Source organism: Paraburkholderia sp. BR10937 (assembly GCF_040965695.1).
Classification (GTDB): domain Bacteria; phylum Pseudomonadota; class Gammaproteobacteria; order Burkholderiales; family Burkholderiaceae; genus Paraburkholderia.
Window position 1 is genome coordinate 1 of sequence record NZ_JBFRCL010000001.1, and the last position, 55,940, is coordinate 55,940.

A 55,940-nucleotide genomic window follows, 5' to 3' on the forward strand; every position below is an offset into this window, starting at 1 on the left:
CCGCCCAGCGTCACCGAGTCGTGCGTCGACGTGTCGTACATCACCGCATCGGCGAGCTGGCCGGTGATGTTCGTGACATTGCCCTGCAGGTCGCTGATGTCGGTCGAGTTCTGCGTGACCTGCTGGTTGGTCGCGAACAGTTCCGAGCCATTCACCGCGTCGGTCGACGAAGCCGTCAGTTGGCCTGCCGCAACGTTCGTGATCGTGCGCTCCTTGCCTGGCGAACCCACCGAGATCGTGCTCTTCGCGTTCGTGCCGGCGAAGGTGTAGCCAGTGCCGCCGATCGTCGCGCCCGACGTGTTCACCACGGCTGCTGTGGTCGTACCCGTGCCCAGCGCCACGTCGTTTGCATTGGTCGCGACGGCCAACGTGCCTATTGCCACGGAGCCATCGCCGACTGACGTCGAGCCGCTGCCGACGGCGACCGAGGTGGCGCCGGTCGAAGTCGTCAATACGCCCATCGCCACCGACCCGTAGCCCAACGCGGCGTTGTAACTGCCCATTGCGGCAGAGAAATCGCCACTTGCCACTGTCTTGTAACCCAGAGCGCTGCTGGCATCGCCGGCTGCCGTTGCGAGCGAACCCACCACGGTTCCAAACGCGCCCGTAGCGGTGGCACCGAAGCCAACCACGCCCGCATTCTGGCCACTGGCGAGCGTGTATTGGCCGATTGCCATTGTTCCTGCGCCTGTTGCACTGGCATTGGCGCCGATCGCAAGGTTGTACTGCCGGAGAGAGCGACCATCCTGTGCAATCAGATTCGTATTTGAAGTATCAGCCGCATAAGCGTTCGAGCCAATCGCAAGGTTTGAGTCAATGCCACTGTCATTCGGCGCGGTAGCGCCACTCCCGCCAGCGATATACGCGTGCGCCTGGCTGGCAGCCCCCAACGCCGCGATGGCAATCGCCACCGCCCTCACGTTGCCCTTACCCCTGCGCTTGCCTTTGGCGTTTTCCGCCGCTGCAACCCATGTTCTTGTGGTCTCGTTCCAGACTGATTTGTATGTCCTGTTCATTCCTAGCCCTGGTGAATTCCGGGAGTGCCGACCGCGTGATACCCATGGGCGTCACAACCCGATGCGTGCTGCAATCTGCCGGCCATTTCCTTCAATAAAGAAAATCAACTGGCCCATTAAAGCCAACGATCTGCGTCGAACACGCCATGACTCGATTATTTCGATAGCTCAGAAAATGCTTACAGGCCGATCGGAGCCATATGCGATGACAGCAGCAACTTTATGGACTCGAAATCACAGGGAGAATAAGAGAACTCTTAAAGCAAAAGGCGCCATGCGATAAGGCTGAGGCGCACAATCAACAAGGAAGATAGCCGCAGCCAGAAGGCGTACACGACGCTCTCGAAGGTCGAGACAAGGACATAAGAATCAAAAGTAAATTTCCGCGTTTTCCCTCAATCACACAGAAACTTATTACAAAAAATAAACCTTAATTCAACACCAATAATATCCCCCCACGCCTTTTCTAAAAAAATCCTACGTATCCGGCCCAATTGCATTAAGAATTGTCAGAATTTTTTCGGCAAATATTAAAAGACCGCAGCAACGGGGCGGCCCGCTGTTCTCGACGACTTTCTCGACGATAAGTTATTCGAAGTATTTCCGGAGGAGATCGACTATCGCTTCACTGACGTGTTCGTGAAACAGGAGGACGGCTGGCGTGTTGCGGCGGCCCGCATGCGCCGCGAGACAACGGGCACCATCTGACGGCGCCCGCGCAGGGGAAAAGCTGGAATACGCGCCGCAGTAGCGGCGTCAATGGGTCAGTGGGTCAGAACGGCTTGATGACAGCCAGCGCCACCGCAGCCAGCATGCCGAGCACGGGAAGCTCGTTGAACATGCGGTACCACTTGTCGGTGCGGCGGTTTTCGCCGCGCTCGAAGGTCTTGAGCAAATGTCCGCAGTACGCGTGATAGACGATGAGCAGCACCACCACGCCCACTTTCGCGTGGATCCAGCCCTGGCCGCGCCCAATGCCCACCACGAGCCACAGCCACAGTCCGCATAGCAGCGCGGGCACGGCGATCATCGTCATGAAGCGGTAGAGCTTGCGCGCCATGATGAGCAGACGCTTGACGGCCGCAGGCTCGGTTTCCATCGCGAGATTCACGAAGATGCGCGGCAGGTAGAACAGTCCCGCGAACCACGAGGCGATGAGCACGATGTGAAACGTCTTGACCCAGAGCATCGACATTATTTTTTTCTTCTTCGTGAGCGATTGTGCAACGAGGCGGCGCGCGACGCCGTGCGCCGCCTCGCGCGGTTCGTGACTATTGACGGCCTTCGCCGTGGCCGAGCACCACGTACTTCAGCGAGGTCAGCCCTTCCAGGCCGACCGGGCCGCGCGCATGCAGCTTGTCGTTCGAAATGCCGATCTCCGCACCGAGGCCGAACTCGAAACCGTCGGCAAAGCGCGTCGAGGCGTTCACCATCACGCTTGCCGAGTCGACTTCGCGCAGGAAGCGCATCGCACGGTCGTGGTCTTCGGTGACGATCGCATCGGTGTGGTGCGAGCCGTAGGCGTTGATGTGCTCGATCGCGTCGTCGAGCGTGTCGACCACCTTCACTGCCAGCACGGGCGCGAGGTACTCGGTGCGCCAGTCCTCTTCGGTCGCATCCACCAGCGGAGCTACGCCCGCGTCGGCGAGAATCGAGCGCGCCGCAGCATCGACGCGCAGTTCCACTTCCTTCTCGCGATACAGGCGGCCAAGCGGCGGCAGCACATCGTGCGCAATGCCGCGCGCCACGAGCAGCGTCTCCATCGTGTTGCAGGTGCCGTAGCGGTGCGTCTTGGCGTTGTCGCACACGGTGAGCGCCTTCGCGAGATCGGCGCGGTCGTCCACGTACACATGGCAGATGCCGTCGAGGTGCTTGATCATCGGCACGCGCGCCTCGGCCATCAGGCGCTCGATCAGGCTCTTGCCGCCGCGCGGCACGATCACGTCCACGAATTCCGTCATCGTGATGAGCTTGCCCACGGCCGCGCGGTCGGCGGTCTCGACCACCTGCACCGCGTCCTGCGGCAATCCTGCCGCGGCCAGCCCTTCGCCAATCAGCTTCGCGAGCGCCGTATTGCATTCGAGCGCCTCGGAGCCGCCGCGCAGAATCGTCGCGTTGCCCGACTTCAGGCACAGCGCCGCCGCGTCGATCGTCACGTTCGGCCGCGACTCGTAGATGATGCCGATCACGCCGAGCGGCACGCGCATCTGCCCCACCTGAATGCCGCTCGGGCGGAACTTGAGGTTGCTGATCTCGCCGATCGGGTCGGGCAGCGCCATGACCTGGCGCAGGCCTTCCACCATCGTCTTGAGCGCCTTGTCCGACAGCGTCAGGCGGTCGATGAACGCCGCGTCGTGGCCCTTCTCCTTCGCGCGCGCGAGGTCGCGTGCGTTCGCATCCTTCAATTGCTGCGCGTCGCGCTCGATGGCTTGCGCCACCGCTTCGAGCGCCGCGTTCTTCGCAGCCGTCGAGGCCCGTGCCATCGCGCGCGAAGCGTTGCGGGCGCGGCGGCCGAGGTCGGTCATGTACTGGTCGATATTCATGGTGTCTTTCGTCATGCGGCGCGTGAGGCGCAGCCAGATTTGCTGCCCAAGCGCGGTTCGATTCAAAGCGGTTCAGGCCGATTTTAAGGCCAGCCGCCAAGGTTTGCTGGACGTGGCCGGGCGGCCCGGCGGGTGCGCCGGCCGCGCGGTGGGCACATGGCAGGCGCGCCGACGTGCCGGTTCAGGCAAGTGCGAAACGCTTTAGCCTTGCCGGCGCAACGGCCCCGCGGTGCGCGGTCGGGCCGCGGCTGGGCCAGTTGGCTGAGCACCCGGCTGCGCGCAGCCCGGCGCCGCCGCGCCGCGCGCACCGGCGGCGCCACGCGCCTGCGGTGCGCCGTCGCGAGGCGCGGCCACGGTCATGGCGAGTTCGAACAGGCCATCCCAGGCATCGGGCGGCAGCGCATTGCGCCAGTCGGCGCGCGATTGACCCGAAAGCCCCTTGACCTGGCGGTCGAGCCGCGCCGCGAGCGCAAGACCGCGCTCCAGCGCCGCTTCGCTCAGGCGCGACAGCGCCGGCCCGATGAGCCGCTCGCGCGGCCCCCAGACGCGGTTCTCGCGCAGGAGCATGGCGAGCGGCTTGCCCGCGGCCACACCGCGCTTGATGCGCAACAGCGTGCGAATTTCCTCGACCACGGCCCACAGCACCAGCACCGAAGCCTCGCCTTCGCCCTGCAGCCCGTCGAGCATGCGCGCGAGACGGCCGACGTCGCCCGTGAGCATGGCTTCGTTGAGCTTGAATACGTCGTAGCGCGCGACGTTGAGCACGGCGTCGTGAATCTGCTCGAAGCTCAGCACGCCTTGCGGATACAGTAGCCCGAGCTTCTGGATTTCCTGATGCGCCGCCAGCAGGTTGCCTTCCACGCGCTCCGCCACGAATTGCAGCGCGCGCCGGCCGTCCTCGCCGGGCGCCACGCGCTGGCCTTGCAGCGCCAGACGCTGGCCGATCCAGTTCGGCAGCGCCGCGCGCTCGACCGGGTCGATCTTCAGCGCGACACCGCTCTCGGCCAGCGCCGTGAACCACGCAGACTTCTGCGTGGCGGCGTCGAGCCGAGGCAGCGTAACGAGCATCAGCACGTCCGGATTCGAGGCAGCGGCGAGCGTCTTGAGCGCGTCCGCGCCTTCCTTGCCGGGCTTGCCCGATGGAATGCGCAACTCGACCAGCTGGCGATCCCCAAACAGCGACATCGACTGGCTCGCGCCGAGCAGCGAGCTCCAGTCGAAGCCGCGCTCGACGGTGAACACCGAGCGGTCGGTAAAGCCCGCCGCGCGCGCCGCCGCGCGGATGCGGTCGCACGCCTCCTGGGCAAGCAGGTGTTCGTCGCCGTAGACGACGTACAGGCCGGCCAGCCCTCTCGCGAGGTGCGGTTCGAGTGCGTCAGGTCGCAGTTGCATGGCGCTCGGTCAAAGATCGCTCAGTAGATGGAAACCACGCGCATTACAGCGGCGGCGGCGGCAGCGGTGCGCGCGGCGCGACACCCGGCACGACCTGATCGGGCGTCGGGTTGATCGTTTTGAGCACGGCAAGGCGCCGCATGAGCTGGTCGACAGCGTCGTTCTGCATGTCGGTGAACAGCAGATCGGCTTCCTGCGTCTTGGCGGTCGCGAACTGATCGCTGTACGTCATCGCGCGGTTCAGCGAAATCACGCTCGGCTGGATCAGCATGGTGCCGTCCGGTTTCATCAGCGCGTAGTTCAGCGAATAGTTGACCTGATATTCCACGACCGCGCCGAGCGAATTGAGCGTGAGCGTGCTGAAGCTACGACCTTCGGAAACGCGCAGCACGGCGTCGGCATTGGCCACCGAGTCGACCACCACCGAATCGCTGCCGCCTTCGACCATACGCGAGAGGCGCCCGACGAGCGGCGGCGGCGCGCCGACCACGGCGAGGCGCTTGAAGGCGAAGTTCTGCTCGCCGCGCAGCTGGAAGCCGCACGCCGAGAGGGCCAGCGCGCTGCCCGCGACGAGCGGGAACAACCTGAGAAACGATCTGCGAATCACATGGACTCCCTGGGTTCGCGACAGAGTCGCCGGTGTCGGCTGAGCGGCGCCGCGCGGTGCTTCGCGCGCTACGCCGCTCACATGGCCTTGGTTTGCCTCGTCAGACGACGACGTTCACGAGGCGGCCCGGCACGACGATGATCTTCTTCGGTGCGCGGCCTTCCGCGAACTTGACGAACATCTCGTGCGCGAGGGCGGCCGCTTCGATCGCGTCCTTCGGTGCGTCCTTGGCCACCGTCACGGCGCCGCGCACCTTGCCGTTCACCTGCAGCACGAGTTCGATCTCGGCCTGCTCGAGCGCCTTTTCGTCGACCTTCGGCCACGGTGCATCGAGCAGCGTGCCGTATTCGTCGCCGTAGCCGAGCGCCTTCCAGAGTTCGAACGCGATATGCGGCACGACCGGATACAGCACGCGCAGCAGCACGCCGAACGTTTCGCGCTGCACGCCCGCACCGGCACCCTTGGCGCCGTCGATGGCGTTGAGCATCTTCATCGCCGCCGAGACGACGGTGTTGTACTGCAGGCGCTGATAGTCGAAGTCGGCCTGCTTGAGCACGCTATAAACTTCGCGGCGCAGCGCCTTTTCGACGTCCGTGAGCGCGGCCGCGTCGAACGAGGCACGCGACTGGATCGCTTCGGCATTCGCGTGGCCGAAGGCCCACACGCGGCGCAGGAAGCGGCTCGCGCCTTCCACACCCGCGCCCGACCATTCGAGCTGCTGCTCGGGGGGCGCCGCGAACATCGTGAACAGACGCGCCGTGTCTGCGCCGTACTGGTCGATCAGCACCTGCGGGTCGACGCCGTTGTTCTTCGACTTCGACATCTTCTCCACGCCGCCCAGCACCACCGCCTGGCCGTCGCTATTGAGCGTCGCGCCAATCGGGCGGCCCTTGTCGTCGTGCGTGACGGTCACGTCGGCCGGGTTGTACCAGGTCTTCTTGCCCGCAGCGTCTTCGCGGTAGAACGTTTCGTTGAGCACCATGCCCTGCGTGAGCAGGTTCTTCGCCGGCTCGCCGAACTTCACGAGGCCGAGGTCGCGCGAGACCTTCGCCCAGAAGCGCGAGTACAAGAGGTGAAGAATGGCGTGCTCGATGCCGCCGATGTACTGGTCCATCGGCATCCAGTAGTCGGTGCGCTCGTCGACCATGTTCACGGCATCCGGCGCGGCGTAGCGGTAGAAGTACCACGACGAGTCGACAAAGGTGTCCATCGTGTCGGTTTCGCGCTTCGCGTCGGCGCCGCAGCTCGGGCACTTGCAGTTCAGGAAGGCTTCCGACTTCGCGAGCGGGTTGCCCGTGCCGTCCGGCACGAGGTCTTCCGGCAGCACGACCGGCAGGTCCTTTTCGGGCACCGGCACGTCGCCGCAGCTCGGGCAGTGGATGATCGGGATCGGCGTGCCCCAGTAGCGCTGGCGCGAAATGCCCCAGTCGCGCAGGCGCCACGTGACCTGCTTGTCGCCGAGGTCGAGCGCCTTCAGGTCGGCCGCGACGGCGTCCACGGCCGCCGTGTAGGCGAGGCCGTCGTACCTGCCACTGTTCACACAGACGGCGCGTTCCTTGTCGCCGTACCATTCCTGCCAGCCGTCGAGCGAGTACGTCTCGCCTTCTGCGGCGATGACCTGCTTGATCGGCAGGTTGTACTTCTGCGCGAACGCGAAATCGCGCTCGTCGTGGCCCGGCACGCCCATCACGGCGCCTTCGCCATAGCTCATGAGCACGTAATTGCCGATCCACACCGGCACCTGCTCGTGCGTGAGCGGGTGCGTGACGGTAAAGCCCGTGGGCACGCCCTTCTTTTCCATCGTCGCGACGTCGGCTTCCGCCACGCCGCCGCGCTTGCATTCGTCGATGAACGCCTGCAGCTCCGGCTTGCCTTGCGCGAGACGCGTGGCGAGCGGATGCTCGGCCGCGATCGCCGCAAAGGTCACGCCCATGATCGTGTCGGCGCGCGTGGTGAACACGCGCAGCAGCTTCTTCTCGCCGTCCAGCTCGTACGGGAAGCCGAAGTTCACGCCGAAGCTCTTGCCGATCCAGTTCTGCTGCATGATCTTGACGCGCTCGGGCCAACCGAGGCCGTCGAGGTCGTTCAGCAGTTCGTCGGCGTACTGCGTGATGCGCAGGTAGTACATCGGGATTTCGCGCTTTTCCACGAGTGCGCCCGAGCGCCAGCCGCGCCCGTCGATCACCTGTTCGTTGGCGAGCACGGTCTGATCGACCGGATCCCAGTTCACCGTGCCGGTCTTCTTGTAGGCGATGCCCTTCTCGAGCATCTTCAGGAAGAACCACTGGTTCCACCTGTAGTAGTCGGGCTTGCAGGTGGCGATCTCACGCGACCAGTCGATGGCGAGACCCATCGACTGCATCTGGCCCTTCATGTACTCGATATTGTCGTACGTCCACCTGGCCGGCGGCACGCTGTTGGCCATCGCGGCGTTTTCGGCGGGCATGCCGAACGCGTCCCAGCCCATCGGCATCAGCGTGTTGTAGCCGTTCATGCGCAGGTAACGGTACATCACGTCGTTGATCGTGTAGTTCCGCACGTGGCCCATGTGCAGCTTGCCCGACGGATACGGCAGCATCGAGACGCAGTAGAACTTGGGCTTGTCGGCCTTCTCGGCCGTCCGGTAAGCGTCGGTGGCGCGCCATTCGCCTTGCGCGGCGGATTCGACGTCGGAGGGAACGTATTTTTCGAGCATGGTGTGGATGGTGAACGCTGGAAACGGGCGGCTGCTTCGGTACCTTCGGTGCCGGATGCACCGGGCCGGCCGTTCACGATACCGGCAGATTGCGGCGGTTTCGCGGGGCCCGTTTTTAAAGGAAACGTTGATTATACCGTTGACTGGCGCGCGCTCAGCGGCGTGCGCAGTGGCGTCTTCAGTGAGCGCCGGCGGGCGGCTCGGTCACGAAGCCGAGGCGCGTGAGACCGGCCTGCTGCGCGGCGCCCATCACCTGGGCGATCACGTCGTAGCGCGTTTCGCGCGCGGCGCGCAGCTGCAGCTCGGGCTGCTGCGACTCGGGCTGTTTGCCCGCCGCCGTGAAGCGCGCGCGCAGCTCGTCCAGCGTGATGGGCTGGGCGTTCCAGTAGAGCTTGCCGGCGGCGTCGATGGAGAGCGTGACGGTCTGCGCCGTTTGCTGCGCGGGCTCGGCGGCGACCTTCGGCAAATCGAGCCGGATCGCGTGCGAGAAGAGCGGCGCCGTGATGATGAAGATGACGAGCAGCACGAGCATGACGTCGATGAGCGGCGTCATGTTGATTTCCGACATCGGTGCCGTATCGCGCTTCTTTTCGAGTCCGCCGAATGCCATAGGCGTTGCCTCCTACGACTCGGCGCGCGCGCCTTCGCGCATCGCGCCCTGCGCACCACCTTCGCGGCGCAGCGGCGCGCCTTCGGGCGCGCAGGCATAGGCGTGCAGGTCGTGGGCGAAGCCGTCGAGATCGTCGCAGAGCTGGCGCACGAGGCGGCCCAGCACGTTGTAGGCGAGCACCGCCGGAATCGCGACGACGAGACCGAAGGCCGTCATGATGAGCGCCTCGCCCACCGGGCCGGCCACGTTCTCGATCATCGCCTGGCCGCTTGCGGCAATGCTGCCGAGCGCGTGATAGATGCCCCAGACGGTGCCGAGCAGACCGACGAACGGCGCCGTGCTGCCCACCGAGGCGAGCAGGACCTGGCCGAACTCGAGGCGCCGCTGCGACGCCTGCAGCGCGCCGCGCAGCGCCCGCAGCACACGCTCGCCGCGGTCCACGCGCGCGAGCATCATACCGGGCGCGTCGGCCTCCTCGGCGGCGAGCGCCGCCTGAGCCAGCGGCAGAAATACGCGCTCGCGGTCGACCGGACGCATGGCGGCAACGCCGTCTGCGAGGGTGCGCGCCTGCCAGAAGCGCGCAATGGCGCGCGGCCCCTGGCGCTTCGCGCGCAGCAGGATCCAGCTCTTGATGATGAGGAAACACCAGCTCGCGACCGACATGGCGAGCAATACCCACGCAACCGCGTGGGTGACCGCGTCGCCCGTCTGCAGATAGTGAATGACTCCGGAACTCGCTGCCATCGGACCTCGCTCACTGTCGGTCCGGCACAGACGCCGGACCGTAGGGGGAACGCTCAGCGCAGGCCGAGCACGTCCTGCATATCGTACAGGCCAGTGGCCTTGTCCTGCAGAAAGCGCGCGGCGCGCACGCTGCCCTGCGCATAGGAAAGGCGGCTCGAGGACTTGTGCGTGATCTCGATGCGCTCGCCGATACCCGCGAACAGCACCGTATGATCGCCGACGATATCGCCGCCGCGAATCGCCGAAAACCCGATCGTCGAGGGGTCGCGCTCGCCCGTCACGCCTTCGCGGCCGTACACGGCGCAGTCGTCGAGATTGCGGCCGAGCGCGTGCGCCACGGCCTCTCCCATCGCAAGCGCGGTGCCCGAGGGCGCGTCGACCTTGTGGCGATGGTGCGCCTCGATGATCTCGATGTCGTATCCGGTCTCGAAAAAGCGCGCCGCATATTCGAGCAGCTTGAGCGTGACGTTTACGCCCACACTCATGTTGGCCGCGAACACGACGCCGACCTTCTGCGCGGCCGCGCCGAGCTGGGCCTTTTGCTGCGCGTCGAAACCGGTCGTGCCGATCACCATCTTCACGCCGTGGCGCTGCGCCGCCTCGAGGTGCACGAGCGTGCCTTCTGGGCGCGTGAAGTCGATCAGGCAGTCGCTTTGCGCGAAGACCTGCTCGATGTCGTCGGTGATGCGCACGCCGGTGTCCTTGCCGAGGAACGCGCCGGCGTCCTGGCCGATGGCGGCCGAGCCCTTGCGAACGAGCGCGCCGGAGAGCGTGACGTCGGGCGAATTCAGGACGGTTTCGATGAGCATGCGGCCCATGCGGCCCGATGCCCCGGCGATTGCGATTTTCATGAATCTTCCTGCCAATGTGTCGCTGGCCGCGGTGCCGGATGCCGCCAGGCGCCACGCAGCGCCGCCGCCAAAAAACGCGGCGGCCGGTGGTAGTGACACCCCGGCCGCCGGATCGAAGCGTGGCGCGCCTCGCGCACCACGCCCTGCTTGTGTTACCGGCTGGGTGAGCCGGATCAGTTGCTCGGAGCTGCAGCCGCTCCCGAGGCCGGCACCGTGGGCGGCGCGGCGAGCGACGAATCCCGTGCGGGGCCCGACGGCGCCGCATTGGTGTCGCCGGTGCCTTGCGCGCCGGCGGTCGGGCCAACCGGATTGGTCTGCGGCACGCCCTGGATTTGCGGCTGCGGCTGACGATGCAGCTGAACCTGCGAGGGCATCGTGCCGACGTTCTGCGGCAGCGCCGACGACTGCGGATTGCCCGCGCGCACCGACGGCGTCAGACCCGTTGGCGTTTGCACGGCTTCCGTGGCGCGGTTCGCGGCGGCGGCCGCCTGTGCGTTGGCGTCCTGCGGCAGCGCGTTGGTGGCGGTGCCGAGTTCGGACGACGGCGTGCGCGCCGTGTCGCCAACCGTCGGGCCGGTCGCGCCCGATGCTTGCGCAGGCGCGCTCGCTGCAGCCGCCACCGCCGCCGAAGCGCCCGATGCCGGCGCAGCCGCGACGGCCTTCTTGCCGCTGCGGTCGCCGTCGATTTCGGCGAGCAGCTCGAGGTTCGAGGGCAGGTCTTCGCCACCCGACCAGCTCGCTACGCGGTCGCCTTCGAACAGCACGACGAAGTCACGCTGCTGGACCACGGCGGTCGAGCCGCGCTTGAAATAGAAGATGTAGTCCCAGCGGTTGGCGTGGAACATGTCGGTGAGGAGCGGCGTGCCGAGCAGCTGCTTGACCTCGGCGCGCGACATGCCCACCTTCATCTGCGCCGCGGCTTCCGCCGAGACGAAATTGCCTTGCACGATGGTAATGCGGTAAGGCGTAATGCTCTGGGCGACGCGCTGCGTCACGCTGTCGTATGTTTTACAGCCGGCGAGCGCGGCGAACGCGGCCGCAGCCAGCAGGGTGCACGCCAGGCGGCCGCCGTGCATGCGCCGGCCGATCGTTGTGAATTCTGGAATCATTTCCCTCACCGTGCGGGCTTTTCGCGAAGCCGCGCGTATTCTGTAGAAGATCGTTCGAAGTTCTGGCGAAAATGCCCGGAACGGCAAAAACGCATTAACATAACAACCTAGCATTGTACTCCAGGGACTTATCGTCATGACCAATCCAACCGATCTCAAGAACATCGGCCTCAAGGCGACGCTGCCTCGCCTCAAGATCCTGGAGATTTTTCAGCACAGCCCCGTGCGCCATCTGACTGCCGAAGACGTCTACCGCAACCTGCTGAACGAGGAGCTCGACATCGGCCTCGCCACGGTCTACCGGGTCCTCACGCAGTTCGAGCAGGCCGGATTGCTCACGCGCAGCAACTTCGAATCGGGCAAGGCGGTGTTCGAGCTGAACGAGGGGAGTCACCACGACCACCTCGTGTGCCTCGACTGCGGCATCGTTGAAGAATTTTTCGACCCCGAAATCGAAAAGCGCCAGCAGATGATCGCCACGGAGCGCGGCTTCAAGCTCCAGGAGCACGCCCTCGCCCTGTACGGCGCCTGCACCAAGGAAAACTGCCCGCACCGCAAGCACTGACCACCGCTTGCGGTTTGCAGGCTGCAGAAATGGAAACGCCACGGCAGATCTGCCGTGGCGTTTTCGTTTGGTGAGCCCGTGTTTGGGAAAAACGGGCCGGACCTCAGGCGGGCACGAGCGGCGTGTCGGCTTGCGCGAGCCGCCAGGGCCGCGCGAGCGCGATCTCGTCGCAGTTCGGCTGCGTGCCGCCGCGGTCGATCACCACGAAGTCGCTCACGCGCCCGAACGCGAGCAGCGGGTGATGCCAGACGCCTTTGGCGTAATTGACGCCCTGCCCGTGCCCCGCCCAGAACGCCCGCAGCCCGGCCGGATCGAACTCGCCCGCGGGCGCGACCACCACCGCGTAGCCCGCGTCGCCGAGCGGCACGAACGCCTGGCTGCCTAGCGGATGCCGCTCCATCATCGCGATCTCGACGGGCCACGCACGCGGCTGGGCGCGAAACACGCTGACGATGGGCCGGCCGCCCGCCTCGTTCACGTCGATGGCGGCGAGATCGTGAAAGCGCTCGGTCGTGCCGCCGTTGATCGGAAAGTGGCGCGCGCCTTCGAGTTCGATGACGTCGCCGAACGGCGCGAACGCCTCGCGCGTCAAGGGTTCCATGTGCAGGATCTGCATCGCGGCTCCTTGCTTAAGCCAGTTCGCCCCACAGGCGCAGGCGCGAGACGCCGCCGTCCGGGAAGATGTTGAAACGCACGTGCGTGACCGGGCCGAGCGCCGCGATGCCGCTCTCGAACACGTGCTGCTTGTCCATCTCGAGCTTCTGCTCGCCGAGCAGTTCCGGCCAGAACATGGCCTGGGTGACGAGCGAGTCGTCGGTGCCGCCCGTCACGCTCGCCGCCTGCAGCGAGCAGCGGTCCGGGTAGTTGCCCTTGAAGTGCGCCGTGTCGACTTCGATCTTGCGGATGATGCCGGGCCGCGCAAGCGCCACGATCGCCCAGTCATTGCCGGGTTCGCGGCGGCGGCGCGTTTCCCAGCCGTCGCCCATGTTCACGCCGCGGCCAGGCATCAGGATCGTGGAAGCGAGCCCGAAGTGCTGGTTGTTGGCCGCGACCAGATAAGCGCCGTTTTCGATCGCCGCGAGATCGATGAGGCTGCCGCGCTCCACCGTGCTCCAGTCGCGCCGGGGCTGACCGTACACGCGCAGACGCGCGAGGCCGCCGTCGGGATAGAGATTCACGCGCAGATGCGTGAACGCGCGCGTCTCGCTCACTTCGACGTAGTGGTGCTGGTTGCCCTGCAAGGTCGTCGCCGGGACGATGGTCTGCCAGTCGGCGTTGTCACCGGGCGTTTCGTCGTCGCCCGACTGCGCGTAGCACGCCTCGATCGAAGCCGCCGGCGGAAAGTTGCCTGTGAAGTGGCTCGTATCGAGATCCAGGCCGTAAATCACGCCCGGTCGCGCGAGGCGCACGATGCAGAAGTCGTGGCCCGTCGTGCGCTTGCGGCGCGTTTCCCAGCCATCCATCCACTTGCCGTGGTCGTCGTACTTGCCGGGGATGAAGACCGCGGGCTGCGGATCGAGCATGCGCTCCTTCGGCGCGAAGAACTCGTCGCTCGCGTGGAGCGCGCGGGCGCCCAGACGCGGATCGGCGAGGTTCATGTAACGGCGCGTGAAGGCGGGGGCGTTGGGGTCGAGAGTCGGAATGGCCATGATGGTGTCGTTCGCCTGGGTTGGTCAGTTGATCGAAGAAAAACGTCTGTAGATGCGGTGTGAAAGTTCAGGCGTGCGCGTGTTTGCCGCCGAGTGCACCGTCTTCGCCATGCGCGGTGGCTGCGTCGCTGTCGCCTGCCGGCACGTAGAGAAAGCCTTCGTCGAGGTTCAGAACGCGCCCGGCGCGCGCCTTGTCGATGTCGCGCTCCCACACCGCGACCACCACCGTCGCAACGCAGTTGCCGATCAGGTTGGTGAGCGCCCGGGCGATGCCGACGAACCAGTCCACCGGCAGGATCAGCACGAGGCCGAGCACGGGAATCGCGGGAATGGCGGAGAGCGTGGCGGCGAGAATCACGATCGCCGAGCCGGGAATGCCGTGCGCGCCCTTCGAGGTGATGAGCGACACCAGCACGACCACGATGAGGTCGTGCATCGACAGCGGCGTGTTGGTTGCCTGCGCGATGAAGATCACGGCGAGCGTGAGGTAGATGGAAAAGCCGTCGAGGTTGAACGAGTAGCCCGTCGGGATCACGAGACCCACCGTGGAATCCTTCACGCCCATCCATTCGAGCTTGCGCATGATCTGCGGCAGCACGGCGTCGGACGACGCGGTGCCGAGCACGATCGAGAGTTCTTCGCGCAGGTAACGGATCAGCTTGAACACGTTGAAGCCCGCCAGCCGCATGACGATGCCGAGCACGACCGCAACGAACACGATGCAGCTCGCGTAGAACACGATCACGAGCAGCCCGAGCTGCTTGAGCGAAGCGACGCCGTACGTACCGGTCGTGAACGCAATCGCGCCGAGCACGCCGAGCGGCGCGAGCTTGATGATGAAGCCCATCACGCGGAAGAACACCTGCGAGAGTTCGTCGATCAGGCTGTTCACGCGCTGCGCCTTCGGGCCGAGCAGCGAGAGCGCGCTGCCGAACAGCACCGAGAACACGAGGATTTGCAGGATGTCGCCCTTCGCGAAGGCGTCGAAGGCGGTGTCGGGAATGATCTTCAGCAAGAAGCCCGCGGTGTCCTTCAGGCTCTTGGCGTGCTCGGTGTAGGTCGCGAGCGACGCGGCATCGAGCGAGTGCAGATCCACGTTCATGCCGGCGCCCGGACGCGTGACATACGCGAGCACGGCGCCGATCACGAGCGCGACGGTGGTCATTGCCTCGAAGTACACCACCGACTTCAGGCCGACGCGGCCCACCTTCTTCAGGTCGCCCGCGTGCGCCATGCCGCTCACGACCACGCAGAACACGATCGGCCCGATCACCATCTTGATGAGCTTGAGAAAGCCGTCGCCGAGCGGGCGCAGCGACTGGGCGAAATGGGGAAATACCGCGCCTACGACGATGCCCAGCACGAGGGCGATCGCTACGCGACCAAACAGCGAATTGAAGAACTTCGTCACGACTGTCTCCTTTGTCGATGGGACCCGGCGCTTCAGCGCCTCGTCCCATCCCATGCAAAACCATGAAGGGAAGCAACTGTTCTGACTGGTCTGACCAGCACTGTTATGGCGGATAGTAGGAAGCCGATATACCGGAGTCAAGGTTGGGAAGCGCGGTGTTTACCCTTGCGCGGTCTGACCAGTTTGCGGGCCAGAGCGCCACGCCTTATCCCGCGGCACGAGGGCGTTGACGCGATGCACCATGCGGGTGCGCAGGACAGGACTACAATACCGGTCAGACCACGCGAATGCTGCCCGCGCCACTTCATGAAGAACGTTCCGCACACCGTCACCGACGCCGCCACCGCCACGATCCGCGAACGGATCGAGGGCGGCCTGTATCCGGTCGGCAGCCTGCTGCCCGCGCAGCGGCAGCTTTCCGAGGAGCTGGCGATCAGCCGCGCGTCGCTGCGTGAAGCGCTCTCGACGCTCGAAGCGCTCGGCATGCTGTCGATCCGGGCGGGCAAGGGTGTGTACGTGACGAGCGCGCAGGCCACCAACGCTCACCCGTGGCGTTTCGCCGATCAGTCGTCGCTGCCCGACACCTACCAGATGCGCTACGCGCTCGAAGGCTTCGCCGCGCGCATGGCGGCGCTCGCCATCGGCGACGCCGACGTCGCGTGGCTCGAGGCGAACACCGAGGCCCTGCATGGCGCCCTCGCCTGCGACGAACTCGACGAAGCCGCGCAGCTCGACTTCGAGTTCCACATGCGCATCGTCAATCTCGCGGGCAATGCGGCGATCGAATCGATCCTGCGCAGCAGCGCCGACATCATGAAAGAGAGCCAGCGCATGCCGTTCTACCGGCGCGAGCGCGTGCTCTCCACGCATCGCGAGCACGGCCTGATCGTGGTGGCGCTAAAGGCGCGCGACTCGGCGGCGGCCGGCGAGGCGATCGAGGCGCACATCGCCAATGCGGCGCAGCGCGCGGGCGTGTACTTCCCCACGCCGCCCGCATTCGCAGCCGCCTCCCAGAGCGCCGTCGAAAAATAAGGACGCAAAAAAACCGCCCCGATGTGACTCGGGGCGGTTTCTTCATGCAGCGTCGAGCGTGCTTACTTCGCGTTCGCGAAAGCCACAGCCGTGTCCAGCATGCGGTTCGAGAAGCCCCACTCGTTGTCGTACCAGCTCGACACCTTCACGAGACGGCCCGAGACCTTCGTGAGCGTGGCGTCGAACGTCGACGATGCCGGATTGTGGTTGAAGTCGATCGACACCAGCGGTGCGTCGTTGTAGCCCAGGATGCCCTTGAGCGCGCCTTCCGACGCTTCCTTCATGATGGCGTTGACTTCTTCGACCGTCGTGTCGCGCTTGGCGATAAACGACAGGTCGACGATCGACACGTTGATGGTCGGGACGCGGATCGCGTAGCCGTCCAGCTTGCCGTTCAGCTCCGGCAGCACGAGGCCGACAGCCGAAGCCGCGCCCGTCTTCGTCGGGATCTGGCTATGCGTGGCCGAGCGCGCGCGGCGCAGGTCTTCGTGGTACACGTCGGTCAGCACCTGGTCGTTCGTGTACGCGTGGATCGTCGTCATCAGGCCGGTTTCGAGGCCGATCTTGTCGTTCAGCGGCTTGACGAGCGGTGCCAGGCAGTTGGTCGTGCACGATGCGTTCGAGATGACCGTGTGTTCGGCCTTCAGCACGTTGTGGTTCACGCCGTAGACGATGGTCGCGTCGACGTCCTTGCCGCCCGGCGCCGAGATGATGACCTTCTTCGCGCCGCCCTTCAGGTGCGCGCTGGCCTTTTCCTTGGTCGTGAAGAAGCCCGTGCACTCCATCACGACGTCGACGCCCAGCTCGCCCCACGGCAGTTCGGCCGGGTTGCGGTTGGCCAGCACGCGGATACGGTCGCCGTTCACGACGAGGTAGTCGCCGTCGACCTTCACTTCGCCGGGGAACTTGCCGTGTGCCGTGTCGTATTGCGTCAGATGCGCGTTGGTCTTCGCGTCACCCAGGTCATTGATCGCAACGATCTGGATGTCGTGCTTCTTGCCGTTCTCGTAGAACGCGCGAAGCGTGTTACGGCCGATGCGGCCGTAGCCATTGATAGCGACGCGAATGGTCATGGTTTATCTCCTAAGGGCTGAAAAATTCTGAAACCAGTGCTGCGCTGGCGCCGACGCGAGGCTGGGGCGGCCCGGCGGGGCGCTCAAGGCAGCGGGCCCGCCAGATCTTGCCGATCAGGCGGGCCCGTTACGCATGCTTAGTTGTCGAGCGCGGCCTTGGCCGTCGCGACGACATGATCGACCGTGAAGCCGAAGTGCTTGAACAGCACGCCAGCCGGGGCCGATTCGCCGAACGTGTCGATGCCGACCACGCCGCCTTCGAGGCCCACGTACTTGCGCCAGAAGTCGGTCACGCCGGCTTCGATCGCGACGCGGCGCACGCCCCTGGGCAGCACGCGCTCGCGGTATTCGGCGTCCTGCTTGTCGAACACGTTGGTCGACGGCATGGACACCACGCGGGCGCCGATGCCTTCGCGCTGCAGCGCTTCGACGGCCTTCATCGCCAGTTCGACTTCCGAGCCCGTGGCGATCAGGATGATCTTGCGGCTCGGGATGTCGTCGTTCCAGTCCTTGAGGACGTAGCCGCCCTTGGCGATGTTCGCGATCTGGGCGTCCGTGCGCTCGTTGAACTGCAGGTTCTGACGGCTGAAGATCAGCGACGACGGGCCGTGATGCGCGATCGACTCGGTCCAGGCCACCGCGGTTTCCACGGTGTCGGCCGGGCGCCAGAGCGTCATGTTCGGGATCAGGCGCAGGCTTGCGACCTGTTCGATCGACTGGTGCGTCGGGCCGTCTTCGCCGAGACCGATCGAGTCGTGCGTGAACACGAAGATCGACGGGCACTTCATCAGCGCGGCCACGCGCAGCGCGTTGCGGCTGTAGTCCGAGAACGTGAGGAACGTGCCGCCGAACGCCTTGTAGCCGCCGTGCAGGTTGAGGCCGTTGAGCGCCGCGCTCATGCCGAACTCGCGCACGCCGTAGTTGATGTGGTTGCCCCACTGGATGCCGGTCTCGCCTTCCTTGGCGGCGCGCACGGGCTTCGAAGCCTTCCAGTTGGTGAGGTTCGAGCCGGTCAGGTCGGCCGAGCCGCCCAGCAGTTCGGGCAGGGCCGCGGCGAGGCCTTCGATGGCCTGCTGCGACGCCTTGCGCGTGGCGACCGTTTCCTTGCGCGAATCGGCGCCCGCGACGATAGCGGCGGCCTTCTGCGCCCAGTCGGCGGGCAGCTTGTGGGCCATGCGGCGCTCGAACTCGGCGGCTTCGGTCGGGTACTTCGACTTGTACGCGGCGAACTGCTCGTTCCATGCGGCTTCGAACTTCGCACCGGCGTCCTTCGCGTCCCAGTCTGCGTAGACTTCCTGCGGCAGCGTGAACGGCTCCCACTTCCAGCCCGCGGCTTCGCGCCACTTGGCGATTTCTTCGGCGCCGAGCGCCGCGCCGTGCACGTCGTGGCCGCCCTGCTTGGTGGGCGCGCCCTTGCCGATGATGGTCTTGCAGCAGATCAGCGTGGGCTTGTCCGAGGCCTTGGCCTTCTGGATGGCCGCGTCGACCGCGTCCACGTCATGGCCGTCCACGTGCGGGATCACGTTCCAGCCGTAGGCTTCGAAGCGTTCCGGCGTGTTGTCGTGGAACCAGTTGACCACGTCGCCGTCGATCGAGATGCCGTTGTCGTCATACAGCGCGATCAGCTTGTTCAGCTTGAGCGTGCCGGCGAGCGAGCAGGCTTCGTGCGAGATGCCTTCCATCAGGCAGCCGTCGCCGAGGAACACATAGGTGTGGTGATCGACGATCTTCGCGTCGGCCTTGTTGAACTCCGCGGCGAGCAGCGCTTCGGCCAGCGCCATGCCGACCGAGTTCGCCAGACCCTGGCCGAGCGGGCCCGTGGTCGTCTCGACGCCCGGCGTGATGCCGAACTCGGGGTGACCCGGCGTCTTCGAGTGCAGCTGACGGAAGTTCTTCAGTTCCGCCATCGGCAGGTCGTAGCCCGTCAGGTGCAGCAGCGAGTACAGCAGCATCGAGCCGTGGCCGTTCGACAGCACGAAGCGATCGCGGTCGCTCCAGAGCGGGTTCGTCGGGTTATGGCGCAGATGGCGCGACCACAGCGCAACGGCGATCTCGGCCATGCCCATGGGCATGCCGGGGTGACCGGAGTTCGCTTGCTGAACGGCGTCCATGGACAGCGCACGAATGGCGTTGGCCATCAACTGGGTGGTAGCGGGGGAGGCGGAGGACGAGGTCGTCATGTCGAGTCCGGAAGTGTGCAAAAAGCGGCGTGGGCGGCGCAGGTCGCGAACAGCGCAAATTGCGAGGGCAAACTGCGGCGCACACAGCAGCGCGGGAGTCCGGAAGCTCGGCAAATCGCCCGCTCAGGCGCACATGCGGCGCCAGGAGACGCGAAACGGCCGGAGCAAACGGAGAGGGCTGCAAAGCGGAATATTCTAGCAGATCGTGGGGATGAACCCTGGCGGTAAGGCGCGCGGTATGCGCCGTGCGCGCCGTTGTCCTCGCGTTGGCCTCTGCTGCGGCCGGGGTCCGGTTCACACCCCTATTCACACCCCTATAATGGCTCTGTTGGCCCTATTTTCTGCGCGATTTTCACGTGCCCCGGCGCACCGGCAACACATCTCGACTTCCGTGACCGACTCCCTCCTCTTCCATCCTGCGGCAGACGCGCTCTACGGTTTTCCTGGCGCGCGCCGCCTCGCCGCGGCCGATACGCCGTGGCAGCGCATCGAGGTCTGGGACACGCCGCAACTGGGTTGCCTGTTCACGCTGGACGGCCGCCCGATGACCTCCGCCGGCGACGAGTTCATCTATCACGAGTGCATGACGCACCCGGCCGCGCTCACGCATCCCGCGCCGCGCGCGGCGCTCGTGCTGGGCGGCGGCGACGGCGGCGCGGCGCGCCAGCTGCTGCGCCACCCGGACATCGAGCGCATCGTCGTGGCCGAACTGGATCCGGACGTGGTGCGCCTGACGGGCGACTATCTGCCCGAGGTGCGCGGCGACGCCTTCGAGGATCCGCGCGTGGAACTCGTGATCGGCGACGCGGCCGCGTTTGTCGCCTCCGCGCAGGAGCGCTTCGACCTCGTCGTATTCGATCTGACTCCGCCTGACTCGCCGGCTGCGGGCCTCTACACACCGGCGTTCTACGCTGCGCTCAAGCGTGTGATGAACACAGACGCGCTCGTCTCGCTCCATTTGGGCTCGCCGTTCCATCATGCGCAGCGCGTGGGCGCGCTGCTTGGCGGGCTGCGCGCGGCCTTCGCTATCGTGCGACCGCTTGCCGCCTACGTGCCGCTCTACGGCTCACTCTGGCTCATGGCGATCGCGAGCGACGCGCTCGACCCGGCCGGCGTCGACGAGACCACGTTGCAGGCGCGCGCAGCCGCGCGGCAGCTCGAGGGCCTGCGCTACTACGACCCGCGACTGCACGCGGCGCTGTTAAAAGGTTCATGCACAGCCCGCGATAAACTAGGCGAAATCCTGCCGCTCCAGGGGCCCTGCCCGTGAAGACTGGCGGCTTCCAAAGCGCTTTTATCACGCGCGCCGTTGCCCGGAGCGGCACGGCGCTTCATCCGAACCGCGAATCTGGAGAGACGCGATGACCGCACCCCGTCCTGCCGGCGTGCCATGGCTGACCCCGTATCTGACGGTGCGCGACGCGCGTGCGTCGATGGACTTCTATCGGGCAGCACTCGGTTTTGCGGTACGCGACAGCGTGGAGGACGACGGCGCGATCATGCACGTGGAAATGACCTACCACGACCAGCTGATCGTCATGTTCGCGCCTGAGGGCGCGTTCGGTTCGACGGCGCGCACGCCCAAAAGCGCACAGACCGTCGCGCCGCAATCTTTTTATCTGTATGTCGACGATGTCGACGCGGTGTATGCGCGGGCGCTCGAAGCCGGCGCGAAATCGCTGAGCGAGCCGCAGGACCAGTTCTGGGGGGACCGTTTCGCGCAGGTCGAAGACCTCGACGGTTACCGCTGGGCGCTTGCTCGGCACTTGTCCTGATTCAATGAGAAATAGTTCTATGCCCCGCTTTTTCGTCGGCAACGCCCTGCAATCCGACGAGGTCGTCACCCTTCCCGACGAAGTCACGCGCCATGTCCAGGTGCTGCGCCTGCAGCCCGGCGACAGCATCGTGCTGTTCAACGGCCTTGGTGGCGAGTACAGCGCCGAGATCGTCGGCATGGAGCGCCGCGACACGCAGGTGCGCATTGGCCCTCACCGCGACGTCGAAGCCGAGCCGCCTTACCGCGTCACGCTCGCCCAGGGCGTTGCCGGCAACGACAAGATGGACTGGCTGATCGAAAAGGCGGTCGAACTGGGCGCGACGAATTTTGTGCCGCTCACCGCCGCGCGCAGCGTCGTGCGGCTTTCGGGCGAGCGCGCCGTGCGCCGCCAGGCGCACTGGCAGCGCATCGTGCAGGCCTCATGCGAACAATGCGGACGCAACCGCCTGCCCGACGTCGCGCCCGCGCGTGACATCGCCGCATGGCTCGACTCCCTGCCGAAGCGCCCCGGCGAAGGCGAACTGCGCCTGCTGCTCTCGCCGCGCGCCAACGTCGCGTTCTCGACCTTGCCGGTCGAGCCGCCTTTGGGCGAAGTGACGGTGCTGATTGGGCCTGAGGGCGGATTCTCGTCGCAGGAAGAGGAAGCGGCGCTCGACCACGGCTTCCTCGCCGTGGGGCTCGGGCCGCGCGTGCTGCGTACCGAAACGGCGGGCATCGCGGTGCTCGCGGCGCTCGCCGCGCGCTGGGGCGGCTGGTAAGCGCAGCGGGTAAAAATGACAAAGCCCGCCGGAAGGCGGGCTCGCGATTTTCTGTCGCATGCGCGCGACGGAACGTGAGTCGAAGGTCAGGCGAACGAATAAAAAACGCGGAACGGCACCTTGCGCTCGGCCCAGTATTCCGAAGCCTCGCGAAATACGTCGAGCAGCGTCTCCCGCCCGTCCTTGTCGAACTTCTGGGCGATCGGCAGCCCTTCCAGCACGATCACGAAACCCGGCTGCTCGCCGGCCTTCTGTACCAGATCGGTCAGGCAGTCGTACAAGCCGTCGTAGTTCTTGCCGAAATGTTTCGGAAACAGGAACGACGTGGCAATGGTCTCGAGTACTTCCTGCTTGGTTTGCGCATTCGCGCAGAACGCATAGAGGAAATGCTCCTGCAGCCGCTGGGCTTCGTCCGAGAGATCCTGAACGCGAAACGCCCGGATCGACTGGACAATATTCGGCTGCACGGTCGAAAACAGGCTCATGGCCCCCTCGTTCGATGAAAGCCCCGCCTCATCCTGGCGCGCCTCGCTGTCGTGCTTCAACTGCATGACGCGCTGGAACAGGTTGCCTTCCCCGGACGCGAACAGATCGCTCGCGACCCGGGGGTCGTGCGCGTAAACGTTATCGCTCATGCCGCTCATCCCGGTGTCAATCAATAATTCGCCTGAAACTGGCGTAGTGGTCGTCGGAGTAGTAACAGTTGTCGGTCCGCTTGCGTGGGCCGCCGCAAACGATGCGCTTGGCACCGCGGTTGTGCGCGCCCGGCGTCGGGACCGTGTACTCGTGATAGTAGCCCCGCCGTTGCGGCGGCAATATCCGCTCAAAATTCCCGAATACAACGCCGTCCTTCTCAAAAGGGAACGGGCCGCCCGCCGCAATCAGGCTCAACGTGCCCACCGCCTCACGCGGAAGTTCGTTGACCGAAATGCTGCCGACCGAATTACCCGTCTCTTCCGGCTGGCTCGTGCGCGCCTGAGCGCCACCTGCCGCGAGCACTGCGGTTGCGACCAGCGCTACCGCGGCGGCGCGCCGCAAGCCAGACAAACTGCCGCCGAAACAATGAGTTAGACGAGGCGCCATCGCCTGGTTCCCGCTTCCCTGGTTACGTGTTCGACGACCATGAAAGGTGTAAGGGTATCGCTAATGATGCCTGGAAGCAACGTTAGTCAGGCGAGGAGGACCACAGTGCGACCCCGCGCAAGGGCCAAACTTGTAAATTTTACAATCTGATTTTGCGCCATTTTGCTCAATCGAGCCGGGTCTCGCGGGCAAAAAAAATCGGCGCGCTCGCAGGAGCACGCCGATTTTGGGAACCGCGTCGCCGCAACCCGAGCGACTGGGCTTAACGTGCCGCGTTCACGTCTGCGACGAGCAGCGCCGTCATATTGACGATGCGGCGCACCGTGGCGGAAGCCGTGAGCACGTGCACCGGCCTGGCCGCGCCCAGCAGGATCGGCCCGATGGCGATGTTGTTGCCGGCTGCCGTCTTGAGCAGGTTGTAGGAAATGTTCGCCGCGTCGATGTTCGGCATGATGAGCAGATTCGCTTCGCCTTCAAGCGTCGACTCGGGCAGGATCTCCTTGCGCAGGTTCGCGTCGATCGCCACGTCGCCGTGCATTTCGCCGTCCACGTGCAGGTCCGGCGCGCGCTCCTGGAGGATCTCGAGCAGGTCGCGCATCTTCTGGGCGCTCGGCGCGTTGCTCGAACCGAAGTTCGAGTGCGAGCACAGCGCGATCTTCGGCTCGATGCCGAAGCGGCGCACTTCCTCGGCCGCCATGATGGTGATTTCCGCGAGTTGCTCCGGCGTCGGGTCGACGTTGACGTGCGTGTCGGCGATGAAAATCTGCCGGTTCGGCAGCACCAGCGCGTTCATCGCCGCGTAGACGTTGCAGCCGGCCTTCTTGCCGATTACCTGGTCGATGAAGTGCAGGTGGCGGTGGGTCGTGCTGACCGTGCCGCAGATCATGCCGTCGGCTTCGCCCTTTTCCACCAGCATCGAGCCGATCAGCGTGGTGCGGCGGCGCATTTCGAGCTTCGCCATTTGCTGCGTGATGCCCTTGCGCGCCATCAGCTTCGCATAGGTCTGCCAGAACTCGCGGTAGCGCTCGTCGTGGTCGGTGTTCACGACCGTGTAGTCCTGGCCGGCGTGCAGGCGCAGGCCGTAGCGCGCGATGCGCTGCTCGATCACCGACGGGCGGCCGATCAGGATGGGCTTCGCGAGCTTTTCGTCGACCACGATCTGCACCGCGCGCAGGATGCGCTCCTCTTCGCCCTCGGCGAACACGATGCGCTTCTTCTCCGGCTCCACGGCGCGCGCGAGCTGGAAGATCGGCTTCATGGTCGTGCCGCTGTGGTAGACGAACTGCTGGAGGTGCTGCTCGTAGGCGTCCATGTCCTCGATCGGACGGGTCGCGACGCCCGAGTCCATCGCCGCCCTGGCCACAGCCGGCGCGATCTTGACGATCAGGCGCGGGTCGAAGGGCTTCGGGATCAGATACTCGGGCCCGAACTGCAGATCCTGGATGCCGTAGGCCGTGGCCACGACATCGCTTTGCTCCTGGCGCGCCAGTTCCGCAATCGCGTTCACCGCGGCGATTTCCATTTCGCGCGTGATGGTGGTCGCGCCCGCGTCGAGCGCGCCGCGGAAGATGAACGGGAAGCACAGGACGTTGTTCACCTGGTTCGGGTAGTCCGTGCGGCCCGTGGCGAGCACGGCGTCCGGACGCACTTCGAGCGCGAGTTCAGGCAGGATTTCCGGCGTCGGGTTGGCAAGCGCCAGGATGAGCGGCTTGGCCGCCATCTGCTTGACCATCTCCTGCTTGAGCACGCCGCCAGCCGAAAGGCCGAGGAAAATATCGGCGCCTTCGATCACTTCGGCGAGCGTGCGCGCGTGGGTTTCACGCGCGAATCGCTCCTTGTCCGGGTCCATCAGCTCGGTGCGGCCCTTGTAGACCACGCCCGCCAGGTCGGTCACGACGATGTTTTCGAGCGGCAGGCCGAGGTCGACGAGCAGGTCCAGACACGCCAGCGCGGCCGCGCCGGCGCCCGAGGCGACCAGCTTCACGTCCTTGATGTCCTTGCCCACGACCTTCAGGCCGTTCGTGAAGGCGGCTGCCACCACGATGGCCGTGCCGTGCTGGTCGTCGTGGAAGACCGGAATCTTCATGCGCTTGCGCGCTTCGCGTTCGACGATGAAGCACTCGGGCGCCTTGATGTCTTCGAGGTTGATGCCGCCGAACGTGGGTTCGAGCGCGGCGATCACGTCGACGAGCTTGTGCGGGTCCGTCTCGTTCAGTTCGATGTCGAACACGTCGATGCCCGCGAACTTCTTGAAGAGCACCGCCTTGCCTTCCATCACCGGCTTCGAGGCGAGCGGCCCGATGTTGCCGAGGCCGAGCACGGCCGTGCCGTTCGACACGACGCCCACAAGGTTGCTGCGCGCCGTGAAGCGCGCGGCGTTGAGCGGATTCTCGACAATCGCCTCGCACGCGAACGCGACGCCCGGCGAATACGCGAGCGAGAGATCACGCTGATTGATCATCTGCTTGGTCGGCGCGATCGCGATCTTCCCGGGCGTGGGGAACTCGTGATAATCGAGGGCGGCTTCGCGAAGCTTGTTCGTAGCGGGATTCGACATGGGAGGCAGGACGTGAGTGCGGATTAGAATGACAACTCGAACGCTAAGTTGACCGATTGTAGCGCCAATCCCAGACGGCATTCCTTTCAGTTCGGGCGCAAGTGCCGCGACCGCGATGGGGGGAAAAGCCACGCCAGGGCGCCGTATGCGGCGACGGCCATACCCCAACTGTCATAACCCTTTCGTCATGCTTTCCGAGTTCTCCCTGATCGACCGATATTTTGCGCGGCGAGCGCGCACGAACACGCAACGCGCCACGCTGGGCATCGGCGACGACTGCGCGCTCATCGCGCCCGCCGCGGGCGAAATGCTGGCCGTCTCGACCGATATGCTGGTGGAAGGCCGCCACTTCTTCCCCGACATCGATCCGCACGCGCTCGGCCACAAGGCGCTCGCCGTGAATCTGTCCGATCTCGCCGCGATGGGTGCGCAGCCGCTCGGCTTCACGCTGGCGTTCGCGCTCCCCAAGGCGGACGAGGACTGGCTAGCCGCGTTCAGCGCGGGCCTCTTCGAGCTGGCCGACCGCTTCGACTGCGAATTGATCGGCGGCGATACCACGGCAGGGCCGCTGAACCTGTGCCTGACGGTATTCGGCTCATTGCGTCAGGATGCCGCACTTCGGCGCGACGCCGCCCAGCCGGGCGACGACATCTGGGTTTCCGGCACGCCCGGCGACGCGCGCGCGGGCCTCGGCATGATGCGCGGCGACTGGCCGGTGAGCGAGCCCGACGCCGCGCCCTTGCGCCGGGCGCTCGAATACCCTGAGCCGCGCGTGGCGCTGGGCCTCGCGCTGCGCGGCGTGGCGCGCGCGGCGCTCGACGTATCGGACGGCCTGGCCGGCGACCTGCGCCATATTCTGGAACGCTCGCACCTCGCCGCGACGATCGACGTCGACGCCCTGCCGCTCTCGCCTGCGCTTGCGCGCCTGCCGCGCGACGTGCAGCTGCAATGCGCGCTCGCGGGGGGCGACGACTACGAACTGTGTTTCACGGCGGCGCCCGAACAGCGCGACGCGGTCGAGGCGGCGGCGCAACAGGCGGGGGTGCGCGTCACGCGCATCGGTACAATGACTTCCCGCACTTCGCCGCAAGCCGCCCCCGAGATCGCCTGGCGCGACGCGGGTGGCACGCCGCTCAATCTGACGTTGCAAGGTTTCGATCACTTCCATGCAGACTGACCCCACGCCCTCGCCCGCCGGCCAGCCGGCTCCTCCGGCAGGCTCGGCAAGCAACACCGCCGCACCCGGCACGGGCGCTCAGGCCGGTGGCCCGCGCCGCGCCGACGCGCCGTTCATGCTCACCCATCCGCTGCACATCGTTTCGCTCGGCTTCGGCTCGGGACTCTCGCGGCTCGCGCCCGGCACGACCGGCACGCTGTTCGCCTGGGCGTCCTTCGAGGTGCTCAACCGCTATCTCACGGTGACCGAGTGGGGACTGCTGATCTTCCTTGGCTTCTTTGCAGGCATCTGGATCACGGCCTTCACGGCGAAGAAGCTACGCACGGATGATCCCTCGGCCATCGTCTGGGACGAGATCGTCGCGTTCTGGCTCGTGCTGCTCATGATTACGCCCGTCGATTTCGAGGGCCGGCTGTGGGCCTTCGTCGTCTTCCGGTTTTTCGACATGGTGAAGCCGCCGCCCATCCGCTATTTCGACCGGCGCTTCAAGGGCGGCCTCGGCATCATGCTCGACGACATCGTCGCCGCATTCTTCACGCTGCTCGTCATCGCGCTCTGGCGCATGTCGGTGTAACGCCACGTCGCCGCCGCGCCGCCGCCAACCCAACGGATTGCTGCAATGTCTACCGATTCTGTCGTCCACCAACTCGCCATCCGCGTCGGCAACAAGCTGCGCGACGGGCGGCTCATGCTCGCGACCGCCGAGTCCTGCACGGGCGGCATGGTCGCCACCGCCATCACCGACATTTCCGGCAGCAGCGTCTGGTTCGAACGCGGTTTCGTCACCTACTCGAACCAGGCGAAAACCGAGATGATCGGCGTGCCGCCCGAACTCATCGACAAGCACGGCGCGGTGAGCGAACCGGTCGCGCGCGCGATGGCCGAAGGCGCGCTCAGCAACAGCCGGGCACAAGTTTCGCTCTCCATCACCGGCGTCGCCGGTCCGGGCGGCGGCACGCCGGAAAAGCCGGTCGGCATGGTGTCATTCGGCTGGAGCAACCGGCTGCATACGAGCGTCGAGACGCTGGTCTTCAAGGGCGACCGCGAACAGATCCGCGTGCAGGCCGCCGCGCACGCGCTGCGCGGGCTGCTCGCGTTCATCGACGAACAGGAACGCTAAAACCGGCCCGCGCCTCGCTGGAGCGCCGGCCGGGCCCATCAAGGAGGCCCATGCCATGGCAGCCGCGAATACCGCAGTCGAAGAATTGATCCGCCGCTTCGGGCTTGAACCACACCCCGAAGGCGGCTACTACAGCGAAACCTATCGAGCCGACGAGCTCGTGCGGCGCGACGGCTCAGCCGCCGCAGAGGGCACGCGCGCAGCCTCGACGGCCATCTACTTCCTGCTGGCGGAGGGCGCCTATTCGGCATGGCACCGGATCCGCTCCGACGAGCTCTGGCACTTCTACGCGGGCTCGCCCCTCGAGATTCATTCGATCGATGAACGTGGCGTGCTCTCCACGCGCAAGCTGGGCCACGCGCTCGACCATCCGGGCACCGTGTTCCAGGCGGTGGTGCCGGCCGGACACTGGTTCGCGGCGCGCTGCTGCGATCCTTCGACCTATGCGCTCGTGGGCTGCACGGTGGCGCCGGGGTTCGAGTTCAGCGAGTTCGAGATCGCCGATGCCAACGCGCTCGCCGGAAAATACCCGCTGCATCGATCGATCATCGAATTGCTCGGCAAACCGGCTTCCGTGGTCGCCACGAAGAAGGATTGAGCGACGCGATGAGCGGCGTGTGCGAAAACATGCCGCAAACGCCCTGCGACTCAACCTCGTCCCCCTAACGTGCACAAACCGCTGCCGGAGCCGCGTTCGCCACGCGAGAGCGCTTCTCCACTTCCACTTGTTGCAGGACGATGTGAACGCGCTGGCCAGGCGCGAGGCACTCGGCCACATCCGGCGGCGTCTTCTTGCACGGGCACGGCCTGCCATGACGCACGTATCCATGACGCACGAATGTTACGCAGGGGGAGCGGCAAGACGTATCGGAGAACGCTGACTTTCCCGGCATTGCACCAGGAGATGCTCTGATACGTGCAAGGCACGTTTGGTGAAGCATGAGAGTCGGCCGGCAAGCGCAGGCGTGCGCACCAGCCAGACAATCCCCGGCTTCAGCGATATGCGTTGATGCGATCGCGCGTCCCTTTGGCTGCCATGGCAGCGGCCTGCGCGTAGTCCTCGCCCTTGCTCGCGTAGATGATCGCGCGCGAAGAGTTAATGAGCATGCCCGTGCCGCTCGCCGTGCGGCCAGCCTTCACGGTGGCCTCGACGTCGCCGCCCTGTGCGCCGATGCCAGGAATGAGCAGCGGCATATCGCCCACGATGCCGCGCACGGTTTCGATTTCCTTCGGGAACGTCGCGCCCACCACGAGGCCAAGTTCGCCGCTGGCGTTCCATTTGTTCGCGGCAAGGCCCGCCACCACCTGATACAGCGGCTTGCCGCCGGTTTCGAGGAACTGCAGGTCCGAGCCGCCGGGGTTCGACGTACGGCACAGCACGATCACGCCCTTGCCCTTATGTGCGAGCCATGGCTCGATCGAATCGAAGCCCATATACGGATTGACCGTGACTGCGTCCGCCTTGAAGCGCTCGAAGGCTTCGCGCGCGTACTGCTCGGCGGTGCTGCCGATATCGCCGCGCTTGGCGTCGAGGATCACGGGCAGGCCTGGGTGCTTCTCATGGATGTGCGCGATGAGCGCCTCAAGCTGGTCTTCGGCGCGGTGCGCGGCGAAGTAGGCGATCTGCGGCTTGAACGAGCACGCGTACGCCGCGGTGGCGTCGACGATCTCGCGGCAAAACTCGAGGATCGCGTCGCTGCGGCCGGCCAGCGCGGCGGGAAATTTCGTGGGCTCAGGGTCGAGGCCCACGCACAAGAGCGAGCCGGTGCGCTGCCAGGCGGCGCCGAGGGTCTGGATGAAGGAAGTCATGGTGGTAGCTCGCGGCGAGGCAATAAGGGAAAACGGCGCGTATTTTACCCGCCCCGGACGATGAGGCCGCGCCGCGGCGCCTGAATCGGCCTGCGCCGGGCGCTCCCGCGAGACGCCAGACGAATCGCAGGAAGAACCGGGCGCGCGCGGTCGACGCGCGCTACGCCCGGCTCACGACCGCCTTACGTCCGGGCGCGCGCGCCCTTGCCGCCTCTCGTGCCCGTGCGGCCGCGCGCGCCGGCGCGGTGCGGGCTGGCTGACGCACGCATGTCCATGCGCTCCACGGTGAAGGAAAAGCGCCGCACGAGCCGCTCGCCGTGCGCGAGCACGGTCATGCCGTTCGCATCGCCGCCGCCGCGCAGGTTCACCGCGTTGATCGGATGATCGACGGGTTCGAAGCAGAAGAAGTCTGCGTCAGGAGGCGTGTAGAGCACGTAGTAGTCGGTGTTCGCGCAAATCGAGAGCGAGAGCCTGCGGCGCTCCCACACCACTGCCGCGCGCCCGCTCCAGCCGCTGAACGCATGATTGACGAGCTGCGCAGGCAGAGGATAGGCCACGCCGAACTGCCAGGCGGGCGGCGCGGGCACGTGGCGCACCGGCAGCCAGTCCTGGCCCGAGAGCCACAGGCCGCTCGCGGGCGCCGAAAGCTCGGTGCTCGTGTCGCGCGCGAGAAACGGATGCACGCCAAGGCCGAACGGCAGCGCCTCGCGGCCCGTGTTCTCCACTTCCAGCGTCATCGCGAGCGTCGCGCCGTCGAGCGCGTAGGTGAGTGCCGCACGGTACGAATACGGCTCGCCGTCGCTGCGGTCGAGCACAAGGCGCACGTTCTCGCGATCGGCGCTGTCGATGCTCCAGGGCGCGAGCCAGCCGTCGCCGTGAATCGGCAGCGGTTCGCTCGCGCGATTGCGCGGCACTTCGATATCGCGGCCGCCAAAGTGAAAACGCCCTGCGCCGATGCGGTTCGAGTACGGCAGCAGCGGGTAGCACGCGAGTTCGTTCGGATCCATGCGCGCGCTCACGCGCTCGCACCGGCGAAACACGGGCTCGAACGCGCCTTCGCTGCGCCAGTCGAAACGCGTGATTCCGCCGCCCAGTTGGGGCGCGACGTCGAGCCTCAGATACGCGTTCGCGAGCGTCACGCACGCCACGTCGCTCGAACCCGCCGCGCCGATCGCGACCGCCGAAGTGCTCGGCCCCGGCAAAACCGGATGCGTGGCGGCTTCGAGCCGCGCGCGGCGCGCGGCAGCCGCTGGTGAAACCGGTGACACAACCGGTGACACAACCGGAGCGGATGAAGCGGTGGGCGGCACGCTTGCAGCAGCGGCGCCTGCGGAAACGGTGGAACGGGTAGGTCGACGCACAGCGGAATTCGCGACGCTCATAAGATGCTCCTCGAGAGGCATGTTTGATTGCCGCCGCAAAAGGCGGCTCACCGGTGGCCTGTCGACACCGCGCATGCGCACGGGCCTGTGGCCGCTTCTTGTGTTCGCCCTTCTAGTGGTACTGGCAAAGCCAACTGCACACTATCGATCGACTGCATCTGTTGCCGAACTGCAACGACTGTCCGTCTCTTCATGCCGCCTGCCGCCAGCGGCGTCTTGCACGGTTCGCGTGCGTGTATCGTCAGATGAAAATACCCGCACGCCTTTGCGCAAGCGCCTGGTACACCGGACTCAGGCGCGCCTGCGCCCCTGAAACCGCGGTTCTTCAAGGCCCTGGCGGCCAATTTGAACCGAAAACACGCCGCCCGCATGCGGCTCGCGCGCAAGGGCCTCCGCCTCCATTTCCTCGCGCGCGCTCGTGACATAAAGCGTGTCCAGAAGCGCACCGCCGAGCGTAACGCAGCTTGGCTGCGCTGTGGGAATCTTTACGCGCTCGGTTTCGACGCCATCGGCGCCATAACGCACCACGCGCTCGCCGCCCCACTGCGCGTTCCAGAGGCCGCCTTCCGCGTCGACGGTCGAACCGTCGGGCACGCCGGTGTCGTCGGTAAGCGTGACGAAGGTACGTTCGTTTGCAATCGTTCCGTCTGCACCGTAGTCGCACGCGCGAATCTCGCGCGTGAGCGTGTCGCAGTAATACATGGTCGAACCGTCCGGGCTGAACGCGATGCTGTTCGAGATCGCGGGCGCGGGCAGCGGCAGACGTTCGAGCGTGAGATCGTGGTTCAGGCGATAGAAACCGCCGATGGCCTGCCGCGGCGTTCCCTCATACTTCGTACCGAACACGAAGCGGCCCTGGCGGTCGCAGCGTCCGTCGTTCAGGCGCGTCGGCACGCCGGGTTCGACTTCGACGATGGTGTCGATCGCGCCCGTCTCCAGGTCGAAGAACGCCAGCTGCGAGGCGAGGCCGAGGAGCAGCGTGCGCTCGTCTTCGCACAGCGCGAAGCATGCGAGGCGCTCGGGCATCTCCCACGTGACGTGTTTGGCGCCGGACGCATTGGCGTCGTAGCGTTGCAGGCGTTTGCCCGAGATATCGACCCAGTAGAGCCGGCCGCTGCGCGCGCACCACGTCGCGCCTTCGCCCAGCTCGCATTTCGCGTGGACGAGCAGCTCGGCCACCGCTTCGTTCGAAGCGCTTTCCTTTGCGCTCATGCCCAGCCTCCGTCAACGACGATGTCCTGCGACGTGATCATGCGGCTGTCGTCGGCGGCGAGAAAGAGCGCCATGCGCGCGAGGTCTGCGGGCAGCAGCTCGGCGTCGATGCACTGCCCGCGCTTGATCGACTCGCGGCCTTCGTCGGTGAGCCACAGGCGGCGCTGTTTCTCGGTCATCACCCAGCCCGGCACGAGCGAATTCACGCGGATGCCGTACGGGCCAAGGTCTCTCGCGAGACCGCGCGTGAGACCCTGTACCGCCGACTTGCTCATCGTGTAGACCGGCATTTCCGACTGCTTGAGCATCCAGCTGATCGAGCCCAGATTGATGATCGAGCCCGCACGTGCGGACTTCATGTCCTCCGCCACGGCCTGCGCGGCGAAGAGCTGATGCCGCAGGTTCACGGCCACCCCGGCGTCGAACGTCTCGGGCGTGACTTCGGCCAGCGTGTGGCGCTTGTCGTTGGCCGCGTTGTTCACGAGCACCTGGATCGGCCCGAGCGCCGCCTTCACGTCGGCGATGGCGGCGCGCAGCGCCGAGATATCGGTGAGATCGACGTCGGCGAAGAGCGGCTTGTGGCGCGAATCGCCGAGTTCGTCGGCGAGCGCCTGGCCCGCGCTCGCGTCGATGTCGAAGAACGCCACGCGCGCACCCTGCGCGGCGAAGTGCTCGACGAACGAGGCGCCGATGCCGGTCGCGCCGCCCGTGATCAGCACCACGCGGTCGGCCAGGCTCGGATAGCGTGCGTAGGTTTCGTGCGCGTGGCGCGCTAGCGCGTTAGCAGGCGAATTTGCGTTGGACGACATCGTTTTGGTTTCCTTATGAAACTGTCAGCGAACTCAATCGCGTGCGCCGCGGTTCTTGAGCTGGTCGAGCAGCACCGCCGCGAGCAGGATCGCGCCGCGCACGAGGTACTGGTAGAACGCGTCGATGTTGAGCAGGTTCATGACGTTCTCGACCGTGCCCATGATCAGCACGCCGATCACCACGCCCGAGATCGTCGCGCGGCCGCCCAGCAGCGAGACGCCGCCCAGCACGCACGCCGAGATCACGTTCAGCTCGAAGCCTTCGGCCGCGTTCGGCTGGCCCGACGTGATACGCGAGGCAAGAATCACGCCCGCGAGCGCCGTGACCGCGCCCTGGATCAGGAAGATCCACACGCGCGTGCGCTCGACCTTGATACCGGCGAGACGCGACGCTTCCGGATTGCCGCCGATGGCGAGCGTATTGCGCCCGTACACCGTCTGATTGAGCATCACGCCGAACACGATGAAGCAGATGAGCGTGACCCAGATCGGCAGTTGCACGCCGAAGAGCGAGGCCGTGCCCATGGCGATGAACGTGTCCGACGACACGCCCACGGCCTGGCCGTGCGAGGCGATGAAGCCGAGGCCGCGCACGATTTCCATCGTGGCGAGCGTGGTGATCAGCGCGTTGATGCGCAGATACGCGATCACCGCGCCATTCACGAAGCCGATCGCGGCACCTGCCGCGACGGCAGCGACGATGGCGATGAACGTGTTGTTCGTCGCGTTGAGCACCATCGCACAGAGCACGCCCGCGAACGCGACGATCGAGCCCACGGAAAGGTCAAAGTCGCGCGAGGCGAGACAGAACATCATCGTGCAGGCCACCATGCCGATCTGCGAGACCGACAACGCGAGGCCGAGCATGTTCTCGATCGAGAAGAAGTGATCGACGGTCAGCGACATCACGATGAACATGACCGCGAAGATCACGATCAGGCTGTACTCGGTGATCTGCTGCCACCACTTCTGCTTGTCGGTGGGACTCGGAATCAGCGCGTCGGCGACGCTCTTGGCGGCGCTGTTGGCAGACTCGGCCGCCAGGTTTTCTCTTGCTTGCATTTCAGTCACTCCTCCCGGTCCACTCATGCAGCCTTGGCCTGCGTGCGCTTGGGCAGCGCGAGGTCAAGCACCGCGTGTTCGCTCGCAGCGCTGCGCGGCAACTCGCCCGAAATACGGCCTTCGCGCATCACCACGATGCGATCCGACACGCCGAGCACTTCCGGCAACTCCGACGACACCATCACGATCGCGCAGCCGCGCGCGGCGAGCTGGTAGATCACGTTGTAGATTTCATGCTTCGCCCCGACGTCGATGCCGCGCGTCGGCTCGTCGAGAATCACGACCTTCAGATCGGGCTCGGCGAGCCAGCGCGAAAGAATCGCCTTTTGCTGGTTGCCGCCCGAGAGAAAGCGGATTTTCTGGCGGCGGCTCGGCGTCTTGATCTTCAGCAGCTTGATGAAGCGGTCCGCCGTTTCCGCTTCCTTCTTGCGGTCGAGGAACATACCCGCGCGCAGATAGTGGCGACGGCAGCTGATGTTGATGTTCTCCGAGACCGTCGCCATCGCAACGATGCCCTGCTCCTTGCGGTCTTCCGGGCACAGCACGATGCCGTGGCGAATCGCGTCGCTCGCGCTCTTCACGCGTATGGTCTTGCCGTCCAGCTCGATCTCGCCCGCGCGCCGCTTGTGCGTGCCGTAGATGAGCTGCATCAGCTCGCTGCGCCCAGCGCCCACGAGCCCGAAGAAACCGACGATCTCGCCCGACTTCACCTCGAAGCTCGCCGCTTCGTTGAGCGGATGCCCTTCCACGCCGCGCACGGCAAAGCGCACGTTGCCATGCTCGCGCGGCGAATAGTTATAGATGTCGCTGATCTCGCGGCCCACCATTTCGGCCACGAGCGTTTCGCGCTTGACCTCTTCGAGCTTCTCGTGCGAGGCGACCTTGCGGCCGTCGCGGAAGATCGTGCAGGCATTGCACAGCTCGTAGATCTCGTCCATGCGGTGCGAGATGTAGATGAGCGCGCGATTGTCGGCGCGCAGCTCGCGCACGAGCTTGAACAGCACTTCGGTCTCGCGGTGCGAAAGCGAGCTGGTCGGCTCGTCGAGCGCGATCACGCGCGCGTTGCGCAGCAGCGCCTTGCAGATTTCCACCATCTGGCGCTGCGCGATGGAGAGCTTGCGCAGTTTCGCGGCCGGATCGAGGTCCACGCCCATCGCAGCAAGACGTTCGCGCACGAACTTGCGCGCCTCGCCGCGCTTCACCCAGCCGAGCGCATTGGGCAACGCGCCGAGCAGCAGGTTTTCCGCGACGGTCAGGTCGGGCACGTACTGCAGTTCCTGGTGAATCACTGCGATGCCCGCGCCAATCGAGGCCGCCGCATCGGCGAAGTGCACCTCGTTGCCGTCCATCAGGATGCGGCCGGAATCGGGCTGATACTCGCCGCCGAGAATCTTGAGCAGCGTGGACTTGCCCGCGCCGTTCTCGCCCATCAGGCCATGCACTTCGCCTGCGTTCACCTCGAACGACACGCCGTCGAGCGCGCGCACGCCTGGGAACACCTTGCCGATATTGTCAAAACGCAGTGTCGCTGACACTTCGGTTTCCTCTCATTCGATACGCTGCGGGCGCGGCCTTCATGCCCTTCGGGCTCGCTGGCCGCCCCGCAGCGGGAAACACCCTAAACCACTACCATCCAGCGCTTACTTCGACGCGAGACCCATCTGCTGACGCACGCTCTCCACGTTGTCGCGCGTGGCCAGCATGCCGGTCGTCAGCGTAAGCAGCGGCGGTTCCTTGCCTTGCGTGATCCACGAGTACATCAGGTCCGAGGTTTCCTCGCCGTGGCGCTTCGGGCTGATGATGACGGTGCCATAGAAGCCCGTCGGCTGCGGCTTCTTGAACTCGTTGAGCGCCGAGTCCGAACCGCCGATGCCGATGCCGATCATGTTGTCCGCCTTGAAGCCGCGACCTTCCGCTGCGCGCACGGCGCCGAGCACGCCTTCGTCATTCAGCGCGTAGGCCACCCAGTGCTTGTACTGCGGGTTCTTCGTGAGCGCGATATTGGCGGCGTTGAAGGCGTTTTCCGTGTCGGTCTTCGCTTGCGGCGCCTGGACGATGTTCGCCTTCGGGAAGCCCGCGGCCACGAGCGCGTCGGTCGCGCCCGTCGTGCGGTCATGCGCCGTCGGCAGCTGCTCGTAGGTCACGTCGATCGCGCCGACGTCCTTCATGTCCCAGCCGCGCTTCTTGATTTCGGCGGCGATGCCGTCACCGACCTGCTTGCCGATGTTGTACGCCGAGATGCCCATGTGCGGCACCGACTCGATCGGCTTGCCCGCGCCATCGACGAGGCGGTCGTCCACCGTCATCATCTTGAGCTTGTCGGCCTTGGCCTTGGCGACGATGCCCGGTCCGAGCTTCACGTCAGGCGTGCAGATGATGAAGCCCTGCGCCTTTTGTGCGGCCAGGTTGTCGATTGCGCTCATCACCTTCTCACCCGAGGGCGCGCCGATCTTCACCAGCGTGAAGCCCTTTTCCTTCGCTGCCATTTCCGCGAACTTCCATTCGTCCTGGAACCACGGCTCTTCCGGCTGCTTCACGAGAAAGCCGATCTTCACCTGGTCAGCGGCCTGCGCGACGGGCGCTTGCGCGAACACGGCAGTAGCTGCGGCGGCCACCAGCGTCAGAAAGATGCGTCGTTGCATTTTGTCAGTCTCCTGTCTTCTTCAGTCACGGGAAGGGTATCGGCCGCCTCTTCTTTTACCCGCCGATGCGCGCGGCCAGCGCTTCGGCGGATTCCTGCGTATGCGTTCTAACCTCGTGTTCCTTCGTGCTGCGAATGACTTTTTCAACGTGCTCATTCGTGATGGAGCGCCGTGCGGCCGCCATCGATCGTGATACAGCTCGCGTTGATGAACGGTGCTTCGTCCGAGGCGAGGAACACCGCCGTCATCGCGACTTCCTCCGGGCGGCCGATGCGCTTCATCGGCGGCAACTCGAGCGTGGCCTTGCGCGCGGCTTCCGGGTCGGGCTGCGCGTTCCACCAGTCATGCGTGAGCTGCGTTTCGATGTAACCGGGCGCGATGGCGTTCACGCGCACGTTCTTCGGCGCGTACTCGATACCGAGCGCACGCGTGAGCCCGATGACGCCGTGCTTGGCCACCGGGTACGGGAAGCAGCCCGGAATGATCTGGAACGCGTGCGTCGAGGCGATGTTGATGATGCTGCCCGCACACCGCTCGACCATGCCCGGCAGCACCGCGCGGCAGCCGTTCCACACGCCGTCCAGATCGACGGCGAAGCAGCGGCGCCAGTCGTCGTCGGTCATCGTGAGCGGGTCGGCGAACACGTTGATGCCAGCGTTGTTCACGAGCACGTCGACCGGGCCGAACGCGCGTTGCGCTTCTTCCACGGCGGCGCGCAGCGAGGCGGGCTGCGTCACGTCGGTTTGCACGGCGAGCGATCGCGCGCCGTCGCATGCGTTCGCAATCTCGCGCGTCGTCGCAGCGGCCATCGCGCCATCGAGCTCCGCGAGCACGACGGCGGCGCCCTCGGCCGCGAACGCGCGCGCGATCGCCGCGCCGATGCCGCGTCCGGCGCCGGTGACGAGCGCGACCTTGCCCGCGAGGCGATTCACTTTTGCGCTCCTCGTACAGCTTTCCAGCCTTCGATGAAGGCCAGCGCGTTCGCACGCGTGGCCGCCGCGTCTTGGCCCGGCTTGTAGAGCGCGGAGCCAAGGCCGAAGCCGCTCGCGCCCGCGGCCAGTTGTGGGCCCATGTTGTCCGGCTTCACGCCGCCCACGGGCAGCAGCGGCACGATCGGCGGAATCACGGCGCGCCATGCCTTCGTCACGGCCGGGCCGAGTTGCTCGGCGGGGAACATCTTGAGCGCGTCGGCGCCATGCTTGAGCGCCGCGAACGCTTCGGTCGGCGTGGCGACGCCGGGCACGCACGCGAGGCCCTGGAGCCTGGCGGCGAGGATCACGTCGGTGTCGGCGTGCGGCATCACGATCAGCTCGCCGCCCGCTTCCCGCACGTCGCGCACGCGCTCGGTGGTGAGTACGGTGCCCGCACCGATCATCGCGTCATCGGGCAGCGCGTCGCGCAATGCCGCGATGCTCTCGAGCGGCTGCGGCGAATTGAGCGGCACCTCGATCAACCGGAAGCCCGCGTCGTAGAGCGCGCGGCCATGCTCGGCGGCTTCGGCGGGCTTGATGCCGCGCACGATCGCGACCATGCCGCAGGCGCCGAACGCGGCGACGAAGCCGGCGTGTGGCGTGTACGGGGCGGGCAGATTCAGTTCGGGTTCCATGTCGGCTTCCTGTTGCGTGGCTTCGTGTCTGGTTCGGTTCAGCGCATTTGCAGCGGGTTCGATTCATCGGCCCATCGGCACGCATTTAGCGCGGCGTGACGAGCCCGGCCTGCACGGCGATGCGCCAAAGCCCGTGTTCGGTCGCCTGGCGCACGAGATGCGCGCCGCTGCATCCGAATGCGGCAAGCGCCATGCGGTAACGCTCGCACAGCGCCTCGGCGCCGATCAGCTGCGGCGCGAAGCCAGCGAGCGCCACGTCGCGTCGCGCCAGCGCTGCTTCGAGGCCCGCCAGCTCGTGGCCGATCACGAGGCCCGAGAGATAGTCGGGCTGCTCGTCGGCGGCGAGCTGGGCTGTGAGGCCGAGCGTGCGCGTGCTGAACGCGGTGGCCAGCAGTCCCACGCAGCCCTGCTCGCGCGCCACGCTCACGCCGCGCAGGAACGCTGCCGTGTCGGGCTCGACGGGATGCTTCATCGTGCGGCCGAGGATCGTATGCGCGCACAGCGCCGCGTAGACCTCGCCCGTCATGAAGGTATAAAAGCGCGCAATGCGCTCGCCCTCCACCACCACCCATTTCGCGTGCGTGCCAGGCAGTCCGACGAGCGCCGTTTGCGGCTCAGCTTCGTCGCCCGATGCACCAGGCGCGCCAAAAATTTGCGTTTCCTCGCCGCGCATCACGTTGGGCAGCGCACCCGGCTCCAGCACGCCCGGCACCACGGCGACTTCGGCGCCGGATGCCGCGCGCACGCGCACGATGCCGGCCACCAGCGCCTGGGCGCTCGCGGGCGTTTCCACATAAGGCGCCTGCACCCAGCCCTGGGCGCTGCCGACCATGCCCGCGGCCAGCACCGGCAGCGAGGGCGCTTGCGCGAGCCACACGCCGCAAGCTTCGTCGAAGGCGGCGTCGAAGCCGCCTTCTTCGGCGGGCACGGGCAGGTTCATGATCCCCGCCGTCGAAACGCGCGTGGCGATCACCTTGCCCGCTGCATCGAACAGATACGCGCGCAGCGAGGTCGTGCCCCAGTCGAGCGCGATGAGCGCAGCGTCGCGAGCGATCGCAGCGTCGATGGCCGCGCCGCTTACAGACTTCTCGCGTGCTTTCATCGACGAATCCTGCGCGTGGTGGGCTGCGGCGCACGCCAGCCCAGTTCCTGCGAAATCGCGCGCGCCTCGCGCTGCACGACGGGAATCAGTTCGTCCATGCGCTCGAGCGGCATGTAGGGAATCGTGCTCGCCACCGACAGCGCCGCCACGATCGCGCCGGAAGCGTCGCGCACGGGCGCCGCCACACAGCGGATCGAAATTTCGTTCTCCTCCAGATCGAACGTGTACCCGCCCGCCGAGTAAGTCGCCATGCGCTTGAGGAAGGTATCGGGTTCGAGGCTGTGATCGGGACGGAAGCTCACGCCCGCGAGCGTGCGGCGCGACGCGTCGAACAGGTCGCGCCACGACTGCGGCGCGAGGTCGAGCATCATCGCCTTGCCGATGCCCGTGGACGCGAGCGGCATGCGGTGCCCGACGCGCGAGCGCATTTCGAGGCCCCGCTGGCCGGGAATCTTGTCGATGTACAGCACGTCGTCGCCGTCGCGCACGCCGAGGTGGATCGTGTCGAGCGTTTCGTCGGCGAGCGCCTGCAGATGCGGGCGGGCGACGGCCGTGAGCGGCATCTGCTCGAGCGCGATGGTGCCGAGTTCGATGAGCTTCGGCCCGAGCAGGTAGCCGCCCTGCACCTGGCGCAGGTAGCGCGCCTGCACGAGGCTCGAAACGAGACGGTGCGTGGTACTGCGCGTCGTGCCGAGCACCGCGCCGAACGAGCGCAGGTCGCGCACGCCGGCGGCGGCCGCTTCGAGGATCGCGAGGCCGCGCAGGAGCGTCTGGGTGCCGGCCTGCTGCATCGAGCCGTCGAGCAACGTGCTCGCGACGCCGATTTCGTCGGCGGCGGGGCGGGCTTTCGGCTGCGCTTGCGCGGAGCTTGCCGCGGCGTTTTGCTCGGGCGCGGCCTCGTCGGGGAGGTTCGCGGCGAGTGTGGAAGACATCGCTTTGTTCATGGCGAGGGCGATGAAAAGAGACGATCGAAAGGCGCGTGCCGTCAGGCGGCGCGCGAACCGTGCTTCGGGAGACGGCCCGGCGCGCGGGCGGCCGGGGCTCGGACAGGTAGCGGCGGGCGGCGCGTGGCCGCGCAAAGCGCGGGCTGAAGCATGGCGAACGTCTCCTTTGCGGTCCGGTTCGCTCCGCGTCTTGCGCGTGCGCCGGATTTATCTGGGTCTGCCGACGATGTTTGCCGCACAGTGCAGTCGCGGCTTATCGGATGGACTGGATTGTAGGCAGGTTTTTTCGAGTTCTCCAATATGTGATTGGGTCACTCATATATTGGGAAAAGCGACAAACACGAGTGCCATCTGCCGAATGGCTAATAAGGGACAGAATCCGGCGTGGAGCAGCCCGTCGGCATGACCCCGCAAGAAAAAACGGCTGCCGGATAATCCGGCAGCCGTTTCGTGCGGCACTCAATGAGGCTTTTGCGTATCGCTCGCCAAAAGCCGCGCCTTTACTTCCCGGCCGGCGCCTTGTAGGCCACGCAGTCGACTTCGACCTTGCAGTCCACCACCATGCTCGACTGCACGCAGGCGCGTGCCGGCGGATGCTCGCCGAAGTACTCGCGGAACACCTTGTTGAACGAGGTGAAGTCACGCGCGTCGTCGAGCCACACGCCGCAGCGCACCACGTGCTCCGCGCCATAGCCCGCTTCCTTCAGGATCGCGAAAAGATTCTGGATGGCCTTGTGCGACTGCTCGACGATCCCGCCGTTGATCACCTCGCCGCCTTCCATCGGCGTCTGGCCCGAGACGTACAGCCAGCCGTCGGCTTCCACGGCGCGCGCGAACGGCAGATGCTGTCCGCCCTGGCCCTTGCCGCCTTCCGCTCCAATTCGTTTCATCGTTTGCTCCTTTGAGATCGTGCGGCGCGCGCGGCTTTTTGGGCCACGCGCGCCGGGGGTCGAAATTCGATCGATAAAGCCTGCTTAAAAGGCCGTCGCCTCAGCCTGCGCCTCGCGTTTGCCGCGCGCGACGAAGTGGCCCGCGCGCTCGCCCGTGGCCTGCCCGTCGCGGTACGAAAGCACGCCGTTCACCCACACCGCGTCGATGCCCTCCGCCACCTGCTGCGGCTTCTCGAAGGTCGCGGCGTCGCGCACGCGGGCGGGGTCGAACAGCACGAGATCGGCGTGCCAGCCCACATGCACCTCGCCGCGCTGCGAAAGGCCGAAGCGCCGCGCCGACAGGCCCGTCATCTTGCGCACCGCCTCTTCGAGCGGCAGCAAGGCCGCGTCGCGCGCGTAGTGCCCGAGCACGCGCGGAAAGGCGCCCCACAGGCGCGGATGCGGCAGCGGATCGTTGGGCAGTCCATCCGAGCCGACCATGGTGGCCGGATGCGAGAGAATGCGGCGCACGTCGTCTTCGGACATGTTGTGGTACACCGCGCCCGCCGGTTGCAGACGCTTGCCCGCTTCCTGCTGCGACACGCCCCACTCGGCCGCGATGTCCTTGATGAGCTTGCCCGCCTGCTCCGGGTGCGGCGTGGACCACGTGATCGTGATGTCGATGTCGCCCGTCACCTGCTTGAGATCCAGCGTCGAAGAGCTACGGCTATACGGATAGCAGTCGCAACCGACCGGCTGATACTTGCGCGCGTTTTCGAGCGACGTGAGCACCTCCGTGCTGCGTCCCCAGTTGGAAGGACCCGCGCACTTCAGATGCGAGATCACCACTGGCACGCGCGCGTGCTGGCCGATGTGGTACGCCTCGTTCATCGCTTCGAGAATCGCGTCGAACTCCGTGCGCATGTGCGTCGTGTAGAGCGCGCCGGCGGCGGCGAGCGGCTGGGCGAGCGAGGCGACCTCTTCGGTCGAAGCCTCGAAGGCCGAGCCGTACGCGAGGCCCGTGGAAAGGCCGAGCGCGCCGTGCGCGAGCGCGTCTTCGAGTTGCGCGCGCATGGCCGCGATCTCGTCGCCGGTGGCGGCGCGCTTCAGGTCGTTCATGTGGTTGTTGCGCAGCGCCGTATGGCCGATCAGCGCGCCCACGTTCACGGCGGGCCGCGCCGCGTTGACCGCGTCCACGTACGCGGAGAACGTCGGATAGCTGAACGCGTCGCGTTCGCCGAGCAGGTTCATCGGGTCGGGCGGATCGCCCCTGAGCGTCACCGGCGACGCGCTGATCCCGCAGTTGCCGACCACCACCGTCGTCACGCCCTGGCTGATCTTGGGCAGCATCTGCGGCGCGCGGATCACGTGCGTGTCGTCGTGCGTATGGACGTCGATGAAACCCGGCGCAAGCGCGCGCCCATTGGCCTCGATCACCTCTTCCGCGAGCCAGTTCGACAGGTTGCCGATCGCGACGATGCGACCGTCGCGCAGCGCCACGTCGCGCTCGACGGGCGGCGCGCCGGTGCCGTCGTAAAGCATGGCGCCGACGATCAGCGTGTCGGCGGCTTCGGGGTGCGAATGCATACGCGTCTCCTCAGGATGGCTCTTGGCTGGACGCTCAGTCACCGAGCGGCTGACGTTCGCCGCCGCCGCGATGCGCATCCAGCGTGTGTTTCATGCGGCGCAGCAACTCGCGGCTTTCTTCGGGTTGCGCAAGCGCCAGTTCGGTCACGAGCACGTCGAGCGCCATCATCATCGCGTAACGTGACGACGATGGCTTGTAGATGAAATCGGTCTCGCTCGCGACGATCGGCACGAGCCAGTCGGCGAGCGCGGCGAGCGGCGAAGCCGGCGCGGTGAGCGCGACGAGCTTCGCGCCGTAGTCGCGCGCGATGCGGCACGCGTCGACGAGTTCGGGCACGCGTCCTGTTACGGAAAGCGCGACGATCACGTCTTCGGGCGAGAGTGTGCTCGCCACCATGCGCTGCAGCAGGCTGTCCTGGTACGACGCCACCGGACGGCCCAGGCGCACGAGGCGAAAGCGCATTTCGTCGGCGAGCGCGCTCGAGCCGCCGCCCATGCCGAACACGTAGATCATGCGGGCCTGCGCCAGCGCCGCGGCGGCTTGCGCAAGCGGCGCCTGGCACAGCAGCTCGTGGTTGCGCGCGAGCGCCGTGTGAATTTCGTCGTAGACGCGCGTGGCCAGCGGTTCGGCTTCGCCGTTGGCGTCGGCCGCGCGCGGCTTGCCCGCGCCTTCGGAAGCGCCAGTTGCCGCACCGCGCAGGAAGCGGTCGCCCACGGCGGCCGCCTGGGCGAGCCGCAGCTTGAGTTCGCGCACGTCGTGACAGCCCACCGCCTTCGCGAAGCGCGTGACGGAGGCAATGCTCACGCCCGCGCGCTGCGCCAGCTCGCCGATGCTCGCGCGCGCGGCGCCGGCAAGATCGTCGAGAATGAGCGCGGCCACGTCGCGCTCGGCCGGACGCAGTTCGGGCACGCATTGCGCAATACGCGCGACGATGTCGAAGCGGGCCGGATCGGCGGCGGTGTTCATTGCAGGGAGTCTGTTAATAAATAACAATTCACGAAGCGATGTTACTTTGTGTACTATCTCCGAGTCAACGCTGGTTCGTAGGACTCCAGCGTAGCTGGGACACATGAAGCATATGGAGCGAAGGGAAATGAAAGTTACAAACTATCAGAGTGCAACGATCGACCCGAACAGCAAGGGCCTTGGCAACGTACCGGGCGCGAGCGTACCGCTCGGGGACGCCGGGCGCCTCGAATGGAATTTACTCGAAGAGGACGTGAGCCTGCCCGCTGCGGTGCTGTATGCCGACCGCGTCGAGCACAACCTCAAGTGGATGCAGGAGTTCGTCACGCGCTATGGCGTGAAGCTCGCGCCGCACGGCAAGACGACGATGGCGCCGCAGCTCTTTCGCCGCCAGATCGACACCGGCGCGTGGGGCATCACGCTCGCCACGGCGCACCAGACGCGCGCCGCCTACCGCGGCGGCATCACGCGCGTACTGATGGCGAACCAGCTCGTGGGCCGGCGCAACATGGCGATCATCGCCGAGCTGCTCAGCGACGCAACCTTCGAGTTCTTCTGCCTCGTCGATTCGGTGGAAGGCGTGGAGCATCTGGGCGAGTTCTTCCGCGCATCGGGCCGCACGCTGCAGGTGCTGCTCGAACTGGGCGTGCCGCGCGGCCGCACGGGCGTGCGCGACACCGACACGCGCAACGCCGTACTCGCGGCGATCGCGCGCTATCCCGACTCGCTCAAGCTGGCGGGCGTGGAAATCTACGAGGGCATCCTCAAGGAAGAAAGCGAAGTGCGCACCTTCCTGCGCGACGCGCTGAACGTCACCCAGGAACTGGCCGCCGCCGGCCGCTTCGCGCGCACGCCCGCGCTGCTTTCGGGCGCGGGCTCGGCCTGGTACGACATCGTCGCGGAGGAGTTCGCGCCGGCCACGCAGGCGGGCGCGATCGACGTGGTGCTGCGCCCCGGCTGTTACGTGACGCACGACGTGGGCGTCTACAAGCAGGCTCAGTCGCAGATCCTCACCCGCAACCCCGTGGCCCGCGAGATGGGCGTGGCGCTGCTGCCCGCGTTGCAGCTCTGGGCCTACGTGCAGTCGATTCCGGAGCCTGGCCGCGCCATCATCGGCTTCGGCAAGCGCGACGCCGCGTTCGACGCGGGCTTCCCGGAGCCGTCGCGCCACTACCGCCCCGCGAACGGCGGCGCGCCGCGCGAAGTGGCGGCAAGCGAAGGCTGGGAAGTGTTCCAGATGATGGATCAGCACGCCTACCTGAAGATTCCGGCGGGCGCGGACCTCAAGGTCGGCGACATGATCGCGTTCGACATCTCGCACCCCTGCCTCACTTTCGACAAGTGGCGCCAGGTGCTGATGGTCGATGCGAAGTATCGCGTGACGGAAGTGATCGAGACGTTCTTCTGAGCGCAGCGCGCATCGGTGCAGGCTCAGCCCGCTTCGGGCGCGGCCTCCTGAGCCTGCCCAGGCGCGGCCGCCGCAGTGGCCGCCTCGCCGATGCGCGCCTCCATCATCCCCAACGCGCTCGACAGCGCCGCGAGCGCGTCGTCGGGCAGCGACATCGTCACGTTCAGGAACGCGTTGCGGCGCGGCAGCCCCTCTTCGGTCACGGCGCGGCCGGCGTCGGTCAGCGTCACGTTGGTGATGCGGTTGTCGCGCTCGTCGGCGCGGCGCGCGATCCAGCCGAGCGCCTCCAGCGCCTTCAACTGGCGCGTGAGCGCGCCCGGGTCCACGCGCAGCCGCTCGACGAGCCGCTTTTGCGACGACTCGCCGTTCTGCTCGTATAGCGCGAGCAGAATGCGCCAGCGCGGCAGCGGATGGCCGACCTGCGCCTCGAACGCCGACATGAACGTCCGGTAGGTCCGTCCAAACTGCTGCACGATGGCGATGCGATCCTGAATTTCCATGCTTTGTTTTCCTGCCGGCTTCATTGCCGCGCGTTTGCCGGGGTCTGTGCCGGTGCCCGCCAGGGGCGGAACGTCTCAATCGGCGTGAATCACGGGCTCCACCTTGCGCTGCAGCTTCACAGGCGGCACGCGCCGGGTTTGCCAGATCGACACCACCGCGATCGCCGCCGCCACGGCAATGCCCAGGTGAATCGCGCCCACGAGCGCCTCGCGCGCGGCTTCGAGCAGCGGCGCGCCATTATGCCCGGCGTGCGCGAGATCGGCGATCAGTGAAGCCTGCGCGTCGCGGTTGATGAGGATCTGCGGGTCGGCGAGTTGCGGCAGCCAGTGCGTGGCGTGGTCTGCGTCCAGCGCGCGTCGCACGCCGCTCGAGTAGAGCTGCGTGACCATCGTGCCGGTGAGCGCCGTGCCGATCATGCCTCCGATCATCCGCAGCGACTGCAACAGCGCCGTGGCGATGCCCAGATGCTCACGCCCCGCGGTCTGCTGCGCGAACACCGTCAGATTCGGCATGACGAAGCCCAGGCCGATGCCAGCCACGATCATGAGCGTCATGAGCAGGCCGCGTGGCGTGTTGCGGGTGGCGAGCGCGACGGCGAAGCAGGCTGCCGCGATCATCGCAAAGCCGATGTAGAGCATCAGGTTCGGATTGCGGATGCGCGAGACGATGCGCCCGTTCGCGATACTGCCGATCGTGATGAACACCACGAGCGGCGTGATGACGACGCCCGCTTCCTTCGGCGTCATGCCGAAGCCGCCCTGGAACAGGAGCGGTGCGTAGAACAGCAGCGAAAACATCGTGAAGCCGCCCAGCACGGCGAGCGTGAAAAGCGCATTCAGGCTCGCGTTGCGGAACATGTCGACGGGCAGGATGGCCTGGGGGCAGCGCCGCTCCCATTGCCAGAGCGCCCAGCCGGCTGCCAGCGCGAGAGCGAGCAGGCCGATGGCCGAAGCGGTGAGGCCACGCCCCGGCAGACGTTCCACGAAGAGTTGCAGGCTGCCGAGTGCGACCGCGATGAGGAGCGCACCTGGCCAGTCGAGCCGCATGCGTGCCTCGTGCGCGACGTGGCGCAGATGCGGCAGATACTTCCAGACGAAAAACAGCGAAAGCAGGCCAACGGGCAGATTCACGTAGAACACGGAACGCCAGCCGTAGTACTGCGTGAGAAGGCCGCCGAGCGACGGCCCGACTGCATTGGCGATACCGAAAGCGGAACTCATGAGCACCTGCCAGCGCAGGCGCACGACGGAATCGGGGAAGAGATCGGGAATGCAGGCGAATGCCGTGCCGACCAGCATGCCGCCGCCGATACCTTGCAACCCGCGCGCGATCACGAGGAACCGCATGCTGTTAGCCGCGCCGCACAGCACGGAAGCGGCGGTGAAGACGACGATCGACGCGATCACGAACGGCTTGCGCCCGTAATAGTCGCCGAGTCGCCCAAAAATGGGGACGGTGATGACCGAGGTGAGCAGATAGGACGTGGCGACCCACGCGTAAAGCTCGAAGCCGCGCAGTTCGGCGACGATGGTCGGCAGCGCGGTGCCGACGACGGTCTGATCGAGCGCGACGAGCATCGTCACGAACGAGATGCCGAGCATCGCGAGCAGCGACTCCCGGAACGGCAGAACCTGCCCGCTCGAATGGTGGGCGGCGGTATGAACGGCCATTTTTTGATCCAGCAACGGTTGACGCGTCAAATATCTATCATCATAGCACGGTCCGATCCACTACACTGGGGCGTCGTACGGCGGCGATGCCCTCGTCGTCGTTGCTGAAAATCCGGGAGCGCCATGGAACCCACGACCGAACCGACCGCCGCAGATCCGGCCCGCACGGGCGCCATCGCGGCCTTCACCGAGGCTGATCTCGACGCGCTGCGGCGCGCCAAACATGAGCTCGAAACGCCGCCACTCGGCATGAAGCTCGCAGCGATCGTGGGGGCGCCGGTAGAATAGCTGATCGCGCGGCTGCCCGGCGTCGCGAACGACAAGGTGACCGACGCGACGCAAGCCGCGCTGCGCAAGTGTCTGCAGCTCGCGCTGAAGACGCTCGGCAAGCAAGGCGCCCTCTCCACGGCCGAAGCGCGTGCGAGCACGAAGCCGAGCAACCTGCTGCACAAGTTCGCGGTGGCGACCACGGGCGCGGCGGGCGGCGCGTTCGGCCTTTTCGCGCTGCCGGTCGAGTTGCCCGTCACGACCACGCTGATGTTTCGCTCGATTTGCGACATCGCGCGCAGCGAAGGCGAGAATCTGGCCAGCACCGACACGCAGCTGCAATGTCTGACCGTGTTCGGCATGGGCGGTCGCTCGGCCGCCGACGACGAAGCCGACTTCGGCTATTTCATCGCGCGCGGCGCGCTCGCGAAGGCGGTATCGGCGGCGTCGTCGGAAATGGCGACGAAGGGCTTCGCCGCCCACGGCTCGACCGCGCTCCTCAAGCTCATGCAGACCGTGGCCGCGCGCTTCTCCGTGCAGGTGAGCGAGCAGGTCGCGGCGAAATCGATACCGGCCATCGGCGCGGTGCTCGGCGCCATGGTCAACACCGTGTTCATCGACCATTTCCAGCAGGTGGCGCATGGGCACTTCACCGTGCGCCGGCTCGAGCGCCGCTACGGCGAAGCCGCCGTGCACGCAGCCTATGACGCGATCGACGTCTCGCTCGATTGAGGCGGCTGCGGTTTCTCGTCGCCGCGCGCTGGCGCGGGGGTCACGCGGCGCACGAAGCGCGCGGCGACGTCGAGCGTGCTGCGCGCTTCGGGCATGAACGGCGCATAGATCGGCCAGATATGCGGCATACCGCTGGCAATCTCGCACTCCACCGACACACCGTCAGCGCGCGCGCGCTCGGCGACGCGGCGCGTGTCATCGAGCAGCGTTTCGGAGCTGCCCACGAACAGGCTTAGCGGCGGCAAGCCGCGAAAGTCGGCATAGAGCGGCGACACGTAGGGATCGGTCGCGCTGGCCGAGCCGAGGTAAAACGACGCGATGCGCTCGAATACCGCGCCGCTGAACATGGGATCGCGCCCGTCGTTCTCGCGTATCGAAGCGCCCGTCGCCGCAAGATCGGTCCACGGAGAAAAGAGCACGGCGCCCGCGGGGAGCGCGTCGCCTGCGTCGCGCAAGGCGACGAGCGTCGCAAGCGCAAGCCCGCCGCCCGCCGAATCGCCGCCAATCACGATCGAGCCAGGCTGCGTTCCTCTTGCCAGCAAATGGCGGTACGCGGCCAATGCGTCTTCGAGCGCGGCCGGAAACGGATGCTCGGGCGCGAGGCGATAGTCGAGCGAGAAGACATCGGCGCCAGCGCGCTTGCCCAGACCAAACGAAATCGCGCGCTGCGAGCGCGGCGAGCAGAAGTAATAGCCGCCGCCATGCAGATAAAGGAGTGTGCGCTGCGCGGGCGAGCGCTCGCGGATGAGCCACTCGCCGCGCATCGGGACATCGGAGGCGTCGTACTGCTCGCGCAGCCGCCAGCCGCTCGGCACGCCCGGCGTCCAGATGCGCCTCGCCGTCAGCATGCGCACGCGCGCGACGTTGATCGACTTGCGCGTTTGCGGCAGAAAAGTGCGGCGCAAGAACCTGCAGATCAGCCTGCTTTGCCAGCTCATCGGCTCAGCCCTCCGCAGCACTCAAACTGGCCTCGACCAGCACTCGGCGGCGCTCGGTCGATGGCGTCCCGCAATCAGACTTCGATCGCGGGAACGCGCGGCGCGCACAGTACGGCGAGTGAGGCGAACGATCGCGCGCCGGTCAATTGGCGGGCAGCACCTGACCGCGAATCTCGCCTGACGGGTTCTGCGCCGTATGAATGTTGAAATACCACTGTCCGCCCATCAGCTGGGTGACCTGCTGCTCGTTGAGCGTGGCGGAGCCTTTGATCGGACTCGCCAGTTCGCCCTTCGGAATCGGTACCTGCACGTTAGCGTTCTGTCCGACCGGCGCAGGGCCGTGGAAGTGCGCGGCGGCAACCGGGCCGGAGAGGCCTTCGTAGGTGATCGTCCAGTTCAGCGTTTTCGTGGACGTGTCGAAGGTAGCGTTGAGCATGCCGTGGCCCTGGCTCACGCGCGGCGGCACTTCGCTGGACGGTTCGAGATCGGCCTTGAGCGCGACGGTGTCGGCATACGCGGCGCTGGAGGCGAGGACACACAGAGCGAGAGCGAGCTGCAGCGGACGAAGCAAATTCATGGAATTTCTCCTGTTTTTGTGGCGCGCGGCACCAGAAGGCGCAAAACCGCGCTCTCACATGCTAGAGCAAATCCGCTGGGGGCGTCCGCTGCGCCGACGTCGGTCCGACGTAAGCTGCGTGCAACAAAAAAGGCGCAGCAGGTGGCGCCTTTCGTCCCAGATACTGCCTTTTCGCCATCCGGTGATTCGCGCTCGGGCTCGCGATGCTTGTGACAAACGCCACCGCGAACACGACGCCACTGAATTCCTGGAAGCGATAACGCATACCCGTCGTCCCGATCCCCTGGTTCCTGCCCGAGGGGAACCGGTCGTCCAGCATGCAGCCGACTTGCCTCAGGCTCAAGGCCCACCGCGTTCTGGCCTGCCCCGCACATGCCGACGCCTTCGAGGTGCGTGAATGCAGCGTGAATGCAGTACTGTGCCAATTGGCATAGCGAAACTTATTGGCGCCACCTTTTGACGAACCACCCGCAATCTTGACAAAGACGTTTTCGAATTAATCAAATGCTCCAGCGGTAGCCCCTCAAACGCTTGTGACGCTCAGCGCTCACGACTTATCCGGTCTTTTGCCCTATCGATCATTCCATTCTGTGTCCCGTTAAAACATTGCAGTCGGACAACACGACCGATTCGGGATAAAGCATCCTTCGGACGACTCCCAGTCCGCTCGCCCAACGTGCATCGGCAACAGCCGTCCCGGCATGCGTCAGTACATCATTTCCAGTTTCATGGCTTTCATCGCAGTGCCCATCCCCCAGATGTCCACGCCGCCCAAAGTGTCGCTCGTCTACCCCAGCCGCCGACACGTTCCGGCAAAAACACGCTCGTTCGTGGGATTTCACGTCAAATGGTTTCACCGGCGACAGCGCATCAGCAAGCGCGATTACCTGCACTTCCTGTAATAGTCAATTGATCGAAATTGTCTCGATTTCTCGGCGCACGGCGACTAAGCTACCAACTGCGAGAAGTGACTCTTCATCGAAGGGTCTCCAAGCTTGAACGCGGCTTCGGCCGCGTTTTTTTTCGCCCGCTTTTTGCGCGCTATTCCCCTGTGCCCGTCGATTTCCTGATATGCATCATTCAGGCGAGAAGCGGCCTGCCGCTCGATTCCGGCACGCATCGCCCGACAAGTGCGGATAAGCGCATAGCCCCCCTCAGTCAGTCGCCCGGCGCTGTAACTGTTCATGCGACTGCGAACCATCTCGCGCCTGACGAGCAGTGCGGCGCATTGCAGCACACCCACCGCATCAGCTTGTTCGAGGAGCGGCGGCAAAGCGCCCAGGTCGTCGCGCATCGCCGAAACGAACGAGATCTTCGCCGCGCACTTTTGCGCGCTGATCGTCTTGACGCAGCGCTCGAGCAGACCAGCGATTTCCGTCACGCCGGGTCCCATCGCGCAGTGCGTGATCACTTCGAATTCACGCCGCGTGAGGATGCGCTGCCCCTTTTCGCGCCGATCGGTGCGCGCCGCTTGCGTGAGCAGGTCGCGCATGACTGGCCCGACGTATTGTTCGCGCGCCGTCGCAGGCATGAACGCAACCGCAATCAGGCCGATGCGGTCGAGCTTGCCAGGCACCGCATTCACCTCCATCTCGAAGGTCTTGCGCAGCACCGGGGCCTCGCTTTCCATGGTGCGCACGACCACCGCCTTTTGCGGGCAACGGGGCGCGAAAAAGCGCGGATGGCTTCGGGTCGGTCCAGCTCGCCGGGCAACGCCATGGAGAGGTCTATCCGACCGAGATCGAGCGCACGATGCGCCGCGCATTGTCAAGCCGTGACACGCGCGCGAGCGCGTTGTCGACGCTCGCCAGCGCGCCCGGCGTCGCTGCGCTCGCGCGGCGCCGAGAATGCGGGCCATGCCAGCGCGGCGCAGAGCGCGGCCGCCACCCAGACCGCCGGCCACCCGAACCACGACAACAGCAGCGGGATCGCCGAAGGCGCGACGAAAAACGCAATGAATGCGCCGGTATTGCCCATGGCGAGTGCAGTTCCCACGCGGCCGTTGCCGGCGAGCGTCGCGAGTTCCGTGAAGGCAACGCCGTGCCAGGCGGAAGCGGCGATACCGCCAAGCACGATCACCGCGGCGAGCAGCGTGACGAACGCGGCGCTTGCGCGATGCGCTGGCGACGCAAAAGCCGTCAGCGCGGCAAGCACCACGAACAGCGCGACGGTGAGCGCCGCGCAACCACGCAGCCAGATACGCCGGTCGCCGTGCCGGTCTGTCCAACGCCCGCCGTACACACGCATGAACGCCGCACCACCCTGCACGGCCGCAAGCGTCGCGCTGACTGCCGCGGTACCCGCATGGCCGACGTCATGCAGGAAAATGCTCGCGAACGAGAGCACGGCCACCTGGGGAATGCACAGCACGCCAATGCCGGTCACCATGCGCCACACGGTGACGCTGCGCAGCGGCGAGACGGCGCGTTGTGCCTGCGCGAGCGCTTCGTGAGCGACAAGTGGCACATGCGCGGCGTCCGGTTCGTGCGCGGGTTCGTGCAACCAGACGATCGTGAGCACGGTGGAGACCAAACACATCGCGGCGAGTGTGCCGTAGACGGCAGCGAACCCCGCATGCTCGGCGAGCGCGGGCAGCGCGAGTGCGCCAAGCCCGCCGCCGGTCGGCACGGCGGTTTGCCGGATGCTCATCGCAAGGCCGCGCTCGTGGGCGGCGAACCACGCCATCACCGCGCGCCCGCTCGAGCCGTTCACGCTTCCGCCAAGCAGACCGAGCGCGAGCAGGCCAACCGCGAGCACCGTCGCGCTGGGCGTGTGCGCGCCCGCCGGGGCGCCCCAGAGCGCCATCGCAACGAGTGCGAGTGCTGTCGTGGCGAGCCCCGTGAGCAGCACGCGCCGGTCGCCCCAGCGGTCTGTCAGGAGTCCCCAGGGAAGCTCGCTCAGCACGATGCCAAGTCCCAGCATGCCGAGCACGATACCCAGTTCGCCCGTGCCGATGCGGTAATCCGAGCGGATCAACACGCCCGTCGCGGGAATGCCGCCGAGCGCTGCCGCAAAACTGGCGTTGGCCGCCACGCCCACCGCGAGCACTTTCCATCGGTGTGCCGCGCCCCGCGTCGTACTGCGTCCCATGGTGATCTCCAGAAAACGGTTGACTGAGGGCATCGTAGAGGCTCAACATCTATCGGAAAAGCGGGAAATTCCAATTCATATATTCGGAGTTTCCGAATCATGAAATGGCACGCAACGCACCGGGTCAAGCTGAACCATGAACGCACGCGGTTTCGATCTCGCGCAGTTGCGCACGTTTATCGCCGTGACGGAAGCGGGCAGTGTCTCCGCGGGTGCGGAGCGGGTGTTCCTCTCGCAGTCGTCGGTGAGCGAACAGCTCAAGAAGCTCGAGGAGCGCGTCGGCCAGCCGCTTTTCGTGCGCAGCAAGCAGGGTATGACCGCCACGCCCGCGGGCGCGAAGCTGCTCGACCACGCGCGCCGCATCGTCGCGCTTTGCGACGCCGCCTTCGACGACATGCTCGGCCGCACGCTCGACGGCGAGGTGCGCATTGCGATCACGGACTATTACCGGCCGCACGACGTCGCCGAGATCATCCGGCGCTTCGCGGTCCAGCATCCGCGTCTGCGTCTGCATGTGACCGTGCTGCCGAGCGCCGTGATCGACAGCAGCGCGGACGATAACGCCTACGACATCGGCTTGTCGCTGCGGCTGGTGGAGGAAGGCCGCGGCACGCACAAGAGCACGTCGATACGGCGCGAAAAACTGGTGTGGGTGGGCGCGACGCAAACGCTGCGCGAGCGGCCCGGGCTCACGCCGCCCTGGCCGCTCGTGCTGCTGCCGGCGACCTGCCAGTTGCAGCGCCGCGTCGTGAGGTTGCTCGACGAAGCGCGCATGCCCTACCTGATTTCGCATTCGGCTTCGGGCGTGGCCGGGCTGCAACTCGCGCTCAAGGCGGGACTGGGGATCTCGTGCCTGAACGAGTCGTCGATCGGCGAAGGACTGATGCCCTGCCCGGCTTCATTCGGCCTGCCCGCACTGCCTGCGGCCGAATTTCATTTGTTGCCGGGCCGGCCGGGCGAGTCCGCGCACGTGACGAACGCGCGCGCGGCGCTCGCGGAACTGCTCGCTTAAGTTCAGGCGCCTTAGCCTGCAGCCTGAACCAGCTCGGCAAAGCGCAGCAGGTCGACGTTGCCCCCGGAGACGAGCACGCCCACGCGCTTGCCGCGCACATCCAGCTTGCCGTGCAACACCGCCGCCGCCGCGAGGCAGCCGGTGGGTTCGACCACGAGCTTCATGCGGCTCGCGAAGAACTTCATCGTATCGACGAGTTCCGCGTCGCTCACCGTGACGATCTCGCTCACGCGCTCGCGAATCACCGCGAAGGTCAGGTTGCCGAGATGCTGGGTTTGCGCGCCGTCGGCAAGGGTCTTCGGCGTGTCGATGTGGACGATCTCACCTGTGTGCAGGCTGCGCTGACCGTCGTTGCCGGCCTCGGGCTCGACGCCGATCACCGTGCACGCGGGCGAGAGCGCATGCGCGGCGGTCGCACAGCCCGACAGCAACCCGCCCCCGCCAAGCGGCGTGAGCAGCAGGTCGAGCTCGCCCGTTTCCTCGAACAACTCCTTGGCGGCGGTGCCCTGCCCGGCCATCACATGCGCGTGGTCGTATGGCGGAATGAGCGTGAGGCCGCGCTCGGCCGCGAGCCGTTTGCCGAGCGCCTCGCGGTCTTCGGTATAGCGATCGTAAAAGACGACCTCGCCGCCATAGCCGCGCGTGGCCTCCACCTTTACGGCGGGCGCGTCGTGCGGCATGACGATCACGGCCTTTACGCCGAGCAGTCGCGCCGACAGCGCGATCGCCTGCGCGTGGTTGCCCGACGAAAACGTGATCACGCCGCCCGCCTTCTGCTCCGGCGTGAACTGTGCGATCGCGTTATAGGCGCCGCGGAACTTGAACGCGCCCATGCGCTGCAGGTTCTCGCATTTGAAGAAGAGCTGCGCGCCCGTGCGTTCGTTCGCGGTGCTGGAAGTCAGAACCGGCGTGCGGTGCGCGACGCCACGCAGGCGTTCGTGGGCGGCGGCGACGTCTTCGAAGGTAATAGGCAGAGTGCTCATGGTCGGTCTTCGGCTGGCAGGTAGGTGTAGACGGTCGAGCGCGCCACGCCGAGCGTGGTGGCCACGTCGGCGAGCGCATGACGCAGGTTCAGCATTCCGTTTGTCGCAAGTTCGCGCACGGCCTCGCGGCGCTGCGCGAGCGTCATGCCGATGGGTGTGGTGTTGCGCGTGGCGGCGAAGCGTTCGAGCGCCTCGCGCACGCAGCCCGCGCCGCGCGGCGCGAGCGTTTCGGCGACGGGCGCAGTCGCGCTGGTCTGGATCAGCTGGCCGAGGCCCGCCGTCACCGCGCCGATCAGCGACACGTCCATGTTCAGGCAGAGGGCCGCGACGTACTCGCCCGCGCTGTTCTTGAGGCCGATGGATGTGCTTTTGGCCGGACGCCCGTCGGGAAAGCGGTTCGGATAGTTCGCCACGACTTCGGGGAAGCCGGAGTCGGTGATGCGCGCGAGCCCCATTTCGGTGGCGGCGTCGCCGACTTGCCGTCCTGACAGATTGTTCGCGATCGCGACGACCGAGTGCTCGGGCCGCGTGAGGTCGTGCAGCACCACCTCGACGAGCGGCGCGAGCGTCTGGCCGAGCGCCGCGACGATCTTCTCGCCTTCGCGCAGGAGCAGTGCGTTTTCGTCAGTGGAAAGGCCGGAACGGGTTTTGCGCGTTGGCATCATGATATTGGACATTTTGACAGTAAGTGACTGAATGTCAATTGTTTGAATGGATCGCTCAGCGTTGCCGTGCCTGGCCGCCCGATGCGCGAAAAAAAACCCCGCCCGAAGGCGAGGTCAATCAGACACGAAGAAACACAACTCACTGCATTGCTACTCA

Annotated in this window: 53 protein-coding genes and 1 pseudogene (1 of these 54 running past the window's edge); 13 read left to right on the forward strand and 41 right to left on the reverse strand. The window is 66.2% G+C overall.

What is annotated here, in order from left to right; translation table 11 throughout:
• The 10 genes from AB4Y44_RS00005 to AB4Y44_RS00050 form a co-directional block, all read right to left on the reverse strand.
• A partial coding sequence (locus AB4Y44_RS00005; protein WP_368698374.1) for an ESPR-type extended signal peptide-containing protein occupies positions 1-1,016 on the reverse strand: 1,016 nt, incomplete at its 3' end.
• Positions 1,017-1,788: 772 nt separating this feature from the next.
• Entirely contained in the window at positions 1,789-2,211 is a 423-nt protein-coding gene (locus AB4Y44_RS00010) for a CopD family protein (protein WP_342919381.1), read from the reverse strand.
• 76 nt (positions 2,212-2,287) lie between these two features.
• Positions 2,288-3,559: a glutamate-5-semialdehyde dehydrogenase gene (locus tag AB4Y44_RS00015; RefSeq protein WP_368698545.1), complete on the reverse strand. Its 1,272-nt coding sequence runs from the start codon at positions 3,557-3,559 to the stop codon at positions 2,288-2,290.
• A gap of 201 nt (positions 3,560-3,760) precedes the next feature.
• Positions 3,761-4,951: a DNA polymerase III subunit delta gene (holA, locus tag AB4Y44_RS00020; protein WP_368698375.1), complete on the reverse strand. Its 1,191-nt coding sequence runs from the start codon at positions 4,949-4,951 to the stop codon at positions 3,761-3,763.
• 43 nt (positions 4,952-4,994) lie between these two features.
• On the reverse strand, positions 4,995-5,558 hold the full coding sequence (gene lptE / locus AB4Y44_RS00025) for an LPS assembly lipoprotein LptE (protein ID WP_342919383.1): 564 nt from the start codon (positions 5,556-5,558) through the stop codon (positions 4,995-4,997).
• A 100-nt stretch (positions 5,559-5,658) separates the two neighbouring features.
• Positions 5,659-8,253, reverse strand: coding sequence for a leucine--tRNA ligase (leuS, locus tag AB4Y44_RS00030; protein ID WP_368698376.1), 2,595 nt, complete (start codon positions 8,251-8,253; stop codon positions 5,659-5,661).
• Between the two features lie 178 nt (positions 8,254-8,431).
• Positions 8,432-8,863, reverse strand: a complete 432-nt coding sequence (locus AB4Y44_RS00035) for a biopolymer transporter ExbD (RefSeq protein ID WP_324162301.1) — start codon at positions 8,861-8,863, stop codon at positions 8,432-8,434.
• A gap of 12 nt (positions 8,864-8,875) precedes the next feature.
• A complete protein-coding gene (locus AB4Y44_RS00040; RefSeq protein ID WP_342919385.1) occupies positions 8,876-9,607 on the reverse strand; it encodes a MotA/TolQ/ExbB proton channel family protein in 732 nt (243 codons plus the stop codon).
• 53 nt (positions 9,608-9,660) lie between these two features.
• Positions 9,661-10,458: a 4-hydroxy-tetrahydrodipicolinate reductase gene (gene dapB / locus AB4Y44_RS00045; protein ID WP_368698377.1), complete on the reverse strand. Its 798-nt coding sequence runs from the start codon at positions 10,456-10,458 to the stop codon at positions 9,661-9,663.
• A 173-nt stretch (positions 10,459-10,631) separates the two neighbouring features.
• A complete protein-coding gene (locus tag AB4Y44_RS00050; protein ID WP_368698378.1) occupies positions 10,632-11,567 on the reverse strand; it encodes an outer membrane protein assembly factor BamE in 936 nt (311 codons plus the stop codon).
• Positions 11,568-11,703: 136 nt separating this feature from the next.
• On the opposite strand from AB4Y44_RS00050, the gene fur reads away from it, so the two are divergent.
• Positions 11,704-12,132 carry a ferric iron uptake transcriptional regulator gene (gene fur, locus AB4Y44_RS00055; protein ID WP_069268417.1) on the forward strand — a complete coding sequence of 143 codons (429 nt, stop codon included), beginning with the start codon at positions 11,704-11,706 and terminating at the stop codon, positions 12,130-12,132.
• 103 nt (positions 12,133-12,235) lie between these two features.
• On the opposite strand, the gene AB4Y44_RS00060 is transcribed toward fur, so the two are convergent.
• The 3 genes from AB4Y44_RS00060 to AB4Y44_RS00070 all read right to left on the reverse strand — a co-directional run bounded on the left by AB4Y44_RS00060 (position 12,236) and on the right by AB4Y44_RS00070 (position 15,192).
• Positions 12,236-12,748, reverse strand: coding sequence for an ureidoglycolate lyase (locus AB4Y44_RS00060; RefSeq protein ID WP_368698379.1), 513 nt, complete (start codon positions 12,746-12,748; stop codon positions 12,236-12,238).
• Between the two features lie 13 nt (positions 12,749-12,761).
• Entirely contained in the window at positions 12,762-13,781 is a 1,020-nt protein-coding gene (gene alc, locus AB4Y44_RS00065; RefSeq protein ID WP_368698380.1) for an allantoicase, read from the reverse strand.
• A gap of 67 nt (positions 13,782-13,848) precedes the next feature.
• Complete coding sequence (locus AB4Y44_RS00070; protein WP_368698381.1) at positions 13,849-15,192, reverse strand: C4-dicarboxylate transporter DctA; 1,344 nt, start codon at positions 15,190-15,192, stop codon at positions 13,849-13,851.
• 306 nt (positions 15,193-15,498) lie between these two features.
• On the opposite strand from AB4Y44_RS00070, the gene AB4Y44_RS00075 reads away from it, so the two are divergent.
• A complete protein-coding gene (locus tag AB4Y44_RS00075) occupies positions 15,499-16,224 on the forward strand; it encodes a FadR/GntR family transcriptional regulator (RefSeq protein ID WP_368698382.1) in 726 nt (241 codons plus the stop codon).
• A 62-nt stretch (positions 16,225-16,286) separates the two neighbouring features.
• Here AB4Y44_RS00075 and gap read toward each other — a convergent pair whose 3' ends face one another.
• Both gap and tkt read right to left on the reverse strand, forming a co-directional pair.
• Complete coding sequence (gene gap / locus AB4Y44_RS00080; RefSeq protein ID WP_368692587.1) at positions 16,287-17,297, reverse strand: type I glyceraldehyde-3-phosphate dehydrogenase; 1,011 nt, start codon at positions 17,295-17,297, stop codon at positions 16,287-16,289.
• A 137-nt stretch (positions 17,298-17,434) separates the two neighbouring features.
• The gene (gene tkt / locus AB4Y44_RS00085; protein WP_342919393.1) at positions 17,435-19,477 is read right to left on the reverse strand and encodes a transketolase; all 2,043 of its coding nucleotides are present in this window, start codon (positions 19,475-19,477) and stop codon (positions 17,435-17,437) included.
• A 391-nt stretch (positions 19,478-19,868) separates the two neighbouring features.
• Here tkt and speE point away from each other — a divergent pair, with 391 nt between their 5' ends.
• From speE to AB4Y44_RS00100, 3 genes are all read left to right on the forward strand, one after another.
• Complete coding sequence (speE, locus tag AB4Y44_RS00090) at positions 19,869-20,747, forward strand: polyamine aminopropyltransferase (protein WP_342919394.1); 879 nt, start codon at positions 19,869-19,871, stop codon at positions 20,745-20,747.
• Between the two features lie 91 nt (positions 20,748-20,838).
• Complete coding sequence (locus tag AB4Y44_RS00095) at positions 20,839-21,252, forward strand: VOC family protein (protein ID WP_342919395.1); 414 nt, start codon at positions 20,839-20,841, stop codon at positions 21,250-21,252.
• A 19-nt stretch (positions 21,253-21,271) separates the two neighbouring features.
• Positions 21,272-22,012, forward strand: coding sequence for a 16S rRNA (uracil(1498)-N(3))-methyltransferase (locus AB4Y44_RS00100; RefSeq protein ID WP_342919396.1), 741 nt, complete (start codon positions 21,272-21,274; stop codon positions 22,010-22,012).
• 86 nt (positions 22,013-22,098) lie between these two features.
• On the opposite strand, the gene AB4Y44_RS00105 is transcribed toward AB4Y44_RS00100, so the two are convergent.
• The 3 genes from AB4Y44_RS00105 to AB4Y44_RS00115 form a co-directional block, all read right to left on the reverse strand.
• Positions 22,099-22,656: a barstar family protein gene (locus AB4Y44_RS00105; protein ID WP_342919585.1), complete on the reverse strand. Its 558-nt coding sequence runs from the start codon at positions 22,654-22,656 to the stop codon at positions 22,099-22,101.
• Between the two features lie 7 nt (positions 22,657-22,663).
• Positions 22,664-23,095 carry a ribonuclease gene (locus AB4Y44_RS00110; protein WP_342919397.1) on the reverse strand — a complete coding sequence of 144 codons (432 nt, stop codon included), beginning with the start codon at positions 23,093-23,095 and terminating at the stop codon, positions 22,664-22,666.
• 262 nt (positions 23,096-23,357) lie between these two features.
• A complete protein-coding gene (locus AB4Y44_RS00115) occupies positions 23,358-25,652 on the reverse strand; it encodes an NADP-dependent malic enzyme (RefSeq protein WP_368698383.1) in 2,295 nt (764 codons plus the stop codon).
• 187 nt (positions 25,653-25,839) lie between these two features.
• On the opposite strand from AB4Y44_RS00115, the gene thiL reads away from it, so the two are divergent.
• Genes thiL through AB4Y44_RS00135 form a run of 4 tightly spaced genes read left to right on the forward strand, consistent with a single transcriptional unit; the run spans position 25,840 to position 28,547 of the window.
• On the forward strand, positions 25,840-26,829 hold the full coding sequence (gene thiL, locus AB4Y44_RS00120; protein WP_368698384.1) for a thiamine-phosphate kinase: 990 nt from the start codon (positions 25,840-25,842) through the stop codon (positions 26,827-26,829).
• Complete coding sequence (locus AB4Y44_RS00125; protein WP_368698385.1) at positions 26,819-27,403, forward strand: phosphatidylglycerophosphatase A; 585 nt, start codon at positions 26,819-26,821, stop codon at positions 27,401-27,403. The genes thiL and AB4Y44_RS00125 overlap by 11 nt, the downstream gene beginning before the upstream one ends.
• Positions 27,404-27,448: 45 nt before the next feature.
• Positions 27,449-27,949 carry a CinA family protein gene (locus AB4Y44_RS00130; protein WP_342919401.1) on the forward strand — a complete coding sequence of 167 codons (501 nt, stop codon included), beginning with the start codon at positions 27,449-27,451 and terminating at the stop codon, positions 27,947-27,949.
• A gap of 55 nt (positions 27,950-28,004) precedes the next feature.
• Complete coding sequence (locus tag AB4Y44_RS00135) at positions 28,005-28,547, forward strand: cupin domain-containing protein (protein WP_368698386.1); 543 nt, start codon at positions 28,005-28,007, stop codon at positions 28,545-28,547.
• Positions 28,548-28,942: 395 nt separating this feature from the next.
• Here AB4Y44_RS00135 and pyrF read toward each other — a convergent pair whose 3' ends face one another.
• The 14 genes from pyrF to AB4Y44_RS00205 all read right to left on the reverse strand — a co-directional run bounded on the left by pyrF (position 28,943) and on the right by AB4Y44_RS00205 (position 43,940).
• A complete protein-coding gene (gene pyrF / locus AB4Y44_RS00140) occupies positions 28,943-29,758 on the reverse strand; it encodes an orotidine-5'-phosphate decarboxylase (RefSeq protein WP_368698387.1) in 816 nt (271 codons plus the stop codon).
• Positions 29,759-29,940: 182 nt separating this feature from the next.
• The gene (locus AB4Y44_RS00145) at positions 29,941-31,140 is read right to left on the reverse strand and encodes an aldose 1-epimerase (RefSeq protein WP_368698388.1); all 1,200 of its coding nucleotides are present in this window, start codon (positions 31,138-31,140) and stop codon (positions 29,941-29,943) included.
• Positions 31,141-31,431: 291 nt separating this feature from the next.
• Positions 31,432-32,352, reverse strand: coding sequence for an SMP-30/gluconolactonase/LRE family protein (locus AB4Y44_RS00150; protein ID WP_368698389.1), 921 nt, complete (start codon positions 32,350-32,352; stop codon positions 31,432-31,434).
• The gene (locus AB4Y44_RS00155; protein ID WP_342919406.1) at positions 32,349-33,161 is read right to left on the reverse strand and encodes an SDR family oxidoreductase; all 813 of its coding nucleotides are present in this window, start codon (positions 33,159-33,161) and stop codon (positions 32,349-32,351) included. Before AB4Y44_RS00155 ends, AB4Y44_RS00150 begins: the two co-directional genes overlap by 4 nt.
• A 33-nt stretch (positions 33,162-33,194) precedes the next feature.
• Positions 33,195-34,223, reverse strand: coding sequence for an L-arabinose ABC transporter permease AraH (araH, locus tag AB4Y44_RS00160; RefSeq protein WP_342919407.1), 1,029 nt, complete (start codon positions 34,221-34,223; stop codon positions 33,195-33,197).
• A 23-nt stretch (positions 34,224-34,246) separates the two neighbouring features.
• A complete protein-coding gene (gene araG, locus AB4Y44_RS00165; RefSeq protein ID WP_342919408.1) occupies positions 34,247-35,758 on the reverse strand; it encodes an L-arabinose ABC transporter ATP-binding protein AraG in 1,512 nt (503 codons plus the stop codon).
• Between the two features lie 105 nt (positions 35,759-35,863).
• Positions 35,864-36,865, reverse strand: coding sequence for an arabinose ABC transporter substrate-binding protein (locus AB4Y44_RS00170; protein ID WP_342919409.1), 1,002 nt, complete (start codon positions 36,863-36,865; stop codon positions 35,864-35,866).
• 152 nt (positions 36,866-37,017) lie between these two features.
• On the reverse strand, positions 37,018-37,797 hold the full coding sequence (locus AB4Y44_RS00175; protein ID WP_368698390.1) for an SDR family oxidoreductase: 780 nt from the start codon (positions 37,795-37,797) through the stop codon (positions 37,018-37,020).
• A complete protein-coding gene (locus tag AB4Y44_RS00180; RefSeq protein WP_342919411.1) occupies positions 37,794-38,471 on the reverse strand; it encodes a 2-dehydro-3-deoxy-6-phosphogalactonate aldolase in 678 nt (225 codons plus the stop codon). The genes AB4Y44_RS00175 and AB4Y44_RS00180 overlap by 4 nt, the downstream gene beginning before the upstream one ends.
• Positions 38,472-38,556: 85 nt before the next feature.
• The gene (locus tag AB4Y44_RS00185; RefSeq protein WP_368698391.1) at positions 38,557-39,573 is read right to left on the reverse strand and encodes a 2-dehydro-3-deoxygalactonokinase; all 1,017 of its coding nucleotides are present in this window, start codon (positions 39,571-39,573) and stop codon (positions 38,557-38,559) included.
• Positions 39,570-40,517, reverse strand: a complete 948-nt coding sequence (locus AB4Y44_RS00190; protein WP_368698392.1) for an IclR family transcriptional regulator — start codon at positions 40,515-40,517, stop codon at positions 39,570-39,572. Before AB4Y44_RS00190 ends, AB4Y44_RS00185 begins: the two co-directional genes overlap by 4 nt.
• 500 nt (positions 40,518-41,017) lie before the next feature.
• Positions 41,018-41,407: a RidA family protein gene (locus AB4Y44_RS00195; protein ID WP_028201897.1), complete on the reverse strand. Its 390-nt coding sequence runs from the start codon at positions 41,405-41,407 to the stop codon at positions 41,018-41,020.
• A gap of 84 nt (positions 41,408-41,491) precedes the next feature.
• Entirely contained in the window at positions 41,492-42,973 is a 1,482-nt protein-coding gene (locus AB4Y44_RS00200; protein ID WP_342919414.1) for a D-aminoacylase, read from the reverse strand.
• A gap of 34 nt (positions 42,974-43,007) precedes the next feature.
• Positions 43,008-43,940 (reverse strand): MurR/RpiR family transcriptional regulator, encoded by a 933-nt coding sequence (locus tag AB4Y44_RS00205; RefSeq protein ID WP_368698393.1) that lies wholly within the window; start codon positions 43,938-43,940, stop codon positions 43,008-43,010.
• 127 nt (positions 43,941-44,067) lie between these two features.
• Between AB4Y44_RS00205 and AB4Y44_RS00210 the strand changes: the two genes are divergently transcribed.
• Positions 44,068-45,348 carry an amino acid deaminase gene (locus tag AB4Y44_RS00210; protein ID WP_368695702.1) on the forward strand — a complete coding sequence of 427 codons (1,281 nt, stop codon included), beginning with the start codon at positions 44,068-44,070 and terminating at the stop codon, positions 45,346-45,348.
• A 23-nt stretch (positions 45,349-45,371) separates the two neighbouring features.
• Here AB4Y44_RS00210 and AB4Y44_RS00215 read toward each other — a convergent pair whose 3' ends face one another.
• Positions 45,372-45,848 carry a MarR family transcriptional regulator gene (locus AB4Y44_RS00215; RefSeq protein WP_342919417.1) on the reverse strand — a complete coding sequence of 159 codons (477 nt, stop codon included), beginning with the start codon at positions 45,846-45,848 and terminating at the stop codon, positions 45,372-45,374.
• 75 nt (positions 45,849-45,923) lie between these two features.
• Positions 45,924-47,519, reverse strand: a complete 1,596-nt coding sequence (locus tag AB4Y44_RS00220) for an MDR family MFS transporter (RefSeq protein WP_368698394.1) — start codon at positions 47,517-47,519, stop codon at positions 45,924-45,926.
• Between the two features lie 123 nt (positions 47,520-47,642).
• Here AB4Y44_RS00220 and AB4Y44_RS00225 point away from each other — a divergent pair.
• Positions 47,643-48,518 (forward strand): annotated as a pseudogene (locus tag AB4Y44_RS00225) (EcsC family protein).
• Here the strand turns inward: AB4Y44_RS00225 and AB4Y44_RS00230 are convergent.
• The gene (locus AB4Y44_RS00230; protein WP_342919420.1) at positions 48,488-49,456 is read right to left on the reverse strand and encodes an alpha/beta hydrolase; all 969 of its coding nucleotides are present in this window, start codon (positions 49,454-49,456) and stop codon (positions 48,488-48,490) included. The pseudogene AB4Y44_RS00225 and the gene AB4Y44_RS00230 sit on opposite strands and share 31 nt — an antisense overlap.
• A gap of 142 nt (positions 49,457-49,598) precedes the next feature.
• Entirely contained in the window at positions 49,599-50,033 is a 435-nt protein-coding gene (locus tag AB4Y44_RS00235) for a CHRD domain-containing protein (protein ID WP_342919421.1), read from the reverse strand.
• A gap of 701 nt (positions 50,034-50,734) precedes the next feature.
• Here AB4Y44_RS00235 and AB4Y44_RS00240 point away from each other — a divergent pair.
• Positions 50,735-50,935 carry a hypothetical protein gene (locus tag AB4Y44_RS00240; protein ID WP_342919422.1) on the forward strand — a complete coding sequence of 67 codons (201 nt, stop codon included), beginning with the start codon at positions 50,735-50,737 and terminating at the stop codon, positions 50,933-50,935.
• A gap of 44 nt (positions 50,936-50,979) precedes the next feature.
• Here the strand turns inward: AB4Y44_RS00240 and AB4Y44_RS00245 are convergent, their stop codons facing one another.
• Together AB4Y44_RS00245 and AB4Y44_RS00250 are read right to left on the reverse strand one after the other, a co-directional pair.
• The gene (locus AB4Y44_RS00245; protein ID WP_368698395.1) at positions 50,980-51,672 is read right to left on the reverse strand and encodes a hypothetical protein; all 693 of its coding nucleotides are present in this window, start codon (positions 51,670-51,672) and stop codon (positions 50,980-50,982) included.
• Positions 51,673-51,800: 128 nt separating this feature from the next.
• Positions 51,801-53,123 carry an MFS transporter gene (locus AB4Y44_RS00250; protein WP_368698396.1) on the reverse strand — a complete coding sequence of 441 codons (1,323 nt, stop codon included), beginning with the start codon at positions 53,121-53,123 and terminating at the stop codon, positions 51,801-51,803.
• Between the two features lie 136 nt (positions 53,124-53,259).
• Here AB4Y44_RS00250 and AB4Y44_RS00255 point away from each other — a divergent pair, with 136 nt between their 5' ends.
• Positions 53,260-54,135 (forward strand): LysR family transcriptional regulator, encoded by an 876-nt coding sequence (locus tag AB4Y44_RS00255; protein ID WP_342919425.1) that lies wholly within the window; start codon positions 53,260-53,262, stop codon positions 54,133-54,135.
• 11 nt (positions 54,136-54,146) lie between these two features.
• Here AB4Y44_RS00255 and AB4Y44_RS00260 read toward each other — a convergent pair whose 3' ends face one another.
• From AB4Y44_RS00260 to AB4Y44_RS00270, 3 genes are all read right to left on the reverse strand, one after another.
• Complete coding sequence (locus AB4Y44_RS00260) at positions 54,147-55,118, reverse strand: threo-3-hydroxy-L-aspartate ammonia-lyase (RefSeq protein WP_342919426.1); 972 nt, start codon at positions 55,116-55,118, stop codon at positions 54,147-54,149.
• Entirely contained in the window at positions 55,115-55,783 is a 669-nt protein-coding gene (locus AB4Y44_RS00265) for a PAS domain-containing protein (RefSeq protein WP_342919427.1), read from the reverse strand. The genes AB4Y44_RS00260 and AB4Y44_RS00265 overlap by 4 nt, the downstream gene beginning before the upstream one ends.
• 154 nt (positions 55,784-55,937) lie before the next feature.
• Positions 55,938-55,940 carry the 3' portion of a 2Fe-2S iron-sulfur cluster binding domain-containing protein gene (locus AB4Y44_RS00270; protein ID WP_368698397.1) on the reverse strand. 1,020 nt of this gene lie beyond the right edge of the window, so the window shows 3 of its 1,023 coding nt (coding positions 1,021-1,023); its start codon lies off the right edge, out of view; the stop codon is at positions 55,938-55,940.

Coding starts and splice junctions, on each gene's coding strand:
- AB4Y44_RS00010 (WP_342919381.1), bottom strand. CDS start 2,211: ATGTCGATGCTCTGGGTCAAGACGTTTCACATCGTGCTCATCGCCTCG.
- AB4Y44_RS00015 (WP_368698545.1), bottom strand. CDS start 3,559: ATGAATATCGACCAGTACATGACCGACCTCGGCCGCCGCGCCCGCAAC.
- holA (WP_368698375.1), bottom strand. CDS start 4,951: ATGCAACTGCGACCTGACGCACTCGAACCGCACCTCGCGAGAGGGCTG.
- leuS (WP_368698376.1), bottom strand. CDS start 8,253: ATGCTCGAAAAATACGTTCCCTCCGACGTCGAATCCGCCGCGCAAGGC.
- AB4Y44_RS00035 (WP_324162301.1), bottom strand. CDS start 8,863: ATGGCATTCGGCGGACTCGAAAAGAAGCGCGATACGGCACCGATGTCG.
- AB4Y44_RS00040 (WP_342919385.1), bottom strand. CDS start 9,607: ATGGCAGCGAGTTCCGGAGTCATTCACTATCTGCAGACGGGCGACGCG.
- dapB (WP_368698377.1), bottom strand. CDS start 10,458: ATGAAAATCGCAATCGCCGGGGCATCGGGCCGCATGGGCCGCATGCTC.
- AB4Y44_RS00050 (WP_368698378.1), bottom strand. CDS start 11,567: ATGATTCCAGAATTCACAACGATCGGCCGGCGCATGCACGGCGGCCGC.
- fur (WP_069268417.1), top strand. CDS start 11,704: ATGACCAATCCAACCGATCTCAAGAACATCGGCCTCAAGGCGACGCTG.
- AB4Y44_RS00060 (WP_368698379.1), bottom strand. CDS start 12,748: ATGCAGATCCTGCACATGGAACCCTTGACGCGCGAGGCGTTCGCGCCG.
- alc (WP_368698380.1), bottom strand. CDS start 13,781: ATGGCCATTCCGACTCTCGACCCCAACGCCCCCGCCTTCACGCGCCGT.
- AB4Y44_RS00075 (WP_368698382.1), top strand. CDS start 15,499: ATGAAGAACGTTCCGCACACCGTCACCGACGCCGCCACCGCCACGATC.
- gap (WP_368692587.1), bottom strand. CDS start 17,297: ATGACCATTCGCGTCGCTATCAATGGCTACGGCCGCATCGGCCGTAAC.
- tkt (WP_342919393.1), bottom strand. CDS start 19,477: ATGACGACCTCGTCCTCCGCCTCCCCCGCTACCACCCAGTTGATGGCC.
- AB4Y44_RS00095 (WP_342919395.1), top strand. CDS start 20,839: ATGACCGCACCCCGTCCTGCCGGCGTGCCATGGCTGACCCCGTATCTG.
- AB4Y44_RS00100 (WP_342919396.1), top strand. CDS start 21,272: ATGCCCCGCTTTTTCGTCGGCAACGCCCTGCAATCCGACGAGGTCGTC.
- AB4Y44_RS00105 (WP_342919585.1), bottom strand. CDS start 22,656: ATGAGCGGCATGAGCGATAACGTTTACGCGCACGACCCCCGGGTCGCG.
- AB4Y44_RS00110 (WP_342919397.1), bottom strand. CDS start 23,095: ATGGCGCCTCGTCTAACTCATTGTTTCGGCGGCAGTTTGTCTGGCTTG.
- AB4Y44_RS00115 (WP_368698383.1), bottom strand. CDS start 25,652: ATGTCGAATCCCGCTACGAACAAGCTTCGCGAAGCCGCCCTCGATTAT.
- thiL (WP_368698384.1), top strand. CDS start 25,840: ATGCTTTCCGAGTTCTCCCTGATCGACCGATATTTTGCGCGGCGAGCG.
- AB4Y44_RS00125 (WP_368698385.1), top strand. CDS start 26,819: ATGCAGACTGACCCCACGCCCTCGCCCGCCGGCCAGCCGGCTCCTCCG.
- AB4Y44_RS00130 (WP_342919401.1), top strand. CDS start 27,449: ATGTCTACCGATTCTGTCGTCCACCAACTCGCCATCCGCGTCGGCAAC.
- AB4Y44_RS00135 (WP_368698386.1), top strand. CDS start 28,005: ATGGCAGCCGCGAATACCGCAGTCGAAGAATTGATCCGCCGCTTCGGG.
- pyrF (WP_368698387.1), bottom strand. CDS start 29,758: ATGACTTCCTTCATCCAGACCCTCGGCGCCGCCTGGCAGCGCACCGGC.
- AB4Y44_RS00145 (WP_368698388.1), bottom strand. CDS start 31,140: ATGAGCGTCGCGAATTCCGCTGTGCGTCGACCTACCCGTTCCACCGTT.
- AB4Y44_RS00150 (WP_368698389.1), bottom strand. CDS start 32,352: ATGAGCGCAAAGGAAAGCGCTTCGAACGAAGCGGTGGCCGAGCTGCTC.
- AB4Y44_RS00155 (WP_342919406.1), bottom strand. CDS start 33,161: ATGTCGTCCAACGCAAATTCGCCTGCTAACGCGCTAGCGCGCCACGCG.
- araH (WP_342919407.1), bottom strand. CDS start 34,223: ATGCAAGCAAGAGAAAACCTGGCGGCCGAGTCTGCCAACAGCGCCGCC.
- AB4Y44_RS00170 (WP_342919409.1), bottom strand. CDS start 36,865: ATGCAACGACGCATCTTTCTGACGCTGGTGGCCGCCGCAGCTACTGCC.
- AB4Y44_RS00180 (WP_342919411.1), bottom strand. CDS start 38,471: ATGGAACCCGAACTGAATCTGCCCGCCCCGTACACGCCACACGCCGGC.
- AB4Y44_RS00185 (WP_368698391.1), bottom strand. CDS start 39,573: ATGAAAGCACGCGAGAAGTCTGTAAGCGGCGCGGCCATCGACGCTGCG.
- AB4Y44_RS00190 (WP_368698392.1), bottom strand. CDS start 40,517: ATGAACAAAGCGATGTCTTCCACACTCGCCGCGAACCTCCCCGACGAG.
- AB4Y44_RS00195 (WP_028201897.1), bottom strand. CDS start 41,407: ATGAAACGAATTGGAGCGGAAGGCGGCAAGGGCCAGGGCGGACAGCAT.
- AB4Y44_RS00200 (WP_342919414.1), bottom strand. CDS start 42,973: ATGCATTCGCACCCCGAAGCCGCCGACACGCTGATCGTCGGCGCCATG.
- AB4Y44_RS00205 (WP_368698393.1), bottom strand. CDS start 43,940: ATGAACACCGCCGCCGATCCGGCCCGCTTCGACATCGTCGCGCGTATT.
- AB4Y44_RS00210 (WP_368695702.1), top strand. CDS start 44,068: ATGAAAGTTACAAACTATCAGAGTGCAACGATCGACCCGAACAGCAAG.
- AB4Y44_RS00215 (WP_342919417.1), bottom strand. CDS start 45,848: ATGGAAATTCAGGATCGCATCGCCATCGTGCAGCAGTTTGGACGGACC.
- AB4Y44_RS00220 (WP_368698394.1), bottom strand. CDS start 47,519: ATGGCCGTTCATACCGCCGCCCACCATTCGAGCGGGCAGGTTCTGCCG.
- AB4Y44_RS00230 (WP_342919420.1), bottom strand. CDS start 49,456: ATGAGCTGGCAAAGCAGGCTGATCTGCAGGTTCTTGCGCCGCACTTTT.
- AB4Y44_RS00235 (WP_342919421.1), bottom strand. CDS start 50,033: ATGAATTTGCTTCGTCCGCTGCAGCTCGCTCTCGCTCTGTGTGTCCTC.
- AB4Y44_RS00240 (WP_342919422.1), top strand. CDS start 50,735: ATGCGTCAGTACATCATTTCCAGTTTCATGGCTTTCATCGCAGTGCCC.
- AB4Y44_RS00250 (WP_368698396.1), bottom strand. CDS start 53,123: ATGGGACGCAGTACGACGCGGGGCGCGGCACACCGATGGAAAGTGCTC.
- AB4Y44_RS00255 (WP_342919425.1), top strand. CDS start 53,260: ATGAACGCACGCGGTTTCGATCTCGCGCAGTTGCGCACGTTTATCGCC.
- AB4Y44_RS00260 (WP_342919426.1), bottom strand. CDS start 55,118: ATGAGCACTCTGCCTATTACCTTCGAAGACGTCGCCGCCGCCCACGAA.
- AB4Y44_RS00265 (WP_342919427.1), bottom strand. CDS start 55,783: ATGATGCCAACGCGCAAAACCCGTTCCGGCCTTTCCACTGACGAAAAC.